The organism is Neorhizobium galegae (genome assembly GCF_017877055.1).
Lineage (GTDB): Bacteria > Pseudomonadota > Alphaproteobacteria > Rhizobiales > Rhizobiaceae > Neorhizobium > Neorhizobium galegae_D.
The window spans coordinates 1077155-1131003 of the sequence record NZ_JAGIPG010000002.1 but is presented as its reverse complement, the minus strand read 5'-3'; the positions used below and the strand labels follow the sequence as shown (position 1 = coordinate 1131003).

The following is a 53849-nucleotide window of genomic DNA, read 5'->3' as shown; positions in this document are numbered from 1 at the left end:
GGCAGAGCAGATCGGCAGGCTCGATGCGGCCAGTGCCGTCACTGCGCCTTATCCGCATTTCCCCTATCGGCGGCAGGAGGGTTTTGCCCGCCTCAATCCGCCTATCGCCGGCTGACGCCCCGAAAACTCGGGTGGTTGATCCGTCACCGAATCGGTCCATGTAATAGGGGCCTCATTCCGCCCGGCCGTTTGCCGGGCTTTCCTTCAGGAGTTCGATATGTTCACAGTCAGCGCCAATGGCGCCAACATCCCTGCCCTCGGCTTCGGCACATTCCGCATGCCCGACGAGGACGTCGCCCGCGTACTGCCGGAAGCCCTGAAGCTCGGTTTTCGCCATGTCGATACCGCGCAGATCTACAAGAACGAAGCGGCCGTCGGCGACGTGTTGTCCAAGTCCCGCATCCCGCGCGCCGACATCTTTCTCACCACCAAGGTCTGGGTCGATCGCGTCGGCCATGCCGCCTTCATCGCCTCGGTCGATGAGAGCCTGGCCAAGCTGAAGACCGACTATGTCGATCTGCTTCTCCTCCACTGGCCGCAGAGCGAAATGCCGCTCGCCGACCGCATGGGCGCGCTGAACGAGTTGAAAAAGGCCGGCAAGGTCAGAAATATCGGCGTCTCCAACTTTTCCGTCGCGCTGATCGCCGAAGCGGTGAAGCTTTCCGACGCGCCGCTTGCCACCAACCAGGTGGAATACCATCCCTATCTCGACCAGACGAAGGTTCTGGCCGAAGTCGCCAAACACGGCATGTCGCTGACCGCCTATTACCTGATGGCGAACGGCGCGGTGCCGGGCGACGAGGTGCTGAAGGATATCGGCGCCAGGCACGGCAAGACGGCCGCCCAGGTGACGCTGCGCTGGGCGATCCAGCAGAAGGACGTGATCGCGCTTTCCAAGACCGCGACCGTCTCGCGCCTGCCGGAAAACTTCGACGTGTTCGATTTCGCGCTGTCGGAAGACGAGATGCAGGCGATCCACGCACTCGCCAAGCCGACCGGCCGCATCGTCAGTCCGGGGCACTTGGCACCGGTATGGGATGTTTGACCTTCATCGACAAAGCCGACACGATGCGCCGGAGATCTCCGGCGCATTTTTTCGTTGCGACCGGCCGATGAGGATTGGAAAACTCCTATTTTTGTAGTAACAATAAATGGCTGTAATATTCGATCCGGCGAAACGCCTTTTCACTCCTGAACAGCGGGGGGCTCGATTTTGCCGATGCGGGCAAAGTCTTTGACGGCTCTCATCTGACGATCGAAGACGACCGGATCAATTATGGAGAAACGCGCTTTCACTGTCGGCTTTCTGGACGAACGCATGGTCGTTCTTGTCTGGACACCGCGGGAAGACGACCAGCGCATCATCAGCATGAGGAAAGCCAATGACCGAGAGCAAAAAGCCTATGGCCAAAGACTTGCGGGACATTAAGGATGACGCCCCGGATTTGACGGAGAGCCCGTGGGCGGAAAAACTCGCAGCAGCGCCGGTCGTCCGTGGCCGTCCCAAAAGCGAGCAGACCAAGGTTTCGACCACGATCAGGCTGGACGCAGATGTGTTGGAAGGCTTCAGGTCCGATGGACCGGGCTGGCAGTCCCGTATCAACGACGTCCTGAGGGCGTGGCTTGCCAAGAGGTGAGAAAGGCCGCCGGAAACGTCCGGAGGCCTTCCTTGTTGTTCAAAGCCAGCCCTTCCGCTTGAAATACAGATAGGGCAGAGCCATCGAGACGATCATCATGGCGATCGCCATGTGGTAGCCGTAGGTCCATTGCAGTTCCGGCTGGTTGGCGAAGTTCATGCCGTAGATCGAGGCGACCAGTGTCGGCGGCAGGAAAACGACCGAGGCGACCGAGAAGATCTTGATGATCTGGTTCTGCTCGAGATTGATCAGTCCCAGCGTCGCATCGAGCAGGAAATTGATCTTGCCGGACAGGAAGGCCGAGTGATCGCCGAGCGAGGTGGCGTCCCGCTGCAGCAGTTTCAGGCGCTGGCGCAGTTCCTTGGAAAGCTTGCGATCGACGCCGTCGAGCGCTGCATAGTAGGCGACGACGCGGGAGACGCTGACGAGGCTTTCGCGCACGACGGTGATGAACTCGCCCTTCTGGCCGACCTCGCGGATGAGGTCCTGCAGGTCGCGGGTCTTCTTGTTGGCCTTGGCAGCCTTGGCCGAAAAGACTTCCTGGGAAATCTGGTCGATCTCGGTGCCGAGCCGTTCCAGCGTGTCGGCCATGCGGTCGATGATCGCCTCGATCAACCCGGTCATGATCAGTTCGCCGTAACCGCAATGCATGCCTGACCCGTTCGGCTTGCGGGCGCGCGCCATGAAGGCGTCGAAGGGGCGCGGCTCGGCATAACGGACGGTGACCAAGACCTGGCCCTTGACGATGAAGGTGACCGGCACCTTGCGCGGCGTGCCGGCATCGGGCCTGGTCAGCACCGTCATGGTCATGAACTCGGCGCCGTCCTCCTGGTAGAGGCGGGCGGAGAGTTCGATATCCTCCATTTCGTCCATGGTCGGCACGGTGATGCCGAGGCGCTCGCCGACGATGCGCTCCTCGTCAGGCGTGGGGCTGACAAGGTCGTACCAGACGACTGCAGGGATTGCGGGGGCAGGCGTGACCGGTGCCGACGGATCGGAAGCGATCGGCGATGCGGCAACGGCCGGCACATCGGAAGCGACGGAAACAAGGCGATCAAGGTCGTAGGCATGGATGCGCAGCATGACGGCTCCTTTTCGGACCATCGGTCCCTTCGGAGCGCGCATCCTTTCAGGTAAGGACTAGAGCCCCGCAGGAACGGGTCGGTATGATGACGTCGAACTTCGACTGTCGGGGTTCATCTCAATTGTCCTTTGAAAGAGTGGCGCCCGGTCGGACGTCACTTCGCTTTGGAAATGTGCCTTAAAGGGTGAAAAGTCAATGACTTTTCTGTCGCAGCCGCTGCCGAAACCACCGTCGTCGTTTCGGACCGGATAACCGGAAAGGATCCGCTGCCCAGAGCCGGGAAAGCGAACGATCGGTCAGGTCATTTGGTGATCCGGAAGCCGATCGGCTTTTCCGCAAGCGTCGCCGGTTGTCGCTCCACGCCGGAAACGGCAGCGCCGGGCGGACCGTGCCGGAAACGCTCGAGCATTTGCGATATGCGGGCGGGTGATCCCGCGATCAAAGCAAGGACGGATCGATCCGGCTCATTGCGGACCCAGCCCGTCAAACCCAGCTGTTCTGCCTCCTCGCGGGTCCAGGCACGGAAACCGACGCCTTGTACCCTTCCCGTTATTCGCACCATGGCGGCTTCGTCATCATAGGACATGGCAACTTCCTATCCGGGGTATAGTGACATGGAGAGTGCGAAACGCAGGACAAGCCCGCAAGCTGCCACAGTGCCGATTACCCCTCAGTCGGTCTCATTGGCTTTGGACCCCACAAAAAGCCGCCGGCTTCGCGGCCAGCGGCTTGATGCTTGAAAGGTGCCGATCAGACGAACTGGCTCAGCCCCGGGACCGAGGCGACGACCGTGTCGACCACCTCGTCGCCGGCATGTTCGCGGGCGACCGCCATGGTTTCCTTGGCAAGGCCGGTGATTTCGCCCATGCCGAGACCCTGGCTCATCAGCTGCTGGCCGAGTGCCATGACACCGCCGCCGAAGCTAGCCATCAGGCCGCCGAGGAGACCGCCGCCGCCGGCACCTTCGCCGTTGAACTTCGCGACCAGTTCGGAAGCACCCGGGATCGCCTCGATCATCTTGGCGACCGCGCCGTCATCGGCCTCGCGCTGCAGGAAACCGAGCATCATGCCGATCGCCTTTTCGGCGACGTCAGGGGCAATGCCGACATTGTCGGCGACGCGGGAAACCAGTTCGTTCATCAATCTCTCCTGAAGGTTTTGACGTTCACGTCAAGGTAATACACACAGTCTTTGCCGAAGCCAACAGGGCGCGTGACGCATCGCGGGGCTTCACGCTTTACCGGAACGCTCGCCCACCGTGTCCGCCATATAGGCGCCGCGGGCGCCTAGGGGTTTCGGCCTTCCGGTGGTCGAATCGCGGGCCGTCTGGTGTTCGAGTTCGGCATTGATCTCGGCACCGACGATAACAATGATGACCGATATCCATGTCCAGACCATGAAGCCGATCAGCGCGCCGAGCGTGCCGTAGGTGGCATTGTAGTCGGCAATATTCCCCAGATAGAAGGAAACTGCAATCGAGGCGGCGAGCCAGGCGACAGCCGAGAAGGCCGCGCCCCAGGTGAGCCATTTGAGCTTTGCCGGCTCGCGGCTCGGGCCGAAGCGGTAGAGCATCATGATGCCGCCCGTGACGAACAGCATCATGATCGGCCAGCGCGCCAGGCGGATGATGATTTCCGTCCATCGGTCGAGCCAGAGATAGCGTAGCACCGCAGGCACCACGCCCATCGCAAACAGGATGACGATCGCCAAAAGCAGCGCCCCGAACGTGAACAGGAGCGAGATGAGGTTGAGGCGCACGATGCTGCGCTTTTCCTCTTCCGCATAGGCGACGTTCATCGCCTCGAACAGCGCTTTCATGCCGTTATTGGCGCTCCAGAGCGCCAGCGCCAGGCCGCCGATCAGGGCGATCGACAACGTCGTATTGCGCTCGGTGGTCAGCGCCCGCAGCTGGTCGAGAAAAATGTTCAGGGCATCCGCCGGCATGACCGAGCTCAGGAACGTGATGCGGTCGACGATCGCCGCCGGATCCGAGATGAAACCGTAAATGGAGACGAGCGCGCTAGCGGCCGGAAACAGCGCCAGCAGAAGATAATAGGTGACCCCGGCGGCAATCAGCGTGATGCGATCCTGCGCGAGGCTTCCATACACGCGCCAGAGGACGTCCTTCAGGCCGGGAGGAGGAATCTCCTCGGGAGAATCAGCCTCGCGGCCCCTGTTCTTTTCCAATGCGGGGACCGTTTCGCCGGTCGTCATGCCTGCCCAGCCTTCCCTTTGCGGGCGGGAGCGGACCGGTCTCGTTGCCGTTGCCCGGCGCCTCCGCACATCCTATAAGCAATGGGCTAAGAACGCGGTCAGGGAGCGCATAGTTGCATGGACGATACGGGAAAGCTCTTCATCGGCGGCAGCCGCAAGCCGGACGATTCGCTCAACAAATCTGAATATCTCGAACTGAAGTTCGGCAACCGCCACGGTCTCGTCACCGGCGCCACCGGCACCGGCAAGACGGTGACCCTGCAGGTGCTCGCCGAAGGTTTTTCGAAGGCCGGCGTGCCCGTCTTCGCCGCCGACATCAAGGGGGATCTCTCCGGCATCGCCATGAAGGGCGAGGCCAAGGATTTTCTCCTGAAGCGCGCCGAGCAGATCGGTTTCCAGGACTACGATTTCGAACAGTTCCCGGTGATCTTCTGGGATCTGTTCGGCGAAAAGGGCCACCGGGTGCGCACCACAATCGCCGAGATGGGGCCGCTGCTGCTGTCGCGCCTGATGGACGCATCCGAGCCGCAGGAAGGCGTCATCAACATTGCCTTCAAGATCGCCGACAAGGCGAACCTGCCGCTGCTCGACCTCAAGGATTTCGCCTCCCTGCTGAACTACATGGCGGAGAATGCCAGCGAGCTTTCCAGCCAGTTCGGGCTGATCTCGAAGGCGTCCGTCGCCTCGATCCAGCGCGGGCTGCTGGTGCTGGAACAGCAGGGCGCCGAGCATTTCTTCGGCGAACCGGCGCTGAAGATTTCAGACATCATGCGTACAAACCCGAACAACGGCTACGGGCAGATCTCGGTGCTCGCCGCCGACAAGCTGATGATGAACCCGAGGCTTTACGCCACCTTCCTTCTGTGGCTGCTCTCGGAACTGTTCGAGGAACTGCCGGAAGTGGGCGATCCGGCCCAGCCGAAACTGGTGTTCTTCTTCGACGAGGCGCATCTGCTCTTCAACGACGCGCCGAAGGTGCTGACCGAGCGCGTCGAACAGGTGGTGCGGCTGATCCGCTCCAAGGGCGTCGGCGTCTATTTCGTCACCCAGAACCCGCTCGACGTGCCTGAAACCGTGCTGGCCCAGCTCGGCAACCGGGTTCAGCATGCGCTGCGCGCCTATACGCCCCGCGAGCAGAAGGCCGTGAAGACGGCAGCCGATACGTTCCGCCCCAACCCGGATTTCGACTGCGCCACCACGATCACCAATCTCGGCACCGGCGAGGCGCTGGTCTCGACGCTCGAAGGCAAGGGCGTTCCCTCGATCGTCGAGCGCACGCTGGTGCGCCCGCCATCCGGCCGCATCGGCCCGCTTTCCGATCCGGAGCGGCAGACGATCATGGACCGCAGCCCGGTGCTCGGCCTCTATGACGAGGATCTCGACCGCGAATCCGCCTTCGAAATCCTCGCTGCCCGCGCCAAGCAGGCCGCCGATGCCGCTGCCGCCAGGAAGGCGCAGGACGAGCTGCAGTCCGCCCCGCCCGCCGGCTCCGGCGAGACGACCGGCTGGACCCTGCCGGGCTTCGGCGACAAGGACGACGACGATCGCAGCCGCCCCCAGCCGCGCCGCTCCGGCTACCAGCGCGAGACGATCATCGAAGCGGCGATGAAGAGCGTGACGCGGACGGTTGCGACGCAGGTGGGACGGGCGATCGTGCGGGGGATTTTGGGGAGCTTGAAGCGGTAGGCTTCAAGTGTCCCAGTAGTGAGGGCGGTCTTGTCACATCTCGGTTGCTGACGGATTGGGACGTGGTGCCTCTGGCACCTATCAAGCTCGCCCTCCAATTCTCACCGCTTGCGCACGAATTCCGTCCGTAGCACCAGGCCCTTGATGGCGTCGTGGCGGCAGTCGATCTCTTCGGGGTTGTCGGTCAGCCTGATCGACTTGATGACCGTGCCCTGTTTCAGGGTCTGCCCTGCGCCCTTGACCTTCAGGTCCTTGATGAGGGTGACGGAATCGCCGTCCTTCAGCACGTTTCCGGACGCATCGAGCACCTCGACGGCGCCCGCGCCTGCGGCCGCGGCCAGTTCCGAAGCCGGGCGCCACTCGCCGGTCGCTTCGTCATAAACGTATTCGTCGTCATCGCCTGCCATCGGCGTCTCTCCTGAAATCAACAATTCGCCGGTCCGGCGTGGCCGCTTATAGCAGCCGAACCGTCCTGAGCAAGCCGCGGCGCCATGGCGGACCACGCATCGTCCCGTTGCATTCGCTTGAGGGCAATGGTATTTCGCTGGCGTGCTTTTCAAGAGAAAGGAGGGTCACGTGCACAATTTCTATTTCCGGTACTACCGGACGCGTGGTCCCGTCGACGCCCTGCAAATGTGTTTGCAGGGCTGACCAGAGGCCGTTTCTCTCAAAGCATCCCCTTCCTGGTCTGCCCTTCGTGGCCGCAGCGCCGAGTTTTTCGCTCGTGCGTGCTCGCGATTTTCACATGCTGCAAACGACTGCATCGATCATGGCCCGAGCGCCTGCGATGCCTCACGCCTGCAAGCCAAGACCAGAGAACGACAATGAGCCTCATCAACCTGCGCAATCTCGGGATTACCCTGTCCAGCCCGCTGTTTTCCGGGCTTAACCTCGCCGTCAATGCCGGCGATCGGATCGGCATCGTTGCCGCCAACGGGCGTGGCAAGTCCACGCTTCTGAAATGCATCGCCGGAACCCTCGATGCGACCGAGGGCGAGAGCACCCGAAGCCGCGGGCTGACGATCGGCATGGTGGAGCAGAACGTGCCCCCTGCCCTGATGCAGGCGACCTTCCGCGATGCCGTGCTGCAGGCACTGCCGGCGGACCAGGTCGAGAGCGAGAGCTGGCGCGCCGACGTGGCGCTCGAAGGCATGGATGTGCCGGAGGAGCTGCGGGAACGGCCGCTTTCCGCGCTGAGCGGCGGCTGGCAGCGGCTGGCGCTGATCGCCCGGGCCTGGGTGACGGAGCCGGATGTGCTTTTGCTCGACGAGCCGACCAACCATCTCGACCTTGCCAAGATCGCACTTCTGGAAGACTGGCTGAACGCCCTGCCCCGCGACATGCCGGTGATCCTGTCGAGCCACGACCGCGCCTTCCTCGATGCCGTCACCAACCGCACGCTTTTCCTGCGGCCGGAAAATTCTCAAACCTTCGCGCTCCCCTACAGCAGGGCACGGATGGCGCTCGACGAGACGGATGCGGCGGACGCGAAGCGCTACGAGCGCGACATGAAGACGGCCGATCAGCTGCGCCGGCAGGCGGCCAAGCTGAAGAATGTCGGCATCAATTCCGGCAGTGACCTGCTGGTAGTCAAGACGAAGCAGTTGAAGGAACGGGCCGAAAAACTCGAGGACGCGGCCAAGCCCGCGCACCTGGAACGTTCGGCGGGCGCGATCCGGCTCGCCAATCGCGGCACCCATGCCAAGGTGCTGGTGACGCTGGAGGATGCGGCGGTGACGACGCCGGACGGCACGCTTCTGTTCAGGACCGGCAAGCGGTTCATCTGCCAGGGCGACCGGATCGTGCTGCTCGGCCGCAACGGCACCGGCAAGACAAGGCTGGTGACGATGCTGCGCCAGTCGATTTCCGAACCGTCCATGACGATCGCCGGCATCAGGGCAACGCCGACGCTGGTCCTCGGTTACGGCGACCAGTCGCTCGCCGATCTGGATGACCGGCAGACGCCGCACGGCACGATCATCCACCGCTTCGACATCGGCGACCAGAAGGCTCGCTCGCTGCTCGCCGGCATCGGTATTGCGGTTGAGATGCAGGCAAGGCCGGTCGGAGAGCTTTCGGGCGGGCAGAAGGCACGGCTCGGCCTCCTGGTGCTGAGGCTGCGCGAACCGAATTTCTATCTGCTCGACGAACCGACCAACCATCTCGACATTGACGGGCAGGAAGCGCTCGAGAGCGAGCTAATGGCGCATCAGGCAAGCTGCCTGCTGGTGTCGCACGACCGCAGCTTCGTGCGCGCCGTCGGCACCCGGTTCTGGGTGATCGAAGGCAGGAAGCTGATCGAAGTGGATAGTCCGGAGGAGTTTTTCGCTTCGGCGAGCCGTGGTTGAGCGATGGAAATTGCCCGTCACGCTAACCCTCGTTGGGAGGGTGGCGGGCAGCCGGATAAGGCATACCTTGCCTTCCCTGCACAACGAAAGAAATTTCAGACTTTCCCGTTGCGCTCCTCGAAGGCTTTTCGCGCCGCTGCGATATCCGCGTGGCGTGCCGCCGCCCATTCCCAGACGCTGCAGAAAGCGGCGCTGAGGCTTCGGCCGAGTTCGGTAAGGGTGTATTCCACCTTCGGCGGGATGACCGGATAGACGGTGCGCGAGACGAAACCGTCGCGTTCCATCTGCCGCAGCGTCTGGGTCAGCATCTTCTGGCTGATGCCGCCGGTCAGCTTGCCGATCTCGGTGAAGCGTAGCGTGCCATGTTCTTCCAGCACTTCGAGGAGCAGCATCGTCCATTTGTCGGCCACCTGGCCGATGATGCCGCGCACCAGTTCCTCCAGCACCGGATCAATCTCATCGGGGATTTCGCGGCCCGAGGGCGCCCGCATGGGCGTGCGAATTCCTTGATCCACAGTCACTCTCCTTTTGGTGTGTATAAATCTTTTGGGTGCCTTCTTACCAATAGAGATTGATAGCCGTATTTTCCGGCCACGCAACACGGAAAAGGCGACGCCATGAAAATGAACGGCAATACCATCCTCATCACCGGCGGCAATTCAGGCATCGGCCGGGCTCTGGCGGAGGCATTCCATGCGCTCGGCAACCAGGTGATCATCACCGGCCGGCGCCAATCGACGCTCGACGCGGTGACGACCGCCAATCCCGGCATGAAAGGCATGGTGCTCGATCTTTCCGATGCCGAGGGCATCAAGACGTTCTCAGCCGAGCTCGTGAAGGCCTATCCATCGCTCAACGCCGTCATCAACAATGCCGGCATCATGGTGCCGGAACATATCGGCGCGGGCTCCGATTACCTCTCGACCGCCGAGGACACGATCACCGCCAACCTGCTCGGCCCGATCCGGCTGACCGCGGCGCTGCTGCCGCAGCTCAGGCTCCAGAAAGACGCCGCGATCCTCACCGTATCCTCCGGCCTCGCCTTCGTGCCGATGGCGCTGACGCCGACCTATTCGGCCACCAAGGCCGCCATCCATTCCTATTCGATGGCGATCCGTCAGCAGCTCAAGGACAGCGGGCCGCAGGTGATCGAGATCGTGCCGCCCTATGTTCAGACGACGCTGATGAGCGAACGCCAGGCGAGCGATCCCAACGCCATGCCGCTTGCCGATTTCATCTCGGAGGTTATGGACATCCTGGCGACACGGCCGGACGTCAAGGAAGTCGTCGTCGAGCGTTGCAAGCCGCTGCGTTATGCGGTCGAGAACGGCAATTTCGATGCGATGTTCAACGGCATCAATTCGATGAGCCACTGACAATGGCCGCGTCCTAGGTCGGCGCAGTCCGTCCGGCGAGACGCGCGATCAGGCAGGAACATATGTCAGCCTGATCACGTCCTCGCCGACGCAATCGGTGGAAACAAGGCGGAGCGGCGGCCGCGGGCCGGCGAAGAACGGCTTGCCGCGACCCAACACGACGGGGTGGTAGTAGAGCCTATATTCGTCAACAAGACCAAGGTCGGTCAGGCTTCCTGCCAGGTCCGGTCCGGACACTGAAATCTCTCCAGCGAACCGGGTCTTCAGGTCACGGATCACCGCCTCGACGTCATTCTCGACAAGGGTGGCGTTGGGGCCGACCGACTTCAACGAGCGTGACACGACCCACTTCGGCTGGCGCCGCCACGCCGCCGCGAACTCGCGGTGTTCCGCACTCCACTCGGGACGGTCTTCGTCCCAATAACGCATGGTCTCGTACATGCGACGGCCGTATACACTGCCCGTCAGGTCGCGCACGTGCTCTATCCAGTGACGAAAGAGCGCCGGACCTGGCGCAAATTCCTGGTGGTCGACGTAGCCGTCGAGGGACAGGTTCATTCCAAAGACGAGCTTCGCCATGCTCGCTAAATCTCCACCGCAGGTATTTGGAATAGTTCGAGGCGACAGGCCGTTTATGGGACCGCGTGAATGGGAAGGCCCTCACCCCTTAGTGGCACGCATTTGCGTCTTGCCAACGCCTCGCATGTCCTTCAGGACGAGGGTCTGCACCAGCCAAACAGACCCTGCGGCTACTTCTTCGCGGAGGTCAGGGCGAAGAAGGCGCCCTGCGGGTCCAGGCCCTGGACGATCCAGCTGCCGCCGGGGACTTCCATCGGCCCCATCAGGATCTGGCCACCGCCGGCCTTGACGCGCTCGATCGCCGCGTCGATGGCATCGACGATGAAATAATAACTCCAGCAGGGCACCGGCACCTGTTCCGGCTTGGTCATCATGCCGCCGATCTGGCGTCCGTTATGGGAGAAGATGTGGTAGGTACCCATCGGTCCCATGTCGAAATCATGGTCGAGCGTCCAGCCGAACATCTTGCCGTAGAAATCGAGTGCTTCCCTGCCGTTACCGGCATAAAGCTCGCGCCAGCCGACATTACCGACCGCATCCCAGGCAAGTTCCTGTGGCGGATTTTCCATCGGCAGCGGCGTCATGATGCAGATCACCGCCCCATGCGGATCGGCGACGACCGCAAAACGGCCGATGCCGGGAATATCCTCCGGCTCGCGCTGGACGCGGCCGCCATTGGCGACATAGTCCTTGGCCATCTGGTCGACATCGTCGACCGCGACATAACCGGTCCAGTTCGGCGGAATCTTGCCCTCGAGTTCCGGCGGAAAGTTCATCATGCCGCCGATGCCGGGGCAATTGTCGCCCTCACCCATCTCGAACAGGAAATAGGGGGGCATGTCGGGCATGCTCATCTCCTTGACCTTCCAGCCGACCACCGACGAATAGAATTTTCCACCGGCATCGGTATCGGGCGTCATCAGCTCGACCCAGATGAATTTGCCATGGGTCTCGGATCGGGACCCGGTAACGGTCTGCAACATGGTCGTCTCCTCTACGAATTACTGCGTCGGCCGACGCGTTGATCGAGCGCCCGCAAGGCTCAGCGCCTGCGGGTGTAATGTGCTTCCATGAATTGCTTCCAGCTGCCGTCCGGCTGTTTGGCGCTGGAATTGAAGGTGCGGTGATCGTCATCCGAGAAGATGATCTGCTCGCGGTAGTCGCCGGTCTTGCCGGGATTGGCGAAATCCGGGCCGGTCGTGTAGAGATTGAGCGTCGACCCGTCGTCCGACACGTCCCCCTCGTAGATCCAAAGATGGTTCATCATCGTGCCGAGCCAGGTCCCGACATATTTGCCTTTGGCCGGATCGTAGCCGAGAGTGAGGATGGTGGTGGCGGGGCCGCCGCCGCCCGGCATGTCGCCGCTGCCTTCGGCGACGAACCAGATGCCGTTCAGCGACCGGCAGACCTCGATCCATTTTTCATCGTGGCCCATGCTGGTGGACGTCACTTCCCAAAGGCCGACCATTCTTTCCAGAAAGCCGTGCTCGGCCTGGGGTTTGGGCATTTCCATCGCGCTCATCTTTTCCTCCTCCTCTTTTCGAAGCTCCAGAGTGAACTCGTTCAATGGCAGCAGGATGAAGCCGTCTCTTGTGGTTTCTGTTCGTATTCGTCGTGGCGCTTGACGAAGTTCATCGTCGAATCCTCGTTGCGACCAAGCGGCGCCCGGTCGAGGATCATCAGCGTGCCGATCAGCTCTTCGCCGCCGCGGGCATAGGTGGAATAGGTGTGAAATACCTCGCCCGCCTCGTTCCTGTAGAAGGCTGAAAGGCCCGGCAGCTCATCATGCGCCTCGGAGGGCGGCACTTCGCGGAAGTTATAATACACCTTCTCCTTGGCAAGGTCTTCCTTGGAAAAGGAAACGTGATAGTCGAAGTTGAAATCGCTGCCGAAGGACGAGACCCAGGGGAATTTCCAGCCCATGCGCTTCCTGTAGGCCTCGATCTTGTCGAGCGGCGCGCGGGAAACGGCGACATAGGTGACGTCGTGATTGTTGAGATGCACCAGCGCGCCGTCCACATGGTCCGACTGGAAAGAACAGCCGACACAGCCGGCATCCCATTCCGGGCCGAGCATGAAGTGGTAGATCAACAGCTGGCTGCGGCCATCGAACAGTTCGGCGAGCGACTTCCTGCCCTTCGGGGTGTCGAAAACATAGTCCTTGTCGACCTTCACCCAGGGCATGGCCAGGCGCTCGGCGCGCACCTTGTCGCGCAGATGCGTTTCTTCCTTTTCCAGAGCCAGCAACTTGCGCCGGGCTTCGAGCCACTCTTCGCGGCTGACGACAGGGTTTTTCGGGGACATGGTGACATCCATGACAGGCCTCCTCCAATGCTTGACAGAATAAGTTGATATCAACATAATATTCCGATGCTGTCAAATATCCCGACTATCGAAGTGATTCCCTTTTCGACGACCCTGCATGTACGCGACACGTGCCTCTGTCTGCATGTCCAACGGGCGGCGCGGGCGCTGGCCCGGCGTTTCGACAATGCGATGAAGCCGATCGGGCTCACCAACGGGCAGTTCTCGCTGATGATGTCGCTGAACCGGCCGCAGCCGGCGCCGATGGGCCAGGTCGCCAGCCTGCTCGCGATGGACCGCACGACGCTGACGGCGGCACTGAAAGTGCTGGAACGGCGCGGCCTGGTCGAAGCCACCGTCGATCCGAAGGACCGGCGCGGCCGGCTCCTGCGCCTGACGGACGATGGAATGACCATGCTTTCCGCCGCACTGCCGATCTGGATACGGGTGCATGGGGAGATCGACGCGGAGCTTGGCGAGGGCGGGCCGGAAGAGCTGCGCGCGACGCTCAATACCCTCAAATAAAAAGCCGGCCCGAAGGCCGGCTCTTCATTGTGATACTCTCAGAACGATCAGGCGACCGAGACCGGCACTTCGGTCGAGGTGCGCATGGCGTGGCTATAGGGGCAGACGATGTGGGCCTTGGCGGCGAGGTCTTCGGCGACCGACCTTTCGATGCCCGGGAGGCTGACCAGAAGCGACACTTCGATGCCGAAACCGCCGCCGTCTTCGCGCGGACCGATGCCGACGGTTGCCGTCACCTTGGCATCGTCCGGGATCTTTACCTTTTCCTTGCCGGCGACGAACTTCAGCGCGCCGAGGAAGCAGGCGGAATAACCGGTGGCAAAGAGCTGTTCCGGATTGGTGCCGCGGGCGCCATCGCCGCCGAGTTCCTTCGGAACGGTGAGCGTGACGTCGAGGACGCCGTCTTCGGAGGCGCCATGGCCGGCGCGGCCGCCGGTGGCCGAAGCCTTGGTGGTGTAGAGAATGGGCATGGGTCTAACTCCCTTGGTTCTGGTTCAGCGTGATGAATATCGTCCGCAATTCAATTGCGCACAATCTAATTACGCGCATTGCAATTTCCCGTCAAGCCTGCGAAAATGGGTTTGCCGAAAAAGATAGAGCACAGCTACGTGAAAACAGGACCGGCCATGCAGAAAAAACCCCGCGATCCGGACAATTTGGGAATCAAGCTCGATGCGCAGCTGTGCTTTGCGATCTACGGCGCGGCGCATGCCTTCACGCGTACCTACAAGCCGCTGCTCGATCCCCTGGGGCTCACCTATCCGCAATACCTGGTGATGATCGCGCTCTGGGAAGAGGACGACCAGCCGGTAAAGGCGATCGGCGACCGGCTGGGGCTCGATTCCGGCACGCTCTCCCCTCTCCTGAAGCGCCTCGAACAATCCGGCCTCGTCACCCGCAGGCGCGACCGCGACGACGAGCGGCAGGTGAGGATTTCGCTGACGAAAAAGGGAACGGAACTGAAAGCCCAGGCGACGGGTGTCGCCCAGGCGATCGGCAAGGCCGTCGGCTGCAGCCTCGAGGAAGCCGTGGCGCTGCGCGACGAACTGATCGCGCTGAAGCAGAGGCTGACAAAGGCTGGAAGCGAAGAGACGCAGTCATCTGTTTGACAGACTTCCCATAACCGCCAGCGACAGGCCATTATTGGATTGCGAGATACCTCGCCCGGTCACGTCTTGTGGGCTTCCGGCTCGTCCGTATGGCGACCCGAATAGCGCTCGTCCAGCCCTCGGATCACGCCCTCGCCATCGACCGGATCCACCCGGCGGAGGATCATGTCGATCTTTGCCTCCAGCCGGTCGGAGCCTTCCTTCGACTGCGGCGAACCCAAAAACAGGAAGAAGGCCAGGCCGCCGACCTGCCAGAGCAATTGCAGGAATTCCGACTGCCAGTTTTCGAACGTGTCCCGCAGCATTTCCACCAGATAGGGGGAAAATTCAACCGGCTGCCCGTGCTCGGCCTGTTCCTGGACAAAGGCGAACCAGCCGAACAGCCAATGCCCGACAAGGCTGAAAGCAAAGAATGCCAAGGTTATCCAAGCGTAGCTATAAGCCCGCCATAGTGAATTCTGCTGCATGGCTTCCTCCAGAACATCCCGCGCAATGTAACGGGAAAATTCCGGGGTGGTTCCCGTAGAGGTCAGGCTTCGGCGAGGTGATCGGCGGTGATCCCGTCGATCCAGCGGCGATGCTGGTCCTTGACGAGCGGGTTGGTATCGGGCTCGCCGGCCACCGTGATTAGCGCCTTCCACAGGCACCAGCCGCGCGCCCGTTGCCAGGTCGGCGCATCGAGCTCCACCCGGTCGCGGAAAGCGCGGACCGCCGGCCCATAGAACAGCGTCCAGGCGATGACGAGGTCGCAGGCGGGATCGCCCGTACCGGAACTGCCGAAATCGATCACCGCGGCAAGCCGCCCGTCACGGACGAGCAGATTGCCCTCGGCGATGTCGCCATGCACCCAGACCGGCTCAGCTTCCCAGGTCGAAGCGAGCGCCGTTTCCCAGATCTCGGTGATCAGTGGCACATCGATCTGGTCGGCAAGGACACTGATAGAACGACGTGTCTCCGCGTCATAGACTTCCAACGCGCCGCCGCGGAAAAAGTTATGCGTGCCGGCGGGCGGGCCGTCGGAAGCATCGATCTTCCAGAGCGCCAGGAGGAAATCGGCCAGATCCTCGGCAAATTCCGTCAGGTTCGCGATGCTCTGCAGCCCCGAGCGCTCGCCCTCGATCCAGCGATAGACCGACCAGGGCCAGGGATAACCCTTGCCCGGCCTTCCGAGCTCGAGGGGCACGGGAATGGGAAGCGGCAGTTGCGCGGCCAGTGCCGGCAGGAAGCGGTGTTCCTTCTCGACCTGCGCGACATAACGTTCGGCGCTTGGCAGGCGCACCGACATCTCATCGCCAAGATGGAAGGTGCGGTTATCCCAGCCGCTGGTCGCGACCGGCCGCACCGAAAGATCGGCCCAATCGGGAAACTGGGCGGCGATCAGGTTTTTCACGACAGCGATGCCGATCTCGACCATGCACAAATCCCCTTCAGCACAAGATCCAGGTTGCGCCGGGGACAACTAGCAAGTGCTTGTGACAGAGGTTACTGCCACACCACGATGCGCGCCTTTTCCGGCACGCGGTCGTAGAGATCGATGATATCCTGGTTCATCAGGCGCACGCAGCCCGACGAAACGGCCTTGCCGATGGAGTTCCATTCCGGCGAGCCATGCAGGCGGTAGAGCGTGTCCTGACCGTTCTTGAAGATGTAGAGTGCACGGGCTCCGAGCGGGTTGAGAAGACCTGGCGGCATACCACCGTTCTTGGCCGAATATTTCGCAAGCTCCGGCTGGCGGGCGACCATCTCGTCGGGCGGCGTCCATTTCGGCCATCTCTGCCGCCACTGGATGACGCCCTCACCCTCCCAGGCAAAACCCTCGCGGCCGATGCCGACGCCGTAGCGCATGGCGGTGCCGCCTGGCTCGACGAGGTAGAGGAAGCGCGAGGCCGTGTCGACCACCACCGTGCCGGGGCGTTCGCCGGTCGGATCGACGACCTGCTGACGATAATAGCGCGGATTGATCTGGCGGTACGGGATCGCCGGGATGACAAAACCGCCATCGACCACGGAGCCGTACATGACATCCAGTTCCGACGACGGGCCTTCAATAGGCTCCGGGCGAAAGGCAACCGTCGTCGCCAACGGGCGCGGCACGGACGAGGCGCAGCCGGCAAGCGTAGAGGCTGCACCCGCGCCGAGGAGAGACAAGAAACTCCGGCGGGAAAAGGAAGGATTCAGGATCATCTGAGGCAGGACCGCTCGATAGAAACGCAAGGGAACAGCAAAATCGCTCTTTAACGGCAGGGCGGTCGAAAGGTTCCGACTCGCTCCTTCGACTGGAAGATAGGTCTGCGGTCCTTAATCAACTATTCACGACATCGACACGGCGGGTCAAACCCCTGAGATGACGAACGAAAAAGAGCGGCGATGCCGCTCTTTCCGTCTCTTGGCGGGTGTTTCCGTGGTCAGATGACCACGATCGGCGTGCCCGAAGGCACCCGGTCGAAGAGGTCGATGACATCCTGATTCAGCATGCGCACGCAGCCGGACGAGGTCTGCCTGCCGACTGACTGCCAGTCGGGCGTGCCGTGCACCCGGTAGAGCGTGTCCTGGCCATCCTTGAAGATATAGAGCGCGCGGGCGCCGAGCGGATTGTTGAGGCCCGGATTGGCACCGCCCTCGGCAGCCGAAAATTTGCGCAGGTCCGGCTGGCGAGCGACCATCTCGTCCGGTGGCGTCCAGCGCGGCCATTCGGCCTTGCGCTGGATCACGCCGCGGCCCTGCCACGAGAAACCGGCCTTGCCGAGGCCGACGCCGTAGCGGATCGCCTTGCCGCCCGGCTGCACGAGATAGAGGAAGCGTTCCCTGGTATCAACGACGATCGTGCCCGGCGCTTCATTGGTGCGGTAATCGACGTCCTGGCGCAGGTAACGGGCATCGATGCGCGAATAGGGAATGGCCGGAAGCGTATGGCCGTCGTCGCGGATCACGCCGTACATGGCCCGGTGGACCGGATTGGAAACCGGCAGTCCGTAGGTCTGGTGGAACGTCGACGGATAAAGCTGACGCTTGTGGGGAATGGCGCCTGGCATCGGAGGCGGCTGGTTCGACGGCGGATCGGCATAGGGTGGGACGTTGAAGACCGGCGCCGTCTGCTGGACGAAGACGTCCGGGTTCATGCGGCTGGTATCCGTGACCAGGGGAATCTGGCAGCCGCTCAGCGCCGCGGACGCGGCGAGCGTGAAGGAAAGCCCGAGGTTTCGGCGGAAAGGTCGAAAAGAGAATGGCATGGGAACCCGCTTCCGGCAGATGGCATCTAGGTGGACAATGGCAGATGCGGCTGGCGCGAGGCTGGTGGAATAGTTCAGGAGTGCCAGCCCGTCCCGGCATGGGCTGCCAATGCCGGATGGCGTGCCATGCGCGCATCGAAATCGCGGGCGATATCGGCCAGCGTCACCTTGCCGAAGCGGGTGAGAAGCAGCTTTTCGGCCTCCTCGAAAGCGTCGGAAAGGGCTGCATTGACCGCCTGCTCCACCAGGCATGACGGCTGGTCGCAGGCAGGGCCGACGGCGAAGACCGCAGGCTCGCCGACCGCTTCGTAGATGTCGAGCAACGTCATTTCCGACAGGGGGCGACCCAGTCTCCAGCCGCCGCCATGACCCTTTTCCGAGCGCACATAGCCCTTTTCCCGAAGCCCCGCCATGGTGCGGCGGACCACGACCGGATTGGTGTTGAGCATCGCGGCAATGGTTTCCGACGTAGCGGCGCCTTCGTGGCGATCCATATGGATCAGCACATGCAGCATGCGGGACAGGCGGCTGTCATGTCTCATCGCGGCGCTCCCTACGCGTAATCGGCCATCCGTTCCTAACACGTGCATTCATTCGCAACAACATAAGTTACGAACCTATTGACCGCGCGCCATCATGTAACTTATGTTGTTTCAAGACTCATGAGGAGGATTTCGCATGGATTACGAAGCGATCGTCATCGGCGGCAGCTATGCCGGCCTCTCCGCCGCCCTGCAGCTCGCCCGCGCCCGGCGGCACATCCTGGTGATCGATGAGGGCCTGCGCCGCAACCGGTTTGCCGAGAGTTCTCACGGGTTCCTTACCCGCGATGGGGAACGACCCGAGATCATCGCCAGTGAGGCCCGTTCGCAGCTGATGGCCTATCCGACCGTCGAATGGCTCGACGCACGGGCCGACGATCCCAGGAAAAGCGAAGGCGGTTTCTCGGTGACAGCGGGCGGTAAAGAGCTTGTGGCGAAACGGCTGGTCCTCGCCATGGGCGTCAAGGATCACTTGCCTGAGGTCCCCGGCTTGATCGACCGGTGGGGCAAAAGCGTCTTTCATTGCCCCTATTGCCACGGTTACGAGTTGAACCGCGGACAGGTGGGCGTGATCGGCGTTTCCGCAATGTCGATGCATCACGCGCTGATGCTGCCCGACTGGGGGCCGACCACTTTGTTGCTCAACGATGCGTTCCGGCCCGACGAGGAACAAGCTGGCCAGCTCGCGGCGCGCGGTGTCACCATCGAGAAAACTCCGATCTTATCGATCGGCGGCCATGCCGAAATCCTGCTGCGGGACGGCCGGGCCTTGCGTTTTGCCGGACTTTTCGTCCTGTCTCGGACGGAATTGGCAAGTCCCATTGCCGAACAGCTCGGCTGCGCCCTGGAGGACGGCCCGGTAGGCAAATTCATCCGCACCGACATGACCCAGCAGACCAGTATTCCCGGCGTTTTCGCCTGCGGAGACGCAGCCCGCGCGGCGGGCTCGGTGGCGATCTCCGTCGGTGACGGCGCCATGGCAGGCGCGGGGACGCACCGGTCGCTGATGTTCGGGTAATTCTCGCGACGTAGCGGGAAGCCCGGCCTTAACCCGTGACCTGGTTGAAGAAGCGGATGCTTTCGGCGACCGCGCCCGGCACGACGCCGTTGTGGTTGCCAGGCAGGAGCTTGGCTTCGATCTGGACGCCGGCCGATTTCGCCCGGTCCATCAACAACTGGTGATCGGCGTCGAAGGGCCGTTCCTCGGTGCCGCGCAGCAAGAGCGTCGGGCATTTGAGGCTGTGGCCGAAGCAGACCGAAGAGCGCATGATGAATTCCTTCTGGTCGCTCTCGTCGAAACGCACCTCACGCTCGAAGCGGCCGAAATAACGCCAGGAATTGACGCCGGCCGAGATCGGCGCCGAGGCGCGGAATTTCCGCGTCATGGAGGCGAGCAGCGCCAGCGTGCCGCCGTTCGAATGGCCGGCAAGGAAGAAGCGGTTCTTGTCGATCCCCGGCAGTTGCTCCAGATAGGCGGCTGCAGCCAGCGCATCCGATGTCTCGTCGTAGAAGCCCGAATAATTGCCGGCCTGGCCGTTTTCGCCCCTGAACGAGGGCAGCATGACGACGTAGCCCGCTTCCCAATAGGCCTTCATCAGTTCCCAGTGGCCATCGCCGGTGGCGTTGCCGCCGTGCAGGAAAAGAACCGCGGGTTTCAGCTTTGCGGACGGTTCATAATGAGAGATCCAGGCGATCAGTTCGATCGAGCCGTCCGGTCCGCCGCGATACATTATCTTCTTCGAACCGGCGGGCGTGCCGAGCGGGGGCGACTGTTCAGGGGACGGGCCCTTGCGGATGAGGTTGGTGTGGAAATGCCGGCGAGCGTCGCCGTAATCCTCCTTTTCAAGCGGCGGAACCTCGGGGACCGGAAATTCCGCGCTGGCCATGGCCGGCAGCATGACTGCAACCGAGAGGCCGGCGGCGCCAGCCAGCAGGGTACGGCGGGTCAGACCGCCGTCTTCCGTGAGATTTCGGGAAGGAAGAATGCGGTGATCTGTCATATGTAATGAGCCTGAAGAGCGTTTCGCCAGCCCGATATCAGCATTTGCAGGAAACGCTGTCCATTCACTCATTCGCGAACTTCATGGAGAGGTTGAGGCCTGGATTGCCTACAGCCTCTTAGCGCGCATCGCATCTTTCTCCTTGCGCCACTGAACGAGCGCCTGAAGAAACGGCCAGGCAGTCACGCCAAGAATAGCGCCGCCGACCACCCATCCGAGAGCGCCGCCGCCCAGGAGTTCCTCGCCGACATAAGCAGCTGCGACGCAGCCGATGAGCGCGACGATGCCCTTGATGATAAAGCTCGATTTCGTCATGTCGTTATCCCCCAGGAACCAAGATCTGCAATATCGAGGTTTAGATAGGCGAATTTCGATACAATCAACCCTCGCGTGCCTCCACCATCGCCGTCAGGGTCGCCAGCCGATCGGCGTCGCGCGGCAGCTTGTCCTGGCGCAGGCGCGCGATCCGCGGAAAACGCATGGCGACGCCCGACTTGTGGCGGGTCGAGCGGTTGATGCCCTCGAAGGCGACTTCCAGCACGAAACCGAAATCCGGTTCCGCACGCACCGCCCGGACCGGCCCGAAACGATCGACGGTGTTGTCGCGCACGAACTTGTCGAGCACTTCAAGTTCCGCATCGGTAAAGCCAAAATAGGCTTTTCCGACCGGCACCAGTTCCTCGCCATCCGGCGTTTCGGCCCAGACACCGAAGGTGAAATCGGAATAATAGCTCGACCGCTTGCCGTGGCCGCGCTGGGCATACAGCATCACCGCGTCGATATTGTAGGGGTCCCGTTTCCACTTGAACCACGGGCCCTTGAGGCGGCCGGCCTGGTATGGGCTATCCTTTCGCTTGATCATCACCCCTTCGATGACCGGATCGGGTGGCGCGATCCGGATGCGGTCGAGTTCGTCCCAGGTGGTGAAGGGCACGAGTTCGGAGAGGTCGAAACGATCATGCGGCGCGTCATGTATGATGTCGGCGAGACGCTTGCGGCGTTCGAGAAAACTCTCGGCACGGATATCCCGGTCGCTTTCGAACAGCAGATCATAGGCGCGCACGAAGGCGGGATATTCATCGAGCATCTTGCCCGTCACCGTCTTGCGGTTCAGCCGCTGCTGCAGGTCGGAGAAAGTGCGGGTCGGATTGTTGGAACGGGCAGTGCCGCCGACAAGCAGTTCACCGTCGATGACGCCCTCGAAATTGATCGACCCGACGACATCCGGAAAAGCGCCGGTGATGTCGTCGCCGGAGCGGGAATAGAGTTTCTTCGTGCCGCCATAGCTCGACATCTGCACGCGGATGCCGTCCCATTTCCACTCGGCGGCGTAATCGGCCGGATCGAGTTTTTCGAGATCGCCCGTCTCGACCGGATTGGCGAGCATAACCGAGTGGAAGATTGCCGGCGTGGCAAGGACCGGCTTTTCCGCCCTGCCCTCCAGCCAGGCGAACAGCGGTTCGTAGGGTGGAGTAAGCCCATGCCAGAGTGTCTCGATCTCCGTGACATCCTTGCCGCTCATGTCCGACAAGGCCTGCTTGGCGAGACGGGCCGAGACCCCGATGCGGAGCGCGCCGGTGACGAGTTTCAGAAAGGCGAAACGGCTCGACGTATCGAGCTTGTCGAGCAGATCGCGGACGGCGGAGCGCACCTCCGTGCGGCCGAGCGAGTTCATCTTGGTGACGACTTCGCTCAGGCGCGGCTGGTGGTCATCGTCGATCACATCCTTGGCGCCGCCATCCCAGACGAGCGAAATGGTCTCGGCGAGATCGCCGACATAGTCGTAGGAATACTGAAAGAGGACGGGGTCCATGCGCTCCAGCACGAGATCGCGCAGCATGGCCGGCTTGACGCTTTTCAGATCGAGCCCGCCGGCGAGTGCGGCAAGGCCGTAACCGCGGTCGGGATCGGGAGTATCGCGAAAATAATCGGCGAGCAGGGTGAGCTTGCCGTTGCGCGACGGGGTGAGGACGAGGCGGTCGAGGAGGGTGGCGAAGGCTTTCACTTTTCCCATCTCGTTAAGGGGGTGCCGGCGGCACCACTAATATGGTGTAACCCCATCAATCCCCCTCGTCCTCGTAACCCACCAGATGCAGCGGCCGGGCGGGAATGTTCTTCAGCTCGCACCAGCGCACCAGCGCCTCCTCGCGGCCGTGGGTGACCCAGACTTCCGATGGTCCGATCTCCTCGATGGTGGACAGCAGTTCCGGCCAGTCGCAATGGTCGGAGATGACCAGCGGCAGTTCGACGCCGCCCTGTTTGGCGCGCTGGCGCACCATCATCCAGCCTGACGCAAAGGCGATCAGCGGCTCGTTGAAACGCCGCGCCCAGCGATCCTGGAAGGCCGAGGGCGGGCCGACGACAACGGCGCCCTTGAAGGCGTCGGGGCTGCTCTTCTCGATGGTCGCGGGTCTTATCTCGCCGAGGTCGATGCCCTGGCCGACGTAATAATCACAGAGTTTCGCCAATGCGCCGTGGATGTAGATCGGTTCGTGATATCCGCAATCGCGGATCAGCCGGATGACACGCTGGGCCTTGCCGAGCGCATATGCGCCGACGAGATGGCTGCGTTCCGGAAACTGTTTCAGCGAGGTCAGCAGCTTGTCGATTTCGTCTTTCGGGTCCGGGTGGTGGAAAACCGGCAGGCCGAAGGTCGCCTCGGTGATGAAGACGTCGCAGGCGACCGGCTGGAAGGGAGCACAGGTGGGATCGATGCCGCGCTTGTAGTCGCCCGAAACCACGATGCGCAGTCCGTCCTTTTCGATGGCGATCTGGGCAGAACCGAGCACGTGGCCGGCGGGGTGAAAACTCACCCGCACGCCGTCGACATCGATCTCCTCGCCGAAGGCGGTTGCCTGTTCCTCGCCGCAAAAGTCCTCGCCGTAGCGAAGCCGCATGATGTCGAGCGTCTGGCGTGTCGCCAGAACCTTGGCGTGGCCGGCGCGCGCGTGGTCGGAATGACCGTGGGTGATCAGCGCCCGCTCGACGGGACGGACCGGATCGACATGGAAACGGCCGATGGGGCAGAACAGCCCGGCCGGGGTGGGATGAAGCAGCGCCTCTGGTTTCATGCCCTTGAAGATAGGGCAAAAACGCCGCGACGCCAGATCACTCCGAGGCGGCGGCGGGCTTGTTTTCGGCCACGAGCGCCGATGGCAGGCGGACCGGTTTCAGCATCAGGGCGGCGATGAGGCCGATCAGCGCCATGGCGCTGCCGGCCAAGAACACGGGCGTGAAGGCCTCGGTGTAGAGCGTGTGGACGGCGATGCGTGACGGCTCGGGTAACGCGAGCATCATCAGCGGCGTCAGCGAGCCGATATCCTCGACGCCCGGAATGCTGGTGCCGACGCCTCTGATGCCGGCGGCGACGATCGCGCCATAGACCGAGATGGCGATCGAGGCGCCGGCCATGCGCATCAACGTCACGGCGCCGGTGGCCGCGCCGACATCTTCGCGGGGAGCCGAATTCTGTACGCCGATGATCGGCGCCTGCTGGCCGAAACCGATCGCCAGGCCCTGCATCAGCATGAAGCCGAGGATGATATAGATCGGGGTTCCGACCGGTAGCTGCGAGAAGATGAACAGGGCGGCGATGTTCAGCGACAGGCCGAGCAACGTGAACGGCTTGTAGCGGCCGGTGATCGAGATCAGCCGGCCGGTCGTGAGCGAGCCGATGACGATGCCGAGGGTCGTGGCGACAAAGCAGAAGCTCGCGGTCGTGGGCGACAGGCCGGTGGTCGTCTGCAGGAAAAGCGCAAAATAGTTCGCCATGCCGATCGCCACCGCGCCGGTGCAGAAGGAAACGATCAGGAACAGCGAAAAGGTCGAATCGCGGAAGAGTTTCAGCGGCACGATCGGCTCGGGCACCTTGCCTTCGACAAAGACCCAGAGGATGGCACACAGGGTACCGAACGCAACGACGACCATGGACTGCCATGCGACCAGCGAACCAAACAGCGTGACGCTGTCGGCCCAGACGACGATGCTCGCAACGGTTCCCGCCAGAAGCACGGCGCCGAGATAATCGATCTTCGGCTTGCGGATCGGGCGGCGATAGGGAAGCAGCAGCGAAATGCCGGTGACGGCAATGATGCCGACCGGCAGGTTGATCAGGAAGATGGACCGCCAGCCGAACAGTTCGCTCATCGTGCCGCCGAGCAGCGGCCCGAGGCTGCCGGAGGCCATGATCACCAGGCTCGAATAGCTCTGGTATTTCGCCCGCTCGCGCGGCTCGAACAGGTCGGCATTGATGGAGAAGATCGATACCATGATGCCGCCGCCGCCAAAACCCTGCAGCACGCGCGAGGCGATCAGCGAATCCATCGACCAGGCAAGCCCGCAGGTGAGCGAACCGATGGTGAAGATGACGATCGCCGCCAGCATCACGTATTTGCGGCCGAACAGATCGCCAAGCTTCCCGTAGATCGGCATCGAGGTGCTGCTGGCGAGAAGATAGGCCGAACCGATCCAGCCGAAACGCTCCAGTTCGCCGAACTCGCCGACAATCGTCGGCAGCGCCGTCGAGACGATCTGGTTGTCCAGCGTCGCCATGAACAGCGCCGTCAGCAAAAAGCAGAAGATCACCAACCGCTGGCGGTGGTTGGCGACAAGCGGCACATGGGCCGGGCGGGTCATATCCATGGGTCTATCCAAAGTGTCGGAAATTTATGTGCCTTCAGCATATAAATGTCAACGGCACTCTGATGCGCTGCGCAAAGAACGGTTGGAAAGCCTTATACGCTTTGATATGTTCATCCCATGACAACGAAGAGCCATTTGAACCCGAAACCCGCCGTCGCCTCCCCGGCTCCCGAGGACGTGGCCCGCGTGGGCGAAACGCTCGGGCGGATGCGGATCCTGATCGGCCGGCGGATCATCGGCCGCACGGCGATCGCCAATATCGCACCGGGCCTGGAAATCTCGCATCTCGACGTGCTGGAGGTGATGCGCCGGATCGATGGCGAGGTGACGGTCGGCGCTATCGCCGAGGCAATGCGCATCGACCCCTCGCGCGGCAGCCGGCTGGTGGCCGATCTCGTCGCCCGCGGCATCCTGCGCCGCGACGCCTCCCAGGCGGACGGCCGCCGCTCGCTGGTCGTGCGCACCGAATTCGGCGACAGCCTGCTGGCCGAGATCCGCGCCGTCAAACGCACGCTGCTGGCACGCGTCCTGGAGGACTGGCCCGAAGACGAACTCAATGCCTTTTCGGTGCTGTTCGAAAAGTTCGTGTCGAGTTTCGAAGAGGTCTTCGTGACGGCGGAAAAGTCGACGGAAGGCGAACTCTCCGAGGCGCCTCAGCGGATGCCATAAGTTTCCGGCATTGCGGAAGACAGGGCCGTTGGTGAGACCGGCGTTATCTCAGCAGCGCCCATCCTGATACGAAAGCCTAAATGCCGAGACCATCGCCCGGCACATGCGAAACACGCAGGCGATCGCGGCCCAGATCCTTGGCCTCGTACATGGCGCGGTCGGCGCGGGCGAGCAGTTCTTCCGGCGTATCACCGTCCTGCGGGAAGAAGGCGACGCCCATGCTGCAGGTGGCGGTGACGCTCTTGCCGTCGATGACAATGGGTTTCGCGATCGCGGTCCGCAACTCCTGAAGCCGGCGCACCAGGCCGAGCTCGTCCTGACTGACATTGCTGAAGACTATCGCGAACTCGTCGCCGCCAAGGCGAACCAGAAGATCGGTGACACGGACGCAGTTGACCATGCGCCACGACAGCGTTTTCAACACCTCGTCGCCGGCCGCGTGCCCCAGCGTATCGTTGATCTGCTTGAAATTGTCGAGGTCGAGATAGGCGACCGTGACCTTGCGTTTCTCGCGGCGGGCCTCATGCAGCGCGCGGCTGAACTGCGCCCAGAACAGCGTGCGGTTCGGAAGGCTGGTCAGCGGATCGTGATGCGCCATGTGCTGGATGCGCTCTTCCGTGCGCGCACGTTCAATGGCGATGCCGGCGATGTCGGTCGCCATCGCGGTCAGCTCGAGCTCGAGCTCGGTCGGCTCGCGCGGCGCATTGGAATAAAGTGCGAACGTGCCCAGCACCTGCCCGTCGGCGCCCATGATCGGCGTCGACCAACAGGAGCGGAAGCCGAACCTCAACGCCAGTTCGCGATAATTGTCCCAGAGCGGATCGGCCAGCACGTCCTTGACGAAGACCGGTTCGCGCCGCCAGGCGGCCGTGCCGCAGGAGCCGACCTTCGGGCCGATCTCGATGCCATCGATCAGTTTCACATAAGCGGGCGGAAGGCGGGTCGCCGCGCCGTGGCGCAGCCGGTCCGTACCCTCTTCGAGAAGCAGAACCGAGGTGATGACGTCGTCCAGCTCATCTTCGACCGTTTTGACAATCGCATCCAGGACCGCCGACAAAGGCTGGCCCCGGGCGATCATCTCGAGAAGACGCGCATGGCCGTGCCGGCGGTCGTCTTGGCGCTTGCGTTCGGTAATGTCGCGCGAAATCCCGACCAAGCCGACGATCTGACCGTGAACATCGCGCAGCGGCATTTTGGACGTGGTGAGCCAGAGCATGCGGCCGTCGCCGAGCTTGACGCGTTCCTCGCGGCCCTCGATCGCCACGCCGGTCGACATGATCTCCTGTTCGACGATAAACAGTTCGCGTGCGGTTTCATGATCGAGAATATCGAAATCCGTCTTGCCGATCAGATCGTTGCCCTTATGCAGCTTGCTGCTGCGCCCGGCTGCGGCATTGGCAAAGACGAAGCGGCCGCGGCGGTCCTTTACGTAAATAAAGTCCGGAAGCTGATCGAGAAGGGTGCGGGTTTCGAGTTCGCGGGTGACCAGCGCGATGTCGAGGTCTATCTCGCTGTCGCCGGAAACACGCAGGAGGCGGCTGCAGAGTTCGTCCAGCGGATCGACAAAAGCCAAGGGCATGCTATGCGACATGGGTCCCGCCATCCGAGTGCCTCCTTTTCATTTTCCAAAGAAAATACGCGGGAACTCGCGCCAAGTTGCCGTATAGCATGGCGGATAATTCCTTATCGTTGCTTAAAATCATTGTGAAATTGCCATGGTTGAAGCTTCGAAAGAAGCCTTTTTTACTGAATCAATCGGAACCCTTGAGCATAGTAACAATATAAAGGGCCGGCATGGAAAATGCTTTATTGACGCAGAGGAGACACGCTGGATGATTTCGAGACGCACGGCATTGACGATGATCGCGGGTGCGGCGGCGGCAGGAGCCGTGCCTCGGCCCCTCTTCGCCGCCCCCCAGGGCTTTTCGACGATCGACCTGCGCGGTTCGATCGATGCCGGCGCACACGGCGTCACCCCGGACGGCGGTGACAAGCAGAGCCGCAAGCTCGCAGAGATCATCGCCAAGGCGGCCCGCCAGAACATGCCCGTCTTCCTGCCGCCTGGGAACTACCTGGTGTCCGATCTGGACCTGCCGGACGGCACCCGCATTACCGGCGTGGCCGGGGCTTCCCGGCTCGTTTATTCTGGCGACGGGCGGATGCTCACGGCCGACGGCGCGCGCCGCATCGAGCTTTCCAACATCGTCATCGACGGGGCGAACCGCAGGCTCGACGACCAGAGCCCGGCACTCGTCCACATGCGCGGCATCGGTGAGATCGTCATCGACAATTGCGAGATCATCGGCGCGGGCAAGACCGCCGTACAACTCGAACGCTGCGGCGGCCGGATCGAGCGGAGCCGTATTTCGGGCGCTGCCGAATATGGCCTCTATGCCGTTGAAAGCACTGGACTTTCTGTCACAGGCAATACCGTCTTCAACTGCGGCAATGGCGGCATCCTCATCCACCGCCGGACCAAGGGCGCCGACGGCACGATCGTTTCCGGCAATCGCATCTCCCGGATCGGCGCCACCAACGGCGGCACCGGCCAGTACGGCAATGCGATCAATCTGTTTCGCGCCGACAACGTGACGGTGACCGGCAACCAGATCTCGCAATCGGCCTTTTCGGCAATCCGCGCCAACAGCGCTTCGAACGCCCAGATTGCCAACAATACCTGCCTCGCGTCGGGCGAAACAGCGATCTATGCGGAATTCACCTTCGAGGGCGCGATGGTCCTCGGCAATATCGTCGATGGCGCGGCGAACGGCATTTCGGTCGTCAATTTCAACGAGGGCGGCCGGCTCGCGACCGTCGCCAACAATATCGTCCGCAACCTGAAACCCACAGGCCCCTATGTCCTCGATGAAGCGATCTTCGGCGTCGGCATCAGCGTCGAGGCGGATACGGCGGTGACCGGCAACGTGATCGAGAATGTGCCGCTCTGGGGCATGGCGCTCGGTTTCGGGCCGTACCTGCGCAACGTGCTCGCCAGCAACAACGTCGTCAGGCAGGCGAAGGTCGGCTGTGCTGTGACGGTGGTGGAAGGCGCCGGCGGAGCGCTGATTTCCGGCAACCTGTTCGAGGCGGTGAAGGACGGTGCGGTGATCGGCCACCGCTGGAAGACGCCGTCTACGGCAGAACTCGGCCGCGGAGGCGGGCAGGCCCAGGGGTTCAAGCATCTGACGATCGAGAACAACCGGATTGCCTGACCGGGTGATTCATCGAAAACTTTCATAACCGTCCAACGCGGATTGAGCTTCCGTTTTGCGCGCTCCGCCCCTAGCTTGCGCTCGCATTTTCTGGAGGGACCTTAATGCTGAAAATCTATGGTGTTTACCGCTCGCGCGCCACGCGCCCGCTCTGGCTCGTCGAGGAACTGGGTATTCCTTTCGAACATATTCCGATCATCCAGGGTTACCGCCTGCCCGAGCCGATGGCGCCTGGTGCGCCGGTCAACACGCTGTCGCCGGAATTTCTCGCCATCAATCCGATGGGCTCCATTCCGTCGATGGACGACGACGGTTTTGTGCTGCACGAATCGCTGGCGATCACGCTCTATCTTGCCCGCAAATATGGTGGCGAGCTCGGTCCGAAGGACATCGCCGAGGAGGCGCTGATGGTGCAGTGGTCGCTGTTCGGCGCGACGAGCATCGAGAGCCCGGCGCTGAAGATCTCCGCCACGATCGCCGGCGGCAAGCAGGACAGCGAGGAAGGCAGGACTGAGATCGACGTCGCCGCACGCCTGCTGAAGCGGCCGTTCGACGTGCTCGAAAAGCATCTTTCCAAAAACAGCCACATGGTCGGCGGGCGCTTTACCGTGGCGGACATCAACGTGGCGGAATTGGTTCGTTATGCGCAGGGTCACGCGCCGGTTTTCGACGGTCGGCCGGCGCTGAAGGCCTGGCTTGAGGCCGCCCAGGCCCGCCCCGGCTTCAAGGCCATGTGGGACAAGCGGACCGCCGAACCAGCGTAACGCCTCAGCTTCGGCTTTCCGGGAGCGGCGGCAGCTCCGTCTTCAGCCAGTCCCGGAAGGCCCTCACCTTTGCAGGCAGCCGTGCGCCGGCGCGGGTGACGAGATAGTGCCCCATGCCGGTATGCGCCCGGATCGCAAACGGCTCGACCAGCCGCCCCTGTTCCAGTGCGTAGGTGGCCAGCGTATGCCAGGCCAGCATCACCCCCTGCCCGGCAATCGTCGCGTCGAGGCAGAGCGAGGCGTCGTTGAAGACGTGACGGGTCGCCATGCCGGCGCCGGACAAACCCGCTTCGTTCAGCCAGATCTCCCAGGAAAACATCGAGGGGCCGTCGATGATCGCCGGCAGTTTCAGGATGTCTTTGGGCTCCTTCAGCTTCTCTGCGAGCGCCGGCGAGCAGACCGGAAACACCGTCTGCTCGATCAGCAGTTCCGCATCGACGCCCGGCCATGTGCCCGGACCGACACGGATGCCGAGATCGATATCGTCGACGCCGAGATCGGCAAGCCTGGTCGTCGCATCGATGCGCAGGCGGATTTCCGGGTGCAGGCTCGAGAACCGATCAAGCCTATGGACGAGGAAACGGGCAGCAAAGACCGGTGCGACGGAGATGGTCAGCAGCGCATCGTCCTGCCGCCTGCCGATCGCCACCGCTTCGGAAAGTGCATGGAAACCTTCGGTCAGTCGCGCCAGCATGGGCCGCGCCGCATCGACCGGCGTCATGCCCTTCGGCAGGCGCTGAAACACCGGCTGGCCGAGCTGGGCTTCGGCCTTGATGACCTGCTGGCTGACGGCGCCGACCGACACTCCCAGCTCGTCGGCTGCCGCCTGCAGGGAGCCTAGGCGCCCGACCGCCTCCAGCGCCCGCAAGCCGTTGAGATGCACAAGGTTGAGATTACCCATATAGATTTTCTATAGTCATCCTCTCAAGAACTCAATTGAAAAAGGCGACAACAGAGCCGATATTGCCTCTGCAAATGATAACAAATTTGCGAGGTGACGGTCATGGGACCGCTGAAGATTTTCTTGAACCTGAAAGACTGGTTGGAAACGACCGAAACACTGGCGGAGATCGAGGCGAACGACCCGTTCCGCCATCCCGACATCCGCTCGATGGACCTGCGGCAGCTCGCCGACCTGCCCTTCCCGCGCCCGCTTCACACGGACACGAACTGCAATAAAGCGCCTCTCGCCAAATGTGCCTGAAGCCCCCAGGATCCGCTTCTCGAAAGGGCGGATCGGGTGGCTGACGTTCAATCCATGCTTCTAGCGAAAAAAGCCCGCCGCCAGCGTCAGGCAACAGTCGCGGCGGCCTGTTCGGCCAGAGCCCGCTGGACGGCCGGACGCTGTTTCATCCGCTCGTAATGCGCGTTGACCTTCGGGAAATCGGCGCGATCAAGCTTCATGTTGGCGAGCCAATCGGTCATCAGGTAGAGATAGGCGTCGGCGACCGAATAGGTTTCGCCGAGCACATAAGGACCTTCGAGCAACGAGTCCTCGATCACCTGAAAACACTCGTGAAAGACCTTTGGTGCTTTGGCGATCATGTCATCGAAGGAGGACTGGTTGTCCGCCCAGCGATAACCGCGGCGCCAATGGGCATAGGCGACGTGGACCGTCGAGGCGATATAGGCGTTGAAGGCCTGCATCTTGCCGAACAGGAACGGGTCGTCGAGCGGCGCGAGCTTCGCCTCGGGTGCTGCCTGGGCGATGAAGGCGAGGATCGCGACGGACTCGGTGATGACGCCCCGCTGCGTCGCAAGTGCCGGTACGCGGCCCTTCGGATTGATCTTCAGGTAAGCTTCCGACTGCTGTTCCTTGTCGGCGAATTTCACCCATTTGATCTCGTAGGGAAGGCCGGATTCGGCAAGCGCGATGTGGCTGGCCAGCGAACAGGCATTGGGCGAAAAGAACAGCGTATACATGAAAATCCTCCTTTGGACCGCGCCGTTCTAGCACGGTTTTTTCAGGCTCAAAGCCTCAAACCGCCGGTCAGCTGACGCCGGGCACATCCTCCAGCCGATACCAGACCGGAATACCGCGCTCGTTGGCGATCCGGACATCGTTGTCGGCGCCCTTGGACGCTCCCGGCAGGCGCAGCACGCCTTCGCAAAGCTGCAGCAGGCGGCCGGCGACCGGGTGAAAGATCTCCTCGTACAGGTCGTCGCCCACATTCTTTCCGCCGGCGGCATGCCAGACCGGCAGCGCCACCCATTCGCCGATCATCGGCACATGGCCGGCCTTGAACAGCGCATGCGACGGCGCTTCGAGCCGCTTCAGGTTTTCGGCCATCTTCTGCGGGTCGTCATTGGTGCCCGAACGATAGGGCCCTGCGATCAAAATCAACATCTTCGCTTCTCCAAACTTGTCCGCATTCATCGCGGAATTGCACGAATATGCCCAAAATGCTTTACATAATTAGAAATTTCAGGCATGTTCACGCTTATTCATGCAATTTCGTGCAGAGTCAAGAACCATGCTGACAAGCCAACGCAAGAGCCTCCTCCTCGACATGCTGCGCCGGGAGGGGCAGGTCGTCGCCAAGCGGGCGGCGGAGGAGTTCTCGCTTTCGGAGGACACGATCCGGCGGGATCTTCGGGAGATGGCGGCAGAAGGGCTGCTGCGGCGGGTGCATGGCGGGGCGATGCCTATCTCTCCCGACCTGCCGGATTTCTCCACCCGGCGGGCGGTGTCGTTAGACGTCAAGCAGCGGCTCGGCGCAAAGGCAGCCGGGATGGTACAAAAAGGGCAAACGATCTTTCTCGATGGCGGCACGTCGACGGCGGAAATTGCCCGCGCCCTGCCCCGTGACTTCGCCTTCACCGTCGTCACTCACAGCCCGACGATCGCAGCCGAACTCGAACACCATCCGACGGCCGAAGTGATCCTGATCGGCGGAAGGCTCTACAAACATTCGATGGTGGCGACCGGGGCAGCCGCGACGGCACAGATCGCGCTGATGCGGCCGGACATCTTCTTCCTCGGCGTCACTGCCGTGCATCCGGTGCGCGGGCTTTCGACCGGCGATTTCGAAGAGGCGGCGATCAAGCGCCACATCGCCGCGTGCTCGGCGGAGACAATCACGCTCGTCACTGCGGAGAAGCTGGATGCGGTCTCGCCGCATGTGATCATGCCGGTTTCGGCATTGTCGGGGATGATCGTGCAGGAGGGAATCGAAGAGGAGCGGATGGCGCCTTACCGGGCGATGGGGATCCGTGTGATCGAGGTTTAGTTCGGAGCGCGAAATCGGACGTAGCCGGGCACAAGCAACGTCTTTTCACCGCCGTATGCGCAGGGGCCACCATCCCCCCCCGTCATCCTCATCCTCACAAGCGACGCTGGGCGATCGAACTGTTCTTCCGCTGGGTCAAGCAGACCCTGAAAATCCGCCATTTCCTCGGCACCTCCGAGAACGCCGTACGCATCCAGATCGCTGTCGCCCTCATCGCCTTCCTGCTCCTGCGCATGGCCAAGGACGACCAAACCACCGTCCAAAGCCCGCTCGCCTTCGCACGCCTCGTGCGCGCAAACATCATGCGCCGCAAAAGAACAGACCAACTCCTCAAGCCGCCTCCCGACACGCCAACAAACCAAAACCAAATGGTCTTTACATGGGCCGCAATTCAAACCGGACAGCAGTGGGCTTGACCCGAGGATGACGGAGCGTGGGGAAGCTGGCCACTCCAATTGCCTTCCGCCGAAAACAGTCTAGCCGATCTCACGCAAACAGCGCGTCGGTCACCCTCACGTCACCCACATGGATGTCGTTCCAGTTCTTCATCGGCTTGTTGGCCATCGCCATCAGCTTGGTGTGCACCTCGCCGCCCTTTTCGAAATAGCGGGCAATCAGGGCGAAGATCATCGCTTCGGCGGCGCGGGTGGTGCCGTCCTCGCATTTCACCGCCATGGCGATGCCCTGGTCCGGAAGGGCGGCGACAAAGACGCCTTCGGCGCCGGTCTTGGCAAAGATCCTGCCGGGCGCGAGTTCCATCAGCCTGGTGCAGGCGCGGTTGGTGCCAGCGACGTAAAAGGGCTCGGCCATGCAGGCATCCATCAACCGGCGCGAGGCCTTGGCGCGCTCGGCGGACAAGGTGTTGCCGGTCGCCATTTTTGCGAAGCCGTGGGCGAGGCCCTTCAGCGGCACCGCGTAAGTGGGGATCGAGCAGCCGTCGGTGCCGCAATTCTGGTGACCGATGATGGCGCCGGTGAGCGTCTCCATCGTGCCACGGATTTCGGCCTGCAGCGGATGGTCGTAACCGGCATAGCCCGTGACCTCCATGCCCGTGTGCACGCAGGTGCAGACGAAGCCGGAATGTTTGCCGGAGCAATTGTTGTGAAGTGCCGTCGGCGCCTCGATGGTGCGGGCCTGATGAATCAGCACCGCCTGTTCGGAGGCCCAATGGGCGCCGCATTCGAGCGCGCTGTCGTCGCGGCCGGCCTTGCCCAGCATCGAGGCGGCCATCGCCACGTGGGCGTCCTCGCCGGAATGGGAGGCGCAGGCAAAGGCGAGTTCCTTGTTGCCGAAGCCATAAACGTCCGCTGCACCGCTCTCGACGAGCGGCAAAGCCTGCATGGCCTTACTGGCGGAACGGGGGAAAACATGCGCGTCCGCCTCGCCGAACGAGAACAGCACCTTGCCGTCGCCATCCACCACGGCACCGAGCCCGCGGTGCCGGCTTTCGACCAGGTTGCCTCTAGTAACTTCGACGGTAACGGGGTTTTGCATGGTCTGTCCTGAAATTGCCGGTTTCAATGGTGCCTATCGTGTGGCGGATATCACAGGCTCTTAAACGAGTCCGGCGGGATTTTCATGGGGGACCGTATGAAATCGGTTAAGCGGCTGTTTCTGGTCATCTTCATCGTCTACCTGGTTCCGACCTTCGCGTCGGCAGGATTATGGGCGATCAAGGACCGACCATCGCGCTGGAGCGATGCGCGCTGGTCGTCGGCCGGCATTCTGCCAAAGCCCGAGACAAGCAACGAAGCGGCGATCTACGTGTTCTCGGCGATGACGGGAGGCCTGAAAGGTGCGGTCGCAAGCCACGCCTGGATCGTCTTCAAGGAAAAAGGCGCGAAAACCTATACGCGCTTCGACAAGGTGGGGTGGGGTTCGCCGATCCGCCGCAACGGCTATGCGCCTGACGCCTACTGGTATTCCAACACGCCGCAAATCGTTACTTCGGTCACCGGTTCGAAGGCGGAACTGCTGATCCCGAAGGTCGAAGACTCGATCGCCGCCTACCCTTATGCCGAGGCGGGCGGCTATACGATCTGGCCAGGGCCGAACTCCAATACCTTCGTCGCCCATGTGCTGCGCAGCGTGCCGGAACTCGACGCCGTGCTGCCGCCGCACGCAGTCGGGCGCGACTACCTGCCGGACGGCGAATTCATTCATCTGGACGAGGACTGGCGCGATGTGCATGTGACCCTGCGCGGCCTTATCGGCCTGTCGGCCGGTTTGCGCAGCGGATTCGAGGTACACTTCCTGGGCCTGGTCGCGGGCCTCGATATCGCCAATCCCGGCATCAAGGTTCCGGCGCTCGGACGGATCGGGATTTGAGATGGCAGCTATGCGTAAAATGCAAAACGCCCGCGTGTGCGGGCGTTCGACATAACTGAATGTCAGATGGCGATCAGAAGCCGACGGCCTGACGCGCTACCCGGCGGATGTCGCCCTGGGCGATGCCGAGATCGTTGAGTTCGCGCGGTGTCATACGGCCCAGTTCGGCAACCGTCTGACGGTATTTGCGCCAATTGTTGAGAGTGCGTGCGACGTTCATGATGGTTCCCCTTTCCTGGGATTTTCGAAGCCCAGCTGCCAGTCCTTGGCGCTCTCGTTTGCTTCGATGACGCTTATATAAGCTCATCAAACCTGCACTGAAAGCGCCCACTTAGCAGGCCACCTATGCGAACGGCGCATGGGTCTTTCTCAAATGAGAATAATGAAAAATGAAGAGCCGCCGGCGCTGAATGAAAAGCCGCCGAATGAAAGGGCCATAAAAGGAAAAGGGCCGCTCAAGGCGACCCTTCCATGAGTTTGGTCCGGTTGAACGAACCCGGGGCGCTTCATGAGCTCCCCGAAGGAAGATGATGTTCAGGCCGAGGGTTGCCCCGTCAAAACCGCCACCTTTCCATTGCCCGTTACGCAGACCGAAATCTCACTAGACATTGGATCACCTTCCTTTCACTACGTTGACGATGACTAAAAGGTAAGGGCCAAAGCCCTGTTCTGCAAGCCACGTTATATAAACGATTGCGTATTTAATTGAGTTGCGAAGGCGACCTTCCGCCGCTAGAATTCGCCAGCTTCGATCGAGGCAGATTCTCCCCTTCAGCTCAACGTCACCACGATCTTGCTGATTCCGTCAGCGTGGGTGGGTCGGAGATCAGGCTGCGTCCGCGATATCCAGCCGGACGGAAAGCCCAACTCTCCCAGCCAATTCAACGAGTGCGTCCAGACTGAAATTTGCAATCCTGCCCCGCAGCAAGTCGTTCAGGCGTGGCTGGGTGATGCCGAGGCGAGCCGCAGCATCCTTCTGGGTCACATTCCAGTTCCGGACCTTCTGCTCGATCGCAATCAGCAGGGCCGAGCGCATAGACATATTGGCCGCTTCCGCCGGGGTGTTTTCCAGCGCGTCCCAGACATTTGAAAAGCTCTGACGTTCCATAGGTCCAATCCAATCAAATCTGCCGCAGACGCGCGATGGCGATATCAAGATCCCGCTTTGCCGTCTGCTGCGTCTTCTTTTGAAACGCATGCAGGACGTAGACGGCATCCTCTATTTTGGTCACGTAGATGATGCGAAAAGCGCCCGCTTCGTCGCGAATGCGGATTTCCCGCACGCCCGCTCCAATCGTCGTCATAGGCTTCCAGTCGCTCGGCTCAAGGCCAAGTTGAATTTTATGCAACTGGACTCCCGCTTCCTTACGGGCTCCTTCCGGAAAGTCCCGCAGCTGCACCAGGGCATCACCGAGAAAAACGACCGGCTTCATCACTTATACCAAAGCTGATATAATTTGACAAATTTGTCAAAGGGTCACGACTATCTTGCCGATATGGCTGCTGGTCTCCATCAGCTTGTGGGCCTCGACGACGTCTGCGAACGGCAGGACGGAGTGGATGACCGGGGCGACCGTTCCGTCTTCCAGGAGCGGCCAGACCTGGGCCAGAAGATCGTCGCGGATGGCGCGTTTTTCGTCTGGCGTGCGCGGGCGCATGGTGGAGCCGGTGACCGTCAGACGCTTGGCCATGATCGGCGACAAATTGACCTTTTCGGCGATGTTGCCGCCGAGGAAAGCGATGATCGACAGGCAGCCGTCCTTGGCGAGAACCGAAAGGTTCTTTTCGAGATAGGCGGCGCCGATCATGTCGAGCACGACATCGACGCCACGGCCGCCGGTTTCCGCCTTGATGACCTCGGCAAAATCCTCGGTCCTGTAGTCGATGCCTCTGACGGCACCGAGCTTTTCGCAGGCATCGCATTTTTCCCTCGATCCGGCCGTCGCGTAGATCGTCGCGCCGAACGCCTTGGCAAGCTGGATGGCAGTCGTACCGATGCCGCTGGTGCCGCCGTGGATCAGCACGCTTTCGCCTTCCGTGAGGCCCGCCATCTGGAAGAGATTGGCCCAGACGGTGAAGAAGGTTTCCGGAATAGCCGCGGCCCTGACCGCATCATAACCCTTTGGCCAGGGCAGAGCCTGGCTTGCCGGCACGGTGCAATAGTCCGCATAACCGCCGCCGTTCGCGAGCGCGCAGACCTTGTCGCCGGGCTTGAATTCGCTGACGCCCTCGCCGAGTGCGACGACTTCGCCTGATATTTCCAGGCCGAGGATGGGGCTTGCGTCCTTCGGCGGCGGATAGGCGCCCTTGCGTTGCTGCACGTCCGGGCGGTTGATGCCGGCCGCCTCCACCTTGACCAGGATTTCACCCGGCCGCACCGCCGGCAGCGGCCCCCTGGCAATGGTCATCACCTCCGGCTCTCCGAAGGACGGCAGATCGACGAAACGCATTTCGGTGGGAAGCGGCATGGACAAGACTCCTCTCAGCGCGGCCACCGACGGGATCGGTGGTAGGCTCCTGACTTAGGATAGTCGCCTTGCGATAGGAAGGCGGCGTTCCGCCGCCTAGGTCATTTTGTCTCGCCGAAACTCGCGAAAACCAGACCGCCCTCGCTTTCCTTGGCTTCCGCCTTGACCGCGGCGATCTCCGAACCGATGCGGCCGACATCGTCGAGCAAAAGGCCCTGGGGCAATTCCAGCACGCCGATCGAGCAGCGCAGCAGCGGGAAATCGCGCTCGGCGCCGGAGCGGTCGTGACCGCGGATCTTGCCGGCAGCGCGTTCTTCGGGGGAATAGAGTTCGACGACATCGTCATGGAAATCGGAGAGCAGCCGCCCAAGGATTTCGTTGAGCTCCTCGCGGGTCCAGTCACGTACGCCGATGAAGAAATCGTCGCCGCCGACATGGCCGAGGAAATCGCCGTCGGAGAAGAAATAACGCTTTACCAGGGCGGCGAACAGCGAGATTGCATGGTCGCCCATCTGGAAGCCGTAATGGTCGTTGAACGGCTTGAAGTTGTCGAAGTCGCAATAGCAGAAGAAGCGGGCTTCGTCGTCGTCGCGGCCGGTTTCCTGCATGAAGTCTCGGATGGCGCGGTTGCCCGGCAGGCCCGTCAGCGGGTTCTGGTCCTGAGCGACCTTCAACTGCTTTTCGTTGATGACCTTGATCAGCGAGGCGGCCGAGACGACGCCCGCATACCGCATGTTTTCGGTGAGGATGACGCAGGCGCTGTTTTCCATATTGGCAAACAGGGTCATCAGTTCTTCGGCTTCCGCATCCAGCCCGACGATCGGGGCGCGGTCGACGAAATGCGAGATCGAGCGCTCGTAGACCTTGTTCTTCAGGAGATCGCGGCCGAAGGGCTGATAGATATATTCCTTGAGATGGTATTCGTTGATGACGCCGCGCGGCTCGCCATTGGCATTCAGCACCGGGAAGAAGGCCTGCCGCGGATTGCGGCGGAACAGGTCGAAAACGCTGTCGATGCTCTGATTCTCGTAAACGGCCGGCAGGTGTTCGATCTGCTTGCGGATGAGTATTTCATCGAGCGACTGGCTGGAGCGCCGGGTACGGCCGATATCGGCAAGGTAAGGGAAGGATGGCTGCAGCTCGGACACGAATGTCGTCGGCCGGGCAATGAACCAGCCCTGGACGAGATCGACGCCGTATTCGCGGCAGACGAGGAATTCCGCTTCCGTCTCGATGCCCTCGGCAATGACGCGGATGCCGAGCACGTGGGCGATGCCGACGATGTTCTTGACGAGGTGGCGCTTGCGCGGGTTCTTATCGATGCCGGCGATGAAATGGCGGTCGATCTTCAGGTAATCGACCGGATAGTCGCAGAGCAGTTTCATTTCGCCGTGGCCGACGCCGAAATCGTCGATCGCCAGCTTGAAGCCCTCCTTCCGCATCTGGGTGACCAGATCGGCGAATTCCGGCACGGTGGTGTTGTCGAAGCGCTCGGAGAATTCGAAGCAGACGGAAGACGGTGCGATATTCGCCTTGCGCAGGTGCTGCACGACCTTTTCGAGGAAATGGTGGCCGTGGCGGATCAGCCGGACGTCGAGATTGAGGAACAGCGTCTGGGACGAAAAATCAGGCAGGCTGGCGAATTTCGCCAGGGCCCGGGCTGCCATCATCTGTTCGAGCGCCAGAAGCTGGCCGGTCTCCTGGGCCTGATCGAGCAGTTCGAGCGGCGAAGAGAAACCGATCCGTTCCTGGCCGCGCAGCAGCGATTCATACCCGAAGACGGAACCGGTGCCGACCTCGACGATCGGCTGGAAGGCATTTTCCAGTACCAATTTTGCTAGGGTGACAAGCTGATCGCTCGCATACCGGCGGAAAACGCCCGGTTCCAAGATGGCCGCAGACGACATTACTCACTACTCCACTGCGCAATGGCCTAAAACACGCCTCAACACGAATGTCAGGTTCCCAGCAATTGGTCAAAAATACCTTTCCCGAACGTGACCGTTGGATGAAATTTTTATGACGATAAAAGGCATTTTTATACAAGATTTTAGAGACTTAGCGGCAACCTTTGCGTGCCTCAGGGCTTGGCCGCAAGTGCAACCGCGATCAGGGCCCAGCCTTGCATCGTGAGGTCGATTGCGAGGAACAGGCCGAGGATCCAGAGGCTGTTCACCGGCCAGCCGAGCGCAATGACGAGGCCTGCAAGAGCCGTGATGACTCCCCCGAAAATAACCCAGCCGGAACCCCGCATCGGCCGCATCCTGAACCCGATCCAGGTGCGGAAAACGCCCGCGACGATCAGCGCCACTGCCATGAAAAAGGTGACGATGACGGCTGTCAGCGCCGGATTCCAGAAGGCGAGCAGGCCGGCGATCGTATAGAGGATGCCGCTTGCCGCCCAGAACAGGATATGATCCCAGCCCTTCACCTGGAAGGCATGGACGAGATAAGCGACCCCGCCGACCAGCATCATCATGCCGATGTAGAAGACCGAGGCGACGGTCGCCACGAAGAGATTTGCGAGCGCGATAAAACCGAAGATCAGCAGCAGAATGCCGAGGGCAAGAAACCAGCCCCACTTGTCACGGACCGTCAAAACCGACGGCGCATCCAGACCGAACGTCATAGCCAACCCCCTTTGTGCCAAAACCTCACCCGAACCTAACGGATAGGATGTGGAGCGAGCTTGATCGGGGTCAATGGCGCGCTTTTGGGACAGGAAGGTTCGCAATCGCTTCTTGATTGCCAAGACGATCAAAAATAACTCACTCTGGAGACCATGCCGCCTGCGAGGAAGACACCTGCCATGACCAAGCCCAACATCCTCATCGTCATGGTCGACCAGTTGAACGGGACGCTGTTTCCGGACGGACCGGCGGAGTGGCTGCATGCGCCGAACCTCAAGGCGCTCGCAGCGCGCAGCGCGCGGTTTGTCAACAATTACACATCCTCGCCGCTCTGTGCGCCGGCACGCGCCTCATTCATGGCCGGGCAATTGCCGAGCCGGACGCGGGTCTACGACAATGCCGCGGAATATGTCTCGTCTATCCCGACCTTTGCGCATCACCTGCGCCGCGCGGGTTATTACACGGCGCTTTCGGGAAAGATGCATTTCGTCGGGCCGGATCAATTACACGGGTTCGAGGACCGGCTGACGACCGATATCTATCCGGCCGATTTCGGCTGGACGCCGGATTACCGCAAGCCGGGAGAACGGATCGACTGGTGGTACCACAATCTCGGTTCGGTGACCGGCGCTGGCGTGGCCGAGATCACCAACCAGATGGAATATGACGACGAGGTCGCCTTTCTCGCCAACCAGAAGCTCTATCACCTCGCCCGCGAGCGGGACGATGCGGAACGGCGCCCCTGGGCGCTGACCGTCTCCTTCACCCATCCGCATGACCCCTATGTGGCGCGGAAGAAGTTCTGGGATCTTTACGAGGATTGCCAGCACCTGTTGCCGGAGGTCGGACCGATCCCGCTGGAAGACCAGGACCCGCATTCGAAGCGGATCATCTTTTCCTGCGACTACAAGAATTTCGACGTGACGGAAGACAATGTCCGCCGCTCGCGAAGAGCCTATTTCGCCAATATTTCCTATATCGACGAGAAGGTCGGCGAGCTGGTCGACACGCTGACGCGGACACGGATGCTCGACGACACGATCATCCTGTTCTGCTCCGACCACGGCGACATGCTCGGCGAGCGCGGGCTTTGGTTCAAGATGAACTTCTTCGAAGGGTCGGCGCGTGTGCCGCTGATGATCGCAGGTCCTGGTGTGCCCGCCGGTCTGCATCTGGCGCCTGTTTCCAACCTCGACGTGACGCCGACGCTCTGCGACCTCGCTGGCATTTCCATGGACGAGATCGAGCCCTGGACGGACGGCGAAAGCCTGAAGCCTATGATGGAGGGTACTGCCCGCACGAGCCCGGTGCTGATGGAATATGCCGCGGAAGGCTCCTATGCGCCGCTCGTCGCCATTCGCGAGGGCAAGTGGAAATATGTCCACTGCATGCTCGATCCGGACCAGTTGTTCGATCTGGAAAGCGATCCGAAGGAACTCGACAACCTCGCCGACGATCCCGATTTTGCCGAGGTGGTCGCTCTCTTCCGGCGCCAGCGCGAGGAGCGGTGGGACATGGGTGCCTTCGACGCTGCGGTGCGTGAAAGCCAGGCGCGGCGCTGGGTGGTCTACGAGGCGCTGCGCAACGGCGCTTATTATCCCTGGGACCACCAGCCCTTGCAGAAAGCATCCGAGCGCTACATGCGCAACCACATGAACCTCGACAATCTCGAGGAATCCAAACGCTATCCGCGCGGAGAATGAGATGAAAGCCCAGCCGATCGCCAGCCATTTCATCGACGGCGAATATGTCGAGGATACCGACGGCACCGTCATCGAAAGCCTCTATCCGGCGACCGGCGAGGTGATCGCCCGGCTGCATGCGGCAACGCCCGCGATCGTCGAGAGGGCGATCGCCGCCGCCAAACGCGCCCAGCCGGCATGGGCTGCGATGAGCCCAACGGCGCGCGGCCGCATCCTCAAACGCGCCGCCGACATCATGCGAGAGCGCAACCGCGAACTTTCCGAGCTGGAGACGCTCGATACCGGCAAGCCGATCCAGGAAACCATCGTCGCCGACCCGACTTCGGGCGCCGATGCCTTCGAATTTTTCGGGGGTATCGCAGCGGCAGGACTCAACGGCAGCTACATCCCGCTGGGGCAGGACTTTGCCTATACGAAACGGGTGCCTCTAGGCGTCTGCGTCGGCATCGGCGCCTGGAACTATCCGCAGCAGATCGCCTGCTGGAAGGGCGCACCGGCACTGATCTGCGGCAATGCGATGGTGTTCAAGCCGTCGGAAAACACGCCGCTCGGGGCGCTGAAGATCGCCGAGATCCTGATCGAAGCGGGGCTGCCGAAGGGGCTCTACAACGTCATCCAGGGCGACCGGACGACCGGGCCGCTGCTGGTCAACCACGCCGATGTCGCCAAGGTGTCGCTGACCGGCTCGGTGCCGACCGGCCGCAAGGTGGCGGCGGCAGCGGCCGGCAGCCTCAAGCATGTGACGATGGAACTCGGGGGCAAATCGCCGCTGATCGTCTTCGACGACGCCGACATCGACTCGGCGGTCGGCGGGGCGATGCTCGGCAATTTCTATTCGACCGGCCAGGTCTGCTCCAACGGCACCCGGGTGTTCGTGCAGCGGAGCATCAAGGAGACGTTCCTGTCGCGCCTCAAGGCGCGCACCGAAAACATGGTGATCGGCGACCCCATGGACGAAGCGACTCAGCTCGGCCCGATGGTTTCCTTCGACCAGCGGCAGAAGGTGATGAGCTATATCGATAAGGGCAAGGCCGAAGGTGCCACGCTCGTCACCGGCGGCGGCATTCCCAACCACGTCACCGGCGAAGGTTATTACGTGCAGCCGACCGTCTTCGCCGACGTCACCGACGAGATGACTATCGCGCGTGAGGAGATATTCGGGCCTGTCATGTGCGTGCTCGATTTCGACGACGAGGCCGAGGTGATCGCGCGGGCCAACGGCACGGAATTCGGCCTTTCGGGCGGGGTGTTCACGTCCGATCTGACGCGGGGGCATCGCGTCGTCGATCAGCTCGAAGCGGGCACGCTATGGATCAACACCTACAATCTCTGCCCGGTGGAAATTCCCTTCGGCGGTTCCAAACAATCCGGCTTCGGGCGGGAAAATTCGCTCGCCGCGCTGGAGCATTATTCCGAGCTGAAGACGGTCTATGTGGGCATGGGCAAGGTCGAGGCGCCGTATTGAGGGGTTTTCATGAAGATAATGCATAGGCGGGAAACTAAACCGATGACGGGGCGACAATCTTCGGCAAGCTCTTCCCGTTTATCGGCGCCCGTCGCCGCGTATCTTTACAAAAAAATCGTAGAGGGAATTTCTGAGAAGAAACAGGCAGATCAGCCAAACGAACAAAACAAACAGAAAATCGAATGTCGTGCGATCCGGCTTTTGAATGAGCAGCATTGCCGTGAAAGGCATACACGCCCAAACCGTTCCCCTAGTTTTGCGTTTAAAATAGCTCCAACCGAGGCTGTCTTCCGCATGAACCTTTCTGTTTTCCCTTCCTTGCCGGTCACGCAAGCGTTCAAGGGTTTCGCGGGTCGCTATTTCTTTCCCCAACCGTTCAGAAAGCCTAAGGCCAAAACCCTTCGCCAAGCGCGTATCCTTGAGTCACCACAACCTTTATTGGCAGCCTAAGCGGTATTTCTGAATCTTTCCCGCGTTGGGCGGCGACCACCGAAATTAAAGTAAACAAAGCCTAACAGGATCAGACCATGCTTCAGGCAGATTACGTCATCATCGGCTCCGGATCGGCGGGCTCGGCCATGGCCTATCGCCTCTCGGAGGACGGCAGGCATTCCGTGATCGTCATCGAGGCGGGCGGATCGGATTTCGGGCCGTTCATCCAGATGCCGGGGGCGCTCGCATGGCCGATGAGCATGAAGCGCTACAACTGGGGTTATCTTTCCGAACCGGAGCCGAACCTCAACAACCGCCGCATCACCGCGCCGCGCGGAAAGGTGATCGGCGGGTCGTCGTCGATCAACGGGCTCGTCTATGTCCGAGGCCATGCGGAAGACTATAACCGCTGGGAGGAGCTCGGCGCGACCGGCTGGGCCTATGCGGACGTGCTGCCTTACTTCAAGCGCATGGAACATTCCCATGGCGGCGAGGAAGGCTGGCGCGGCACGGACGGGCCGTTGCATGTAAAGCGCGGGCCGGTGAACAATCCGCTCTTCCACGCCTTTATCCAGGCGGGCAGCCAGGCCGGTTTCGAGATGACGCAAGATTATAACGGCTCGAAGCAGGAAGGCTTCGGGTTGATGGAGCAGACCATCCATAACGGCCGCCGCTGGTCCACCGCCAATGCCTATCTGCGGCCGGCGCTGAAGCGCAAGAATGTCGAATTGATCTACGGGCTGGCGCAGAAAATCGTCATCGAGAACGGCCGGGCCGTCGGCGTCGAAATCGAAAGGCGGGGCGTCACCGAGACGATCAAGGCCAACCGCGAAGTGATCGTCTCGGCCTCCTCCTTCAACTCGCCGAAACTGCTGATGCTGTCCGGTATCGGCCCGGCGGATCACCTGAAGGAGATGGGCATCGAAGTGAAGGCCGACCGGCCGGGCGTCGGCGAAAACCTGCAGGACCATATGGAATTCTATTTCCAGCAGGTCTCGACCAAGCCGGTATCGCTCTATTCTTGGCTGCCCTGGTTCTGGCAGGGCGTGGTCGGCGCGCAATGGCTGCTCTCGAAGGGTGGGCTCGGCGCCTCCAACCAGTTCGAGGCCTGCGCTTTCCTGCGCTCGAGCGCGGGGCTGAAGCAGCCGGATATCCAGTATCATTTCCTTCCCGTGGCGATTTCCTACGATGGAACGGCGGCGGCGAAAAGCCATGGTTTCCAGGTGCATGTCGGCTACAACCTGTCGAAATCGCGCGGCAGCGTGACGCTGCGGTCGGCCGATCCGAAGGCCGATCCCGTGATCCGCTTCAACTACATGAGCCATGCGGAAGACTGGGAGAAGTTCCGCCACTGCGTGCGGCTGACCCGCGAAATCTTTTCCCAGAAGGCGTTCGATGAGTACCGCGGCCCGGAAATCCAGCCGGGCGAACAGGTCGAGACCGACGATCAGATCGATGCTTTCCTGCGCGAACACCTGGAGAGCGCCTATCACCCCTGCGGCACCTGCCGCATGGGCCGTGCCGACGATCCGATGGCCGTGGTCGATCCGGAATGCCGGGTGATCGGCATCGACGGTCTGCGAGTAGCGGACTCGTCGATCTTCCCGCACGTGACCTACGGCAACCTCAACGGCCCCTCGATCATGACCGGCGAAAAGGCGGCCGACCATATTCTCGGCAAGACGCCGCTACCGCGCAGCAACCAGGAACCCTGGGTCAATCCGCGGGCGATGGTGAGTGACCGGTGATCAGTGGTAGTCGTCTTCACGCTGGTGGCGGACGGCGGCAATCGTAACGATCTTGTCATTGTCGATTCTAAACAGAACGATATAACCGGAGGAGCCGAAGGAAACGAGCAATTCTCTGAGAAATGCGTTTTCTCCGGGCGCTTTGCGACAGTTGAACGGAAACTCCTTCAGTAATTCCATTGATTGAGTGATGACGTCGAGCGCGCGTGCAGCCGCCTCTTCATCGCAGTCAAGCAGAAATGCATAGAGGCGTTTCAGATCTCCACGCGCCCTCTCTGTCAGCCTGATCGCATATGTCATCTAGAGCGTTTTTCTGCCCGTTTGGCATCCAGCATGCTCTTCAGCTCGCCAAGAACCTCTTCAGCGGAATAATAGACGCTCGTTCGTTCCGCCTCGGCCAACGAAGCAAGCCCCCTTGCGATAAACTCCGCCTGCGTCCGCCGATAGTTGATCTGCGCCCGCAAAGAATTCTCGACGAAAGCAGACAGCGTCTCGCCCTCTTTCAGCACGCTCTCGGCTGCGGCACGCAGTTCGGGATCGACGCGCAGGGAAGGAATGGTTGCTGTTTTCATGTCGTCACTCCATGCGTTGCAATTGCGATGCAGCGTGCTTCAAGTGTTTGAATTTATCAAGACGCCTACAAGAACCCGATCCATCTGCCGGCGATCACTGCCGCTATCCAGACCACGATCGAAAGGACGGCGGAAAACCGAAGTGCTGCCGTGGGCGCTTTGCCGGCGAGCACCGCCCGCCATCCGGAATTGAAATGAACAATGGCAACGTTCAGAAGACCCAGGGCTACAAAGCCGAGCTTCGCGAGGAAGGCCGGGTTGCGGGCATATTCCAGCGGCTTCACCGAGAAGAGGCAGAGGCCGGTGGCGATGGCGATCAGGACCCCGGCGCCGGCAAGACGTGACAGATAGGGCGCGATCACGGCAAGCGGGACGACCGGGGCAAGGCCCAGCAGCCGAAGATCCAGCGCCAGGATGGCGCCGAACAGCATGCCTATGCCGAGAATATGCGCAGCGTTGACCAGAAGATAGAGCGTCGGAGACGTGATCATCGCCCGCGCCAGCGGCGTTTCGGCAAGCGGAGCGAGAAATTCCATGCTCGCCTCAGTTGGTCTTGATGCGTTCCGGATAGATATCGAAGGTCTTGCCGGAGACCACGATCCGGACCGCCTTCAGCCGTCTTTCGCTGCGGTCTTCGGAGCGGTTGCCGGTGGCGGTGATCGGGTCGCCGACCTTAGCCTGTCCTTCGACGAACCCGGAGCGCTGGGTCTGGTTGGGATTGCCGAGCTCGACGCGCCAGACGCCGTCTTCGGCTCTCACCTCGAGCATCGGATGCGGCGGCGCGAACGAAATCGACTGGATCGTACCCTTGAGGTCTATCTGGTCGGCTTGCGCCCAGGACCAGCCGTGATGGGCGGCGGCGGTGCCGGCGAGCAATGCGGCGATCATGGTGCCGGCTAGAATGCGCGTGATCGAAAGGCGGGGCATGACGGCTCTCCTCTATTCCGGATCATGTGCCGGAAGATGTAGGAACCTGCGCCGATGACCAGAGGTTTCACCGTTTCTTGAACGTCCGCCCGCTGTCGATGGTTAGTTGGTCGCCATCAGCGCAACGGCCCTGTCGACGATCAGGCGGTTGAGGGCGCGGTAGTCGCCGTCGAAGTGGTGGCCGCCTTCGCGGGCAAGCACCTGGGCGCCGCGGATGTCCCGGACTGCCGGGCAGGCGCTGTCATCTTCCTCCAGCCCGTAGATGCACTGGATCTTGGACGGTTCTACCTCGCGCAGGTCGTCGACCGGATCGCCGTATTTGCCGAGCCCGGTAAAACCGAGCCAGCCGCTCACATCAATCTCGAAATCCGCCTGATGAGACAGCGCCAGAAGCGAGATGAGCGAGATCGCCTGCTTGTCGGCCTCCGGCAGAAGCCGATAGGTGGCCGGCACGACGTTAGCACCGAAAGAATATCCGATCAGCAGCACATTATCGACGTTCCAGCGTTTGCGGTAGGAACTGATAATATGGGAAAGGTCGGCGGCGGTCTGTTCCGGGGTTCGCTCGCTCCAGAAATAGCGCAATGCATCGACGCCGACGACCGGGATGCCCTCTTCCTTCAGATAGGTGCCGAGCTGCTGGTCGATATCGCGCCAGCCGCCGTCGCCGGAATAGATGATCGCCATGGTGTTGTGCCTTGGCGTCGCATGGATCGGCACGATCGGCAGATTGAGCGGCGAAGCAGAATGGGCGAGTCGCCGGACGATGGCCGATGTGTTCTCCAGCAGGGCCACATCCGCGCCCTCAGCCGTTTCACGGTACTCGATCGCGGGATGGGTGTTTTTCAGATCTTCCGCGCGGATGCGGTCCGCCGCGTCGGCCGCAGGACTGAAGACGATCCGGACAGGGTTGGGAAGATCGCCTTCCGTCAGGCCGTAGACCGTGCCGCCGGGGACGGGCGTCTTCGGCGCCGGGGTGCAGAGGATGGTCGATAGCGGGATGGTGGTCTGCGGGTCGATGGCAAGCGTCTCGGCGATCGTCGAATCCGGCGTTTGCGCGGCAATCGCGAGCGCCAGCGTACCGCCGTCGCCGATACCTGCCACGACCGGTGGGTGATAGGTGGCGATATCGGCCGAGCGGTGCAGCTGGCGCGTCACGTCTTCGATATCGGAAACCAGATAGAGGCAGTCGTCCCGCTCTTCCTCAAGCGCCGCGTAATAGTCGCGGATATCCACGCCGACCACCAGGGCGCCGTCCCTGACCAGCGCCTCGGACGTCTGCTCCTCGCGGTCCGACCACCCCTCGCCGCCCGAAAGCAACATGACTACTCCGGTCGCCTTGCCTTCGGGAAAGGAAATCCGATCGATCGGCAGGCTCTTGGCCTTCAGGGCCGGGTCGGAGACGATATTGACGATGGCGGCGACGAACGTGATGCCTGCAAAAATGATCGGCAGAACCTTCATCTGCGAAGGATGCCCTTCAGCCCGCCGCCGATCAACATGGTGATGTCGAACATCGAAATGACCGGCATGCCACGGCCAGAGACGACGAGATAACGCGGCTGCCATTCCGGATCGAATTTATCCTTGAACAACCGCACGCCACGGAAATTGTAGAAACGCTCGCCATTCCGGTAGATGCGCTCGCCCACGTGGTTCCAGAGCGGTGCCTTGTTGTGGGTCGAGAGCCCGGCAAGCGGCGCCATGCCGAGGTTGAGGGTGCGAAAGCCGCTAGCCTTCAAATGCTCCATGATCCGCACGAACAGCAAGACCATCATGCCCTGATGAGCATCCGGCAAATGGCGCATCAGGTCGATGCAGGCGTCACCGGCCGAGCCGGTCGAAAGGACGTTGGCGAATGCAACAATCCTGCCCTCGATGCGGATGACGCCGACCGGGCCGGCCGCCACGTAGTGAGGCTGGAAGGTACCGAGCGAAAAACCCTTTTCCGTGGCATTCTGGGCCGTCAGCCACGCACGGGAGACGGACCGGAGTTCATCGAGAACGGCGGGCACGCCATCCGCTTCGATCATCGAAAACTCGAGACCATCGCGAACCGCGCGGTTGACCGCGCGCCGAAGCCTGATCCGGGTACCGCCCTTGAGGTCGAATTTCGTCAGGTCGACCACCGCCTGTTCGCCGAGCTTATAGGGCTTCAACCCGGATTCGACGGTGAGCGGCAGGAAATCCGGAGAGACCTGATAGAAAACGGGGCGACAGCCCGATTTGCGGGCCTGCTCCATGAATTTGAGCGCAAGGCCCGACCAGGCGCTGCCAGGACCGACGGGATCGAACAGCGCCACCCAGGAACGGCCCTGCTGGGCGTACATGATGAAAGCATTGCCGCAATCGGAAAAAAGCAGCTTCTTGTCGCCAAGGCGCACGAGGCCGGCACTCGCATTCGGCTGGGTGGCGAGAATTTCGACGGCGCGGTTCATGTCGTCGCTCGCCGGCGGCTTGCGGCAGCGTCGCGGACGCCGCAGCCGGTTGGTGGCAAGCGTGCCGATCAGCAGCGTCAGCGCCAGACCGGTCGGTGCCTGAATATCGCTGCTTGACAGAAGCAGGCTCCAGCCGAGCCTCACCAGATTTTCCTCGAGGAAAATACTCACACCAAGGGCGGTCATGAACAGAACGAAACCAAAAGACAGGAGAATGCTCGTATCGGGAGTCAGGCGGTCGATCAGGACCCTCCCCATAGAAATGGCCGATTGGGCCGACTGTTTTGCCGGCGCGCCGGCGACCGGCTCGGAGGGTTCTTCGAGGTGGGCAATGTCTGCCATAGGTTATCCGTCACGGAAATAAGCGTTAGGCCTGCATTTCGTCAGAGCTTGCGCCCACAGGGTTCTTACCTGTTCTGCGTCAATCAACAATTGACACATATCAATTTTGAAAAACTTTTCGTGATTAAGGTAAAAACGCCACGCAATAACGGCGTGTGCACTGCGATTGCCGGTGGCACCGCATATGCCGCAGCGTGTACGGGCGACCGATGTCATCTGGAGGATGCAGACAAGCCTATTTGCGGAAAACCTTCCAGCGTGTCGGACGGAAGCGTGTTTCGCTGCCGAGTTCGATCGGCGCATGCAGCGGCACCTCCACCTCGACGTGATAGGGCGCGTGGCCTTCATTGGCGATGTCGATCTCGGCGATGCGGGTGCCGGCGAGGCGGCGGCAGGCGGTGACCTTGCCGAACAGCGCATCCGGCGCATCGACAAGCGTCACGTCCTCCGGCCGGAAGAACAGTTCCCCTGCCCCGTCGCCCTGCTCCGAAATGCCGATCGGCTGGCCCTGGAAAAGCATGGTGCCGTCTTTCACCTCGACCGGGAGCTGAGAGGACTCGCCGATGAAGGAAAAGACGAAGGGGGAACCGGGCCGGTCGTAGACGTCGTCGGCAGATCCGACCTGCTCGATCTTGCCCTGGCTCATGACGACGACGCGGTCGGCGAGCTCCAGCGCCTCTTCCTGGTCGTGGGTGACGAAGACCGTGGTGTGTCCGGTGCGATCATGGAATTCGCGCAGCCAGCGGCGCAATTCCTTGCGTACCTTGGCGTCGAGCGCGCCAAAAGGTTCGTCGAGCAGCAGGATGCGCGGCTCGATCGCCATGGCGCGGGCAAGTGCGACGCGCTGACGCTGGCCGCCGGAAAGCTGGTTCGGATAGCGTTTTTCGAGCCCGCCAAGCTGGACCATCTCCAAGAGATCGGAGACCCGGCGGCGGATTTCCGTCTTCGGCGGGCGGCTGCCCGCGGGCCGAACCTTGAGGCCGAAGCCGATATTCTCGGCGACCGTCATATGCCGGAACAGCGCATAATGCTGGAAGACGAAGCCGACATTGCGCTCCTGCACCGAATGATGCGAGGCGTCCTGATCGCCGAAGAAGATCTTGCCCGATGTCGGGAAATCGAGGCCGGCGATAAGCCGCAGCAGCGTCGTCTTGCCTGAGCCCGACGGACCGAGCAGCGCGATCAATTCGCCGGACGCGATCTTCAGCGACACGTCGTTCAGCGCCGGAAAGCGCTCGAATTCCTTGCGGATATTGTTGATGGTGACTTCCATCTAGCCTCAGACCTTTCAATGCCTGCCGCCGGCAGCGCCGGCTCCGAACCGAAGTTCGAGAAGAGTTTTCAATGCAAGGGTGACGAGCGCCAGCAAGGCCAGCAGCGAGGCCACCGCGAAGGCCGCGACGAAGTTATACTCATTATAGAGTATCTCCACATGCAGCGGCATGGTGTTGGTGAGGCCGCGGATATGGCCCGAAACCACCGAGACGGCGCCGAACTCGCCCATGGCGCGGGCGTTGCAGAGGAGCACGCCGTAAAGCAGGCCCCACTTGATGTTCGGCAGCGTCACGTACCAGAAGGTCTGCCAGCCGGATGCCCCGAGCGAAAGGGCCGCCTCTTCGTCGCCGGTGCCCTGGTCCTCCATCAGCGGGATCAGCTCGCGCGCGACGAAGGGAAAGGTGACGAAGACGGTGGCGAGAACGATGCCCGGCACGGCAAACAGGATGGTGATGCCGTGGCTCTTGAGGATCGGGCCAAGCAGGCTGTTCGAGCCGAAGAGCAGCACGTAGACCAGGCCGGAAATGACCGGCGAGATCGAGAACGGCAGGTCGATCAGGGTGATCAGGAAGGCCTTGCCCTTGAACTCGAACTTGGCGATCGCCCAGGAGGCGCAGAGCCCGAAGACGAGGTTAAGCGGAACGGAAATCGCAGCCACCAGAAGCGTCAGGCGGATGGCCGCCGCCGCGTCGGGCTCGATCAGCGCCTCGTAATATTCCGACCAACCCTTGCGAAAAGCCTCCACGAAGACGGAGACCAGCGGCAGGAGCAGGAAGAAAGCGAGGAAAGCCAGCGCCAGCCCGATCAGCAGGATCTTTGCGAGTGGGCGTTCGTCGGCAGGGTTCCGGAAGGAAGGCGGTTTACCGGGCGCGGAGCGGGAGACTTCAGACATTGCCGTATCTCCTTCGATTCCAGGCCTGAATGAGGTTGATGATGAAGAGCATCACGAAGGAGATGATCAGCATGATCGTGGCGATCGCCGTCGCGCCTGCATAGTTGAATTCCTCCAGCCGGATGACGATGAGGAGCGGCGCGATCTCCGAGACGTAAGGAATGTTGCCCGCAATGAAGATGACCGAGCCGTATTCGCCGACACCTCTGGCGAAGGCGAGCGCAAAACCGGTCAGGATCGCCGGCGTCAGCCCCGGCAGGATCACCTTCGAAATCGTCTGGAAGCGATTGGCGCCGAGCGTGGCTGCGGCTTCCTCCACCTCGCGGTCCAGTTCCTCCATGACCGGCTGCACGGTGCGTACAACGAAGGGAAGGCCGATGAAGACCAGCGCCACGACGATGCCGAGCGGCGTGAAGGCAATGCGGAACGGCATGAACAGCGAACCGACCCAGCCGTTCGGCGCATAAAGCGCTGCAAGCGCGATGCCGGCAACCGCCGTCGGCAGCGCGAATGGCAGGTCGACGATCGCGTCGATCAGCCGGCGGCCGGGAAAATTGTAACGGGTCAGCACCCAGGCGACGACGGTGCCGAAAACGACGTTGACCAGCGCGGCCACGAAGGCCGTGCCGAAGGATATATAAAGTGCGTCCAGCGTGCGCCGGTCGGTCAGAACAGCGAAAAACCCGCTCCAGCCAAGCCCGGCGGTACGCCAGAGCAGGCCGGCAACGGGGATCAGGATAATCAGCGACAGGTAGGCGAGCGAAAAGCCGAGCGTCAACCCGAAACCCGGGATGATGCTCGGCTGCTTCAGTCGCCACTTTGCCGGTGAGGCGGTGGCGTTATGGATCATTTACTATTCCGACTTACTTACCGGGCTTGTAGATCTGGTCGAAAATGCCGCCGTCACCGAAATGTTCGGGCTGCGCCTTCTTCCAACCGCCGAAAATCGGATCGTCGATAGTGACGAGCTTGATGTTCGGCAGCGCCTTCAACAATTCCGGCTTTACCACATCGGGCTTCGAAGGACGATAGAAGTGCTTCGCCGCGATATTCTGGCCTTCATCGGAGTAGAGATACTGCAGATAGGCCTCCGCCTGCTTGCGGGTACCCTTGGAATCGACGGTGGCGTCGACGACCGCGACCGGCGGCTCAGCGAGGATCGAAATCGGCGGAACGACGATCTCGAAGGCATCCTTGCCGAATTCAGCACCGGCGAGATAGGCCTCGTTTTCCCAGGCCAGCAGCACGTCGCCGATCTGGCGCTGCGCGAAGGTGACCGTCGAGCCGCGGGCGCCGGTGTCCAGGACCGGAGCACGCTTGTAGAGTTCGCCGACGTAAGCCTTGATCTTGGCCTGATCGCCCTTGTATTCCTCGTTCGCCCAGGCCCAGGCGGCAAGATAGTTCCAGCGGGCGCCGCCCGAGGTCTTCGGGTTCGGCGTGACGATCGAGACGTCGCCCTTCACCAGGTCGCCCCAGTTC

Annotated in this window: 62 protein-coding genes and 1 pseudogene (2 of these 63 running past the window's edge); 21 read left to right on the top strand and 42 right to left on the bottom strand. The window is 61.8% G+C overall.

The window, feature by feature from the left end:
* From J2857_RS15810 to J2857_RS15795, 4 genes are all read left to right on the top strand, one after another.
* On the top strand, positions 1-115 hold the 3' portion of the coding sequence (locus tag J2857_RS15810) for an aldo/keto reductase (RefSeq protein ID WP_210011054.1). It extends 923 nt beyond the left edge of the window; only the last 115 of its 1038 coding nucleotides appear in the window; the start codon falls outside the window, past its left edge; the stop codon is at positions 113-115.
* 102 nt (positions 116-217) lie between these two features.
* Positions 218-1045: an aldo/keto reductase gene (locus tag J2857_RS15805; protein WP_210011053.1), complete on the top strand. Its 828-nt coding sequence runs from the start codon at positions 218-220 to the stop codon at positions 1043-1045.
* A gap of 231 nt (positions 1046-1276) precedes the next feature.
* Entirely contained in the window at positions 1277-1429 is a 153-nt protein-coding gene (locus tag J2857_RS31400) for a BrnT family toxin (protein ID WP_348635682.1), read from the top strand.
* Positions 1383-1637: a BrnA antitoxin family protein gene (locus tag J2857_RS15795; RefSeq protein WP_245363369.1), complete on the top strand. Its 255-nt coding sequence runs from the start codon at positions 1383-1385 to the stop codon at positions 1635-1637. Before J2857_RS31400 ends, J2857_RS15795 begins: the two co-directional genes overlap by 47 nt.
* 39 nt (positions 1638-1676) lie before the next feature.
* Here J2857_RS15795 and J2857_RS15790 read toward each other — a convergent pair whose 3' ends face one another.
* The 4 genes from J2857_RS15790 to J2857_RS15775 form a co-directional block, all read right to left on the bottom strand.
* Entirely contained in the window at positions 1677-2720 is a 1044-nt protein-coding gene (locus J2857_RS15790) for a magnesium transporter CorA family protein (RefSeq protein WP_210011052.1), read from the bottom strand.
* 302 nt (positions 2721-3022) lie between these two features.
* The gene (locus J2857_RS15785; protein ID WP_210011051.1) at positions 3023-3307 is read right to left on the bottom strand and encodes an acylphosphatase; all 285 of its coding nucleotides are present in this window, start codon (positions 3305-3307) and stop codon (positions 3023-3025) included.
* A 164-nt stretch (positions 3308-3471) separates the two neighbouring features.
* Positions 3472-3861, bottom strand: coding sequence for a hypothetical protein (locus J2857_RS15780; protein ID WP_210011050.1), 390 nt, complete (start codon positions 3859-3861; stop codon positions 3472-3474).
* Positions 3862-3951: 90 nt separating this feature from the next.
* On the bottom strand, positions 3952-4935 hold the full coding sequence (locus J2857_RS15775; protein ID WP_210011049.1) for a YihY/virulence factor BrkB family protein: 984 nt from the start codon (positions 4933-4935) through the stop codon (positions 3952-3954).
* A 117-nt stretch (positions 4936-5052) separates the two neighbouring features.
* On the opposite strand from J2857_RS15775, the gene J2857_RS15770 reads away from it, so the two are divergent.
* Positions 5053-6621 carry a helicase HerA-like C-terminal domain-containing protein gene (locus tag J2857_RS15770; RefSeq protein WP_210011048.1) on the top strand — a complete coding sequence of 523 codons (1569 nt, stop codon included), beginning with the start codon at positions 5053-5055 and terminating at the stop codon, positions 6619-6621.
* Positions 6622-6722: 101 nt separating this feature from the next.
* Here the strand turns inward: J2857_RS15770 and J2857_RS15765 are convergent, their stop codons facing one another.
* Complete coding sequence (locus J2857_RS15765; protein WP_210011047.1) at positions 6723-7028, bottom strand: alkylphosphonate utilization protein; 306 nt, start codon at positions 7026-7028, stop codon at positions 6723-6725.
* Positions 7029-7445: 417 nt separating this feature from the next.
* Between J2857_RS15765 and J2857_RS15760 the strand changes: the two genes are divergently transcribed.
* Positions 7446-8969: an ABC-F family ATP-binding cassette domain-containing protein gene (locus J2857_RS15760; RefSeq protein ID WP_210011046.1), complete on the top strand. Its 1524-nt coding sequence runs from the start codon at positions 7446-7448 to the stop codon at positions 8967-8969.
* Between the two features lie 95 nt (positions 8970-9064).
* Here the strand turns inward: J2857_RS15760 and J2857_RS15755 are convergent, their stop codons facing one another.
* Complete coding sequence (locus tag J2857_RS15755) at positions 9065-9460, bottom strand: winged helix-turn-helix transcriptional regulator (RefSeq protein ID WP_210011695.1); 396 nt, start codon at positions 9458-9460, stop codon at positions 9065-9067.
* A 126-nt stretch (positions 9461-9586) separates the two neighbouring features.
* Between J2857_RS15755 and J2857_RS15750 the strand changes: the two genes are divergently transcribed.
* Positions 9587-10345, top strand: coding sequence for an SDR family oxidoreductase (locus tag J2857_RS15750; RefSeq protein WP_210011045.1), 759 nt, complete (start codon positions 9587-9589; stop codon positions 10343-10345).
* Positions 10346-10393: 48 nt separating this feature from the next.
* Here the strand turns inward: J2857_RS15750 and J2857_RS15745 are convergent, their stop codons facing one another.
* The 4 genes from J2857_RS15745 to J2857_RS15730 all read right to left on the bottom strand — a co-directional run bounded on the left by J2857_RS15745 (position 10394) and on the right by J2857_RS15730 (position 13240).
* The gene (locus tag J2857_RS15745) at positions 10394-10924 is read right to left on the bottom strand and encodes a dihydrofolate reductase family protein (protein ID WP_210011044.1); all 531 of its coding nucleotides are present in this window, start codon (positions 10922-10924) and stop codon (positions 10394-10396) included.
* 170 nt (positions 10925-11094) lie between these two features.
* Positions 11095-11907 carry a VOC family protein gene (locus tag J2857_RS15740; protein ID WP_210011043.1) on the bottom strand — a complete coding sequence of 271 codons (813 nt, stop codon included), beginning with the start codon at positions 11905-11907 and terminating at the stop codon, positions 11095-11097.
* 59 nt (positions 11908-11966) lie between these two features.
* Entirely contained in the window at positions 11967-12446 is a 480-nt protein-coding gene (locus J2857_RS15735; RefSeq protein WP_432420155.1) for a DUF1579 domain-containing protein, read from the bottom strand.
* Positions 12447-12487: 41 nt separating this feature from the next.
* Positions 12488-13240, bottom strand: a complete 753-nt coding sequence (locus J2857_RS15730; RefSeq protein ID WP_210011042.1) for a DUF899 domain-containing protein — start codon at positions 13238-13240, stop codon at positions 12488-12490.
* Positions 13241-13294: 54 nt separating this feature from the next.
* On the opposite strand from J2857_RS15730, the gene J2857_RS15725 reads away from it, so the two are divergent.
* Positions 13295-13753, top strand: a complete 459-nt coding sequence (locus J2857_RS15725) for a MarR family winged helix-turn-helix transcriptional regulator (RefSeq protein ID WP_210011041.1) — start codon at positions 13295-13297, stop codon at positions 13751-13753.
* 47 nt (positions 13754-13800) lie between these two features.
* On the opposite strand, the gene J2857_RS15720 is transcribed toward J2857_RS15725, so the two are convergent.
* Positions 13801-14223 (bottom strand): organic hydroperoxide resistance protein, encoded by a 423-nt coding sequence (locus J2857_RS15720; protein WP_210011040.1) that lies wholly within the window; start codon positions 14221-14223, stop codon positions 13801-13803.
* Between the two features lie 156 nt (positions 14224-14379).
* Here J2857_RS15720 and J2857_RS15715 point away from each other — a divergent pair, with 156 nt between their 5' ends.
* Complete coding sequence (locus J2857_RS15715; protein ID WP_210011039.1) at positions 14380-14862, top strand: MarR family winged helix-turn-helix transcriptional regulator; 483 nt, start codon at positions 14380-14382, stop codon at positions 14860-14862.
* 59 nt (positions 14863-14921) lie between these two features.
* Here J2857_RS15715 and J2857_RS15710 read toward each other — a convergent pair whose 3' ends face one another.
* From J2857_RS15710 to J2857_RS15690, 5 genes are all read right to left on the bottom strand, one after another.
* Positions 14922-15281, bottom strand: a complete 360-nt coding sequence (locus tag J2857_RS15710; protein ID WP_245363367.1) for a DUF6766 family protein — start codon at positions 15279-15281, stop codon at positions 14922-14924.
* 110 nt (positions 15282-15391) lie between these two features.
* Positions 15392-16276, bottom strand: a complete 885-nt coding sequence (locus tag J2857_RS15705; RefSeq protein ID WP_210011037.1) for an aminoglycoside phosphotransferase family protein — start codon at positions 16274-16276, stop codon at positions 15392-15394.
* A gap of 68 nt (positions 16277-16344) precedes the next feature.
* Positions 16345-17046: a L,D-transpeptidase gene (locus J2857_RS15700; RefSeq protein WP_210011036.1), complete on the bottom strand. Its 702-nt coding sequence runs from the start codon at positions 17044-17046 to the stop codon at positions 16345-16347.
* Positions 17047-17267: 221 nt separating this feature from the next.
* Positions 17268-18092 (bottom strand): L,D-transpeptidase, encoded by an 825-nt coding sequence (locus tag J2857_RS15695; RefSeq protein ID WP_210011035.1) that lies wholly within the window; start codon positions 18090-18092, stop codon positions 17268-17270.
* A 74-nt stretch (positions 18093-18166) separates the two neighbouring features.
* Complete coding sequence (locus J2857_RS15690; protein WP_210011034.1) at positions 18167-18634, bottom strand: Rrf2 family transcriptional regulator; 468 nt, start codon at positions 18632-18634, stop codon at positions 18167-18169.
* A 136-nt stretch (positions 18635-18770) separates the two neighbouring features.
* On the opposite strand from J2857_RS15690, the gene J2857_RS15685 reads away from it, so the two are divergent.
* On the top strand, positions 18771-19652 hold the full coding sequence (locus J2857_RS15685; protein WP_210011033.1) for an NAD(P)/FAD-dependent oxidoreductase: 882 nt from the start codon (positions 18771-18773) through the stop codon (positions 19650-19652).
* A 28-nt stretch (positions 19653-19680) separates the two neighbouring features.
* On the opposite strand, the gene J2857_RS15680 is transcribed toward J2857_RS15685, so the two are convergent.
* The 5 genes from J2857_RS15680 to J2857_RS15660 form a co-directional block, all read right to left on the bottom strand.
* Positions 19681-20634, bottom strand: a complete 954-nt coding sequence (locus tag J2857_RS15680) for an alpha/beta hydrolase family protein (protein WP_210011032.1) — start codon at positions 20632-20634, stop codon at positions 19681-19683.
* 108 nt (positions 20635-20742) lie between these two features.
* Entirely contained in the window at positions 20743-20949 is a 207-nt protein-coding gene (locus J2857_RS15675) for a hypothetical protein (RefSeq protein ID WP_210011031.1), read from the bottom strand.
* A 64-nt stretch (positions 20950-21013) separates the two neighbouring features.
* Complete coding sequence (locus J2857_RS15670; RefSeq protein WP_210011030.1) at positions 21014-22639, bottom strand: cisplatin damage response ATP-dependent DNA ligase; 1626 nt, start codon at positions 22637-22639, stop codon at positions 21014-21016.
* A gap of 55 nt (positions 22640-22694) precedes the next feature.
* Positions 22695-23705: a ligase-associated DNA damage response exonuclease gene (locus J2857_RS15665; protein ID WP_210011029.1), complete on the bottom strand. Its 1011-nt coding sequence runs from the start codon at positions 23703-23705 to the stop codon at positions 22695-22697.
* Between the two features lie 37 nt (positions 23706-23742).
* Positions 23743-25275: an MDR family MFS transporter gene (locus tag J2857_RS15660; protein WP_210011028.1), complete on the bottom strand. Its 1533-nt coding sequence runs from the start codon at positions 25273-25275 to the stop codon at positions 23743-23745.
* Between the two features lie 117 nt (positions 25276-25392).
* Between J2857_RS15660 and J2857_RS15655 the strand changes: the two genes are divergently transcribed.
* Positions 25393-25944 carry a MarR family winged helix-turn-helix transcriptional regulator gene (locus J2857_RS15655; protein WP_210011027.1) on the top strand — a complete coding sequence of 184 codons (552 nt, stop codon included), beginning with the start codon at positions 25393-25395 and terminating at the stop codon, positions 25942-25944.
* A gap of 76 nt (positions 25945-26020) precedes the next feature.
* On the opposite strand, the gene J2857_RS15650 is transcribed toward J2857_RS15655, so the two are convergent.
* Entirely contained in the window at positions 26021-27547 is a 1527-nt protein-coding gene (locus J2857_RS15650; RefSeq protein WP_210011026.1) for a sensor domain-containing protein, read from the bottom strand.
* Positions 27548-27776: 229 nt separating this feature from the next.
* Between J2857_RS15650 and J2857_RS15645 the strand changes: the two genes are divergently transcribed.
* The gene (locus J2857_RS15645) at positions 27777-29156 is read left to right on the top strand and encodes a TIGR03808 family TAT-translocated repetitive protein (RefSeq protein WP_210011025.1); all 1380 of its coding nucleotides are present in this window, start codon (positions 27777-27779) and stop codon (positions 29154-29156) included.
* Between the two features lie 104 nt (positions 29157-29260).
* Positions 29261-29920, top strand: a complete 660-nt coding sequence (locus J2857_RS15640; RefSeq protein WP_210011024.1) for a glutathione S-transferase family protein — start codon at positions 29261-29263, stop codon at positions 29918-29920.
* A gap of 4 nt (positions 29921-29924) precedes the next feature.
* Here the strand turns inward: J2857_RS15640 and J2857_RS15635 are convergent, their stop codons facing one another.
* Positions 29925-30821: a LysR substrate-binding domain-containing protein gene (locus J2857_RS15635; protein ID WP_210011023.1), complete on the bottom strand. Its 897-nt coding sequence runs from the start codon at positions 30819-30821 to the stop codon at positions 29925-29927.
* Between the two features lie 102 nt (positions 30822-30923).
* On the opposite strand from J2857_RS15635, the gene J2857_RS15630 reads away from it, so the two are divergent.
* The gene (locus J2857_RS15630; protein WP_210011022.1) at positions 30924-31124 is read left to right on the top strand and encodes a hypothetical protein; all 201 of its coding nucleotides are present in this window, start codon (positions 30924-30926) and stop codon (positions 31122-31124) included.
* An 86-nt stretch (positions 31125-31210) separates the two neighbouring features.
* On the opposite strand, the gene J2857_RS15625 is transcribed toward J2857_RS15630, so the two are convergent.
* Positions 31211-31843, bottom strand: coding sequence for a glutathione S-transferase family protein (locus J2857_RS15625; protein WP_210011021.1), 633 nt, complete (start codon positions 31841-31843; stop codon positions 31211-31213).
* Between the two features lie 67 nt (positions 31844-31910).
* A complete protein-coding gene (locus J2857_RS15620; RefSeq protein WP_210011020.1) occupies positions 31911-32267 on the bottom strand; it encodes a DUF4406 domain-containing protein in 357 nt (118 codons plus the stop codon).
* Positions 32268-32394: 127 nt separating this feature from the next.
* Between J2857_RS15620 and J2857_RS15615 the strand changes: the two genes are divergently transcribed.
* Both J2857_RS15615 and J2857_RS15610 read left to right on the top strand, forming a co-directional pair.
* The gene (locus J2857_RS15615; protein WP_210011019.1) at positions 32395-33150 is read left to right on the top strand and encodes a DeoR/GlpR family DNA-binding transcription regulator; all 756 of its coding nucleotides are present in this window, start codon (positions 32395-32397) and stop codon (positions 33148-33150) included.
* 95 nt (positions 33151-33245) lie between these two features.
* Positions 33246-33566 (top strand): annotated as a pseudogene (locus tag J2857_RS15610) (transposase); the annotation flags it as partial.
* Positions 33567-33636: 70 nt separating this feature from the next.
* On the opposite strand, the gene J2857_RS15605 reads toward J2857_RS15610, so the two are convergent.
* A complete protein-coding gene (locus J2857_RS15605; protein ID WP_210011018.1) occupies positions 33637-34644 on the bottom strand; it encodes an asparaginase in 1008 nt (335 codons plus the stop codon).
* 96 nt (positions 34645-34740) lie between these two features.
* On the opposite strand from J2857_RS15605, the gene J2857_RS15600 reads away from it, so the two are divergent.
* Positions 34741-35478, top strand: a complete 738-nt coding sequence (locus J2857_RS15600; protein ID WP_210011017.1) for a DUF3750 domain-containing protein — start codon at positions 34741-34743, stop codon at positions 35476-35478.
* A gap of 73 nt (positions 35479-35551) precedes the next feature.
* On the opposite strand, the gene J2857_RS15595 is transcribed toward J2857_RS15600, so the two are convergent.
* From J2857_RS15595 to J2857_RS15570, 6 genes are all read right to left on the bottom strand, one after another.
* The gene (locus J2857_RS15595) at positions 35552-35698 is read right to left on the bottom strand and encodes a DUF1127 domain-containing protein (protein WP_007751079.1); all 147 of its coding nucleotides are present in this window, start codon (positions 35696-35698) and stop codon (positions 35552-35554) included.
* A 606-nt stretch (positions 35699-36304) separates the two neighbouring features.
* Positions 36305-36586 (bottom strand): helix-turn-helix domain-containing protein, encoded by a 282-nt coding sequence (locus J2857_RS15590; RefSeq protein ID WP_046641589.1) that lies wholly within the window; start codon positions 36584-36586, stop codon positions 36305-36307.
* A 13-nt stretch (positions 36587-36599) separates the two neighbouring features.
* Positions 36600-36911, bottom strand: a complete 312-nt coding sequence (locus J2857_RS15585) for a type II toxin-antitoxin system RelE/ParE family toxin (RefSeq protein ID WP_210011016.1) — start codon at positions 36909-36911, stop codon at positions 36600-36602.
* A gap of 36 nt (positions 36912-36947) precedes the next feature.
* Positions 36948-37946, bottom strand: coding sequence for an NAD(P)H-quinone oxidoreductase (locus tag J2857_RS15580; protein WP_210011015.1), 999 nt, complete (start codon positions 37944-37946; stop codon positions 36948-36950).
* A 101-nt stretch (positions 37947-38047) separates the two neighbouring features.
* Positions 38048-39853, bottom strand: a complete 1806-nt coding sequence (locus J2857_RS15575; RefSeq protein ID WP_210011014.1) for a bifunctional diguanylate cyclase/phosphodiesterase — start codon at positions 39851-39853, stop codon at positions 38048-38050.
* Positions 39854-40026: 173 nt separating this feature from the next.
* On the bottom strand, positions 40027-40575 hold the full coding sequence (locus J2857_RS15570) for an HdeD family acid-resistance protein (RefSeq protein WP_210011013.1): 549 nt from the start codon (positions 40573-40575) through the stop codon (positions 40027-40029).
* Positions 40576-40755: 180 nt separating this feature from the next.
* Here J2857_RS15570 and betC point away from each other — a divergent pair, with 180 nt between their 5' ends.
* From betC to betA, 4 genes are all read left to right on the top strand, one after another.
* A complete protein-coding gene (betC, locus tag J2857_RS15565) occupies positions 40756-42279 on the top strand; it encodes a choline-sulfatase (protein ID WP_210011012.1) in 1524 nt (507 codons plus the stop codon).
* 1 nt (position 42280) lies between these two features.
* Positions 42281-43744, top strand: coding sequence for a betaine-aldehyde dehydrogenase (gene betB / locus J2857_RS15560; RefSeq protein ID WP_210011011.1), 1464 nt, complete (start codon positions 42281-42283; stop codon positions 43742-43744).
* 9 nt (positions 43745-43753) lie between these two features.
* Entirely contained in the window at positions 43754-44194 is a 441-nt protein-coding gene (locus J2857_RS15555; protein WP_210011010.1) for a hypothetical protein, read from the top strand.
* Between the two features lie 77 nt (positions 44195-44271).
* Complete coding sequence (gene betA, locus J2857_RS15550; RefSeq protein WP_210011009.1) at positions 44272-45924, top strand: choline dehydrogenase; 1653 nt, start codon at positions 44272-44274, stop codon at positions 45922-45924.
* On the opposite strand, the gene J2857_RS15545 is transcribed toward betA, so the two are convergent.
* The 10 genes from J2857_RS15545 to J2857_RS15500 all read right to left on the bottom strand — a co-directional run.
* Positions 45925-46224: a type II toxin-antitoxin system RelE/ParE family toxin gene (locus tag J2857_RS15545; protein ID WP_210011008.1), complete on the bottom strand. Its 300-nt coding sequence runs from the start codon at positions 46222-46224 to the stop codon at positions 45925-45927.
* The gene (locus tag J2857_RS15540) at positions 46221-46496 is read right to left on the bottom strand and encodes a YlcI/YnfO family protein (protein WP_210011007.1); all 276 of its coding nucleotides are present in this window, start codon (positions 46494-46496) and stop codon (positions 46221-46223) included. Before J2857_RS15540 ends, J2857_RS15545 begins: the two co-directional genes overlap by 4 nt.
* 65 nt (positions 46497-46561) lie before the next feature.
* Complete coding sequence (locus tag J2857_RS15535; protein WP_210011006.1) at positions 46562-47032, bottom strand: DUF6644 family protein; 471 nt, start codon at positions 47030-47032, stop codon at positions 46562-46564.
* A 7-nt stretch (positions 47033-47039) separates the two neighbouring features.
* Positions 47040-47423: a DUF6152 family protein gene (locus J2857_RS15530; protein ID WP_210011005.1), complete on the bottom strand. Its 384-nt coding sequence runs from the start codon at positions 47421-47423 to the stop codon at positions 47040-47042.
* Positions 47424-47525: 102 nt separating this feature from the next.
* Positions 47526-48887: a virulence factor family protein gene (locus J2857_RS15525; RefSeq protein WP_210011004.1), complete on the bottom strand. Its 1362-nt coding sequence runs from the start codon at positions 48885-48887 to the stop codon at positions 47526-47528.
* Positions 48884-50203, bottom strand: coding sequence for a phosphatidylglycerol lysyltransferase domain-containing protein (locus tag J2857_RS15520; protein ID WP_210011003.1), 1320 nt, complete (start codon positions 50201-50203; stop codon positions 48884-48886). The genes J2857_RS15525 and J2857_RS15520 overlap by 4 nt, the downstream gene beginning before the upstream one ends.
* Before the next feature lie 235 nt (positions 50204-50438).
* Entirely contained in the window at positions 50439-51476 is a 1038-nt protein-coding gene (locus J2857_RS15515; protein WP_210011002.1) for a sulfate/molybdate ABC transporter ATP-binding protein, read from the bottom strand.
* A gap of 15 nt (positions 51477-51491) precedes the next feature.
* On the bottom strand, positions 51492-52370 hold the full coding sequence (cysW, locus tag J2857_RS15510; RefSeq protein WP_210011001.1) for a sulfate ABC transporter permease subunit CysW: 879 nt from the start codon (positions 52368-52370) through the stop codon (positions 51492-51494).
* Positions 52363-53220 carry a sulfate ABC transporter permease subunit CysT gene (gene cysT, locus J2857_RS15505; RefSeq protein ID WP_007752798.1) on the bottom strand — a complete coding sequence of 286 codons (858 nt, stop codon included), beginning with the start codon at positions 53218-53220 and terminating at the stop codon, positions 52363-52365. The genes cysW and cysT overlap by 8 nt, the downstream gene beginning before the upstream one ends.
* A gap of 13 nt (positions 53221-53233) precedes the next feature.
* Positions 53234-53849: the 3' portion of a sulfate ABC transporter substrate-binding protein gene (locus J2857_RS15500; RefSeq protein WP_245363362.1), read on the bottom strand. Its footprint extends 431 nt past the window's final position; only the last 616 of its 1047 coding nucleotides appear in the window; its start codon lies beyond the right edge, outside the window; its stop codon occupies positions 53234-53236.

Bases quoted from the DNA above. Each gene is read 5' to 3' on its own strand.
- J2857_RS15805 (WP_210011053.1), top strand. From the start codon at position 218: ATGTTCACAGTCAGCGCCAATGGCGCCAACATCCCTGCCCTCGGCTTC.
- J2857_RS31400 (WP_348635682.1), top strand. From the start codon at position 1,277: ATGGAGAAACGCGCTTTCACTGTCGGCTTTCTGGACGAACGCATGGTC.
- J2857_RS15795 (WP_245363369.1), top strand. From the start codon at position 1,383: ATGACCGAGAGCAAAAAGCCTATGGCCAAAGACTTGCGGGACATTAAG.
- J2857_RS15790 (WP_210011052.1), bottom strand. From the start codon at position 2,720: ATGCTGCGCATCCATGCCTACGACCTTGATCGCCTTGTTTCCGTCGCT.
- J2857_RS15785 (WP_210011051.1), bottom strand. From the start codon at position 3,307: ATGTCCTATGATGACGAAGCCGCCATGGTGCGAATAACGGGAAGGGTA.
- J2857_RS15780 (WP_210011050.1), bottom strand. From the start codon at position 3,861: ATGAACGAACTGGTTTCCCGCGTCGCCGACAATGTCGGCATTGCCCCT.
- J2857_RS15775 (WP_210011049.1), bottom strand. From the start codon at position 4,935: ATGACGACCGGCGAAACGGTCCCCGCATTGGAAAAGAACAGGGGCCGC.
- J2857_RS15770 (WP_210011048.1), top strand. From the start codon at position 5,053: ATGGACGATACGGGAAAGCTCTTCATCGGCGGCAGCCGCAAGCCGGAC.
- J2857_RS15765 (WP_210011047.1), bottom strand. From the start codon at position 7,028: ATGGCAGGCGATGACGACGAATACGTTTATGACGAAGCGACCGGCGAG.
- J2857_RS15760 (WP_210011046.1), top strand. From the start codon at position 7,446: ATGAGCCTCATCAACCTGCGCAATCTCGGGATTACCCTGTCCAGCCCG.
- J2857_RS15755 (WP_210011695.1), bottom strand. From the start codon at position 9,460: ATGCGGGCGCCCTCGGGCCGCGAAATCCCCGATGAGATTGATCCGGTG.
- J2857_RS15750 (WP_210011045.1), top strand. From the start codon at position 9,587: ATGAAAATGAACGGCAATACCATCCTCATCACCGGCGGCAATTCAGGC.
- J2857_RS15745 (WP_210011044.1), bottom strand. From the start codon at position 10,924: ATGGCGAAGCTCGTCTTTGGAATGAACCTGTCCCTCGACGGCTACGTC.
- J2857_RS15740 (WP_210011043.1), bottom strand. From the start codon at position 11,907: ATGTTGCAGACCGTTACCGGGTCCCGATCCGAGACCCATGGCAAATTC.
- J2857_RS15735 (WP_432420155.1), bottom strand. From the start codon at position 12,446: ATGAGCGCGATGGAAATGCCCAAACCCCAGGCCGAGCACGGCTTTCTG.
- J2857_RS15730 (WP_210011042.1), bottom strand. From the start codon at position 13,240: ATGGATGTCACCATGTCCCCGAAAAACCCTGTCGTCAGCCGCGAAGAG.
- J2857_RS15725 (WP_210011041.1), top strand. From the start codon at position 13,295: ATGCTGTCAAATATCCCGACTATCGAAGTGATTCCCTTTTCGACGACC.
- J2857_RS15720 (WP_210011040.1), bottom strand. From the start codon at position 14,223: ATGCCCATTCTCTACACCACCAAGGCTTCGGCCACCGGCGGCCGCGCC.
- J2857_RS15715 (WP_210011039.1), top strand. From the start codon at position 14,380: ATGCAGAAAAAACCCCGCGATCCGGACAATTTGGGAATCAAGCTCGAT.
- J2857_RS15705 (WP_210011037.1), bottom strand. From the start codon at position 16,276: ATGGTCGAGATCGGCATCGCTGTCGTGAAAAACCTGATCGCCGCCCAG.
- J2857_RS15700 (WP_210011036.1), bottom strand. From the start codon at position 17,046: ATGATCCTGAATCCTTCCTTTTCCCGCCGGAGTTTCTTGTCTCTCCTC.
- J2857_RS15695 (WP_210011035.1), bottom strand. From the start codon at position 18,092: ATGCCATTCTCTTTTCGACCTTTCCGCCGAAACCTCGGGCTTTCCTTC.
- J2857_RS15690 (WP_210011034.1), bottom strand. From the start codon at position 18,634: ATGAGACATGACAGCCGCCTGTCCCGCATGCTGCATGTGCTGATCCAT.
- J2857_RS15685 (WP_210011033.1), top strand. From the start codon at position 18,771: ATGGATTACGAAGCGATCGTCATCGGCGGCAGCTATGCCGGCCTCTCC.
- J2857_RS15680 (WP_210011032.1), bottom strand. From the start codon at position 20,634: ATGACAGATCACCGCATTCTTCCTTCCCGAAATCTCACGGAAGACGGC.
- J2857_RS15675 (WP_210011031.1), bottom strand. From the start codon at position 20,949: ATGACGAAATCGAGCTTTATCATCAAGGGCATCGTCGCGCTCATCGGC.
- J2857_RS15665 (WP_210011029.1), bottom strand. From the start codon at position 23,705: ATGAAACCAGAGGCGCTGCTTCATCCCACCCCGGCCGGGCTGTTCTGC.
- J2857_RS15660 (WP_210011028.1), bottom strand. From the start codon at position 25,275: ATGGATATGACCCGCCCGGCCCATGTGCCGCTTGTCGCCAACCACCGC.
- J2857_RS15655 (WP_210011027.1), top strand. From the start codon at position 25,393: ATGACAACGAAGAGCCATTTGAACCCGAAACCCGCCGTCGCCTCCCCG.
- J2857_RS15650 (WP_210011026.1), bottom strand. From the start codon at position 27,547: ATGGCGGGACCCATGTCGCATAGCATGCCCTTGGCTTTTGTCGATCCG.
- J2857_RS15645 (WP_210011025.1), top strand. From the start codon at position 27,777: ATGATTTCGAGACGCACGGCATTGACGATGATCGCGGGTGCGGCGGCG.
- J2857_RS15640 (WP_210011024.1), top strand. From the start codon at position 29,261: ATGCTGAAAATCTATGGTGTTTACCGCTCGCGCGCCACGCGCCCGCTC.
- J2857_RS15635 (WP_210011023.1), bottom strand. From the start codon at position 30,821: ATGGGTAATCTCAACCTTGTGCATCTCAACGGCTTGCGGGCGCTGGAG.
- J2857_RS15630 (WP_210011022.1), top strand. From the start codon at position 30,924: ATGGGACCGCTGAAGATTTTCTTGAACCTGAAAGACTGGTTGGAAACG.
- J2857_RS15625 (WP_210011021.1), bottom strand. From the start codon at position 31,843: ATGTATACGCTGTTCTTTTCGCCCAATGCCTGTTCGCTGGCCAGCCAC.
- J2857_RS15620 (WP_210011020.1), bottom strand. From the start codon at position 32,267: ATGTTGATTTTGATCGCAGGGCCCTATCGTTCGGGCACCAATGACGAC.
- J2857_RS15615 (WP_210011019.1), top strand. From the start codon at position 32,395: ATGCTGACAAGCCAACGCAAGAGCCTCCTCCTCGACATGCTGCGCCGG.
- J2857_RS15605 (WP_210011018.1), bottom strand. From the start codon at position 34,644: ATGCAAAACCCCGTTACCGTCGAAGTTACTAGAGGCAACCTGGTCGAA.
- J2857_RS15600 (WP_210011017.1), top strand. From the start codon at position 34,741: ATGAAATCGGTTAAGCGGCTGTTTCTGGTCATCTTCATCGTCTACCTG.
- J2857_RS15595 (WP_007751079.1), bottom strand. From the start codon at position 35,698: ATGAACGTCGCACGCACTCTCAACAATTGGCGCAAATACCGTCAGACG.
- J2857_RS15590 (WP_046641589.1), bottom strand. From the start codon at position 36,586: ATGGAACGTCAGAGCTTTTCAAATGTCTGGGACGCGCTGGAAAACACC.
- J2857_RS15585 (WP_210011016.1), bottom strand. From the start codon at position 36,911: ATGAAGCCGGTCGTTTTTCTCGGTGATGCCCTGGTGCAGCTGCGGGAC.
- J2857_RS15580 (WP_210011015.1), bottom strand. From the start codon at position 37,946: ATGCCGCTTCCCACCGAAATGCGTTTCGTCGATCTGCCGTCCTTCGGA.
- J2857_RS15575 (WP_210011014.1), bottom strand. From the start codon at position 39,853: ATGTCGTCTGCGGCCATCTTGGAACCGGGCGTTTTCCGCCGGTATGCG.
- J2857_RS15570 (WP_210011013.1), bottom strand. From the start codon at position 40,575: ATGACGTTCGGTCTGGATGCGCCGTCGGTTTTGACGGTCCGTGACAAG.
- betC (WP_210011012.1), top strand. From the start codon at position 40,756: ATGACCAAGCCCAACATCCTCATCGTCATGGTCGACCAGTTGAACGGG.
- betB (WP_210011011.1), top strand. From the start codon at position 42,281: ATGAAAGCCCAGCCGATCGCCAGCCATTTCATCGACGGCGAATATGTC.
- J2857_RS15555 (WP_210011010.1), top strand. From the start codon at position 43,754: ATGAAGATAATGCATAGGCGGGAAACTAAACCGATGACGGGGCGACAA.
- betA (WP_210011009.1), top strand. From the start codon at position 44,272: ATGCTTCAGGCAGATTACGTCATCATCGGCTCCGGATCGGCGGGCTCG.
- J2857_RS15545 (WP_210011008.1), bottom strand. From the start codon at position 46,224: ATGACATATGCGATCAGGCTGACAGAGAGGGCGCGTGGAGATCTGAAA.
- J2857_RS15540 (WP_210011007.1), bottom strand. From the start codon at position 46,496: ATGAAAACAGCAACCATTCCTTCCCTGCGCGTCGATCCCGAACTGCGT.
- J2857_RS15535 (WP_210011006.1), bottom strand. From the start codon at position 47,032: ATGGAATTTCTCGCTCCGCTTGCCGAAACGCCGCTGGCGCGGGCGATG.
- J2857_RS15530 (WP_210011005.1), bottom strand. From the start codon at position 47,423: ATGCCCCGCCTTTCGATCACGCGCATTCTAGCCGGCACCATGATCGCC.
- J2857_RS15525 (WP_210011004.1), bottom strand. From the start codon at position 48,887: ATGAAGGTTCTGCCGATCATTTTTGCAGGCATCACGTTCGTCGCCGCC.
- J2857_RS15520 (WP_210011003.1), bottom strand. From the start codon at position 50,203: ATGGCAGACATTGCCCACCTCGAAGAACCCTCCGAGCCGGTCGCCGGC.
- J2857_RS15515 (WP_210011002.1), bottom strand. From the start codon at position 51,476: ATGGAAGTCACCATCAACAATATCCGCAAGGAATTCGAGCGCTTTCCG.
- cysW (WP_210011001.1), bottom strand. From the start codon at position 52,370: ATGTCTGAAGTCTCCCGCTCCGCGCCCGGTAAACCGCCTTCCTTCCGG.
- cysT (WP_007752798.1), bottom strand. From the start codon at position 53,220: ATGATCCATAACGCCACCGCCTCACCGGCAAAGTGGCGACTGAAGCAG.